This is a genomic window from Caulobacter sp. Root343, from assembly GCF_001425745.1.
GTDB lineage: Bacteria > Pseudomonadota > Alphaproteobacteria > Caulobacterales > Caulobacteraceae > Caulobacter.
Map to the genome: position 1 here is coordinate 55443 of NZ_LMDF01000007.1, position 57671 is coordinate 113113.

Annotated in this window: 46 protein-coding genes and 5 tRNA genes (2 of these 51 cut by a window edge); 37 read left to right on the plus strand and 14 right to left on the minus strand. The window is 65.3% G+C overall.

Annotated elements, in window-relative coordinates:
* The 5 genes from ASC70_RS13000 to ASC70_RS13020 all read left to right on the plus strand — a co-directional run.
* Nucleotides 1–659, plus strand: partial view of a beta-ketoacyl-ACP synthase III gene (locus ASC70_RS13000; RefSeq protein ID WP_056050723.1) — the 3' portion only. 319 nt of this gene lie to the left of the window's left edge; only the last 659 of its 978 coding nucleotides appear in the window; its start codon lies off the left edge, out of view; the stop codon is at nucleotides 657–659.
* Between the two features lie 199 nt (nucleotides 660–858).
* Entirely contained in the window at nucleotides 859–1161 is a 303-nt protein-coding gene (locus ASC70_RS13005; protein WP_004623639.1) for an integration host factor subunit alpha, read from the plus strand.
* Between the two features lie 11 nt (nucleotides 1162–1172).
* Nucleotides 1173–1601 carry a MerR family transcriptional regulator gene (locus ASC70_RS13010; RefSeq protein ID WP_056050726.1) on the plus strand — a complete coding sequence of 143 codons (429 nt, stop codon included), beginning with the start codon at nucleotides 1173–1175 and terminating at the stop codon, nucleotides 1599–1601.
* 63 nt (nucleotides 1602–1664) lie between these two features.
* Nucleotides 1665–1741: transfer RNA gene (locus ASC70_RS13015), tRNA-Pro, on the plus strand.
* A 154-nt stretch (nucleotides 1742–1895) separates the two neighbouring features.
* Nucleotides 1896–2882, plus strand: a complete 987-nt coding sequence (locus ASC70_RS13020) for a hypothetical protein (protein WP_056050728.1) — start codon at nucleotides 1896–1898, stop codon at nucleotides 2880–2882.
* 4 nt (nucleotides 2883–2886) lie between these two features.
* Here the strand turns inward: ASC70_RS13020 and ASC70_RS13025 are convergent, their stop codons facing one another.
* The gene (locus ASC70_RS13025) at nucleotides 2887–3108 is read right to left on the minus strand and encodes a DUF2842 domain-containing protein (RefSeq protein ID WP_056050730.1); all 222 of its coding nucleotides are present in this window, start codon (nucleotides 3106–3108) and stop codon (nucleotides 2887–2889) included.
* The gene (locus tag ASC70_RS13030; RefSeq protein ID WP_047406156.1) at nucleotides 3105–3356 is read right to left on the minus strand and encodes a GlsB/YeaQ/YmgE family stress response membrane protein; all 252 of its coding nucleotides are present in this window, start codon (nucleotides 3354–3356) and stop codon (nucleotides 3105–3107) included. Before ASC70_RS13030 ends, ASC70_RS13025 begins: the two co-directional genes overlap by 4 nt.
* 145 nt (nucleotides 3357–3501) lie before the next feature.
* Between ASC70_RS13030 and ASC70_RS13035 the strand changes: the two genes are divergently transcribed.
* Nucleotides 3502–4533, plus strand: a complete 1032-nt coding sequence (locus tag ASC70_RS13035) for a COX15/CtaA family protein (protein ID WP_056050732.1) — start codon at nucleotides 3502–3504, stop codon at nucleotides 4531–4533.
* Between the two features lie 82 nt (nucleotides 4534–4615).
* Nucleotides 4616–6151, plus strand: coding sequence for an alkaline phosphatase (locus ASC70_RS13040; protein WP_056050733.1), 1536 nt, complete (start codon nucleotides 4616–4618; stop codon nucleotides 6149–6151).
* Nucleotides 6152–6167: 16 nt separating this feature from the next.
* Here ASC70_RS13040 and ASC70_RS13045 read toward each other — a convergent pair whose 3' ends face one another.
* Nucleotides 6168–7568: an alkaline phosphatase PhoX gene (locus tag ASC70_RS13045; protein ID WP_056050735.1), complete on the minus strand. Its 1401-nt coding sequence runs from the start codon at nucleotides 7566–7568 to the stop codon at nucleotides 6168–6170.
* A 237-nt stretch (nucleotides 7569–7805) separates the two neighbouring features.
* Between ASC70_RS13045 and rplM the strand changes: the two genes are divergently transcribed.
* From rplM to argC, 3 genes are all read left to right on the plus strand, one after another.
* Nucleotides 7806–8279 carry a 50S ribosomal protein L13 gene (rplM, locus tag ASC70_RS13050; RefSeq protein ID WP_047406152.1) on the plus strand — a complete coding sequence of 158 codons (474 nt, stop codon included), beginning with the start codon at nucleotides 7806–7808 and terminating at the stop codon, nucleotides 8277–8279.
* Nucleotides 8280–8282: 3 nt separating this feature from the next.
* Nucleotides 8283–8753 (plus strand): 30S ribosomal protein S9, encoded by a 471-nt coding sequence (gene rpsI, locus ASC70_RS13055; RefSeq protein ID WP_052196706.1) that lies wholly within the window; start codon nucleotides 8283–8285, stop codon nucleotides 8751–8753.
* 94 nt (nucleotides 8754–8847) lie between these two features.
* Nucleotides 8848–9801 carry an N-acetyl-gamma-glutamyl-phosphate reductase gene (argC, locus tag ASC70_RS13060; protein WP_056050737.1) on the plus strand — a complete coding sequence of 318 codons (954 nt, stop codon included), beginning with the start codon at nucleotides 8848–8850 and terminating at the stop codon, nucleotides 9799–9801.
* A 10-nt stretch (nucleotides 9802–9811) separates the two neighbouring features.
* Here the strand turns inward: argC and ASC70_RS13065 are convergent, their stop codons facing one another.
* Together ASC70_RS13065 and soxR are read right to left on the minus strand one after the other, a co-directional pair.
* Entirely contained in the window at nucleotides 9812–10447 is a 636-nt protein-coding gene (locus tag ASC70_RS13065) for a DUF1287 domain-containing protein (protein WP_056050739.1), read from the minus strand.
* Nucleotides 10448–10508: 61 nt separating this feature from the next.
* Entirely contained in the window at nucleotides 10509–10967 is a 459-nt protein-coding gene (soxR, locus tag ASC70_RS13070; RefSeq protein ID WP_056050741.1) for a redox-sensitive transcriptional activator SoxR, read from the minus strand.
* A 73-nt stretch (nucleotides 10968–11040) separates the two neighbouring features.
* Between soxR and ASC70_RS13075 the strand changes: the two genes are divergently transcribed.
* Nucleotides 11041–11391: a putative quinol monooxygenase gene (locus ASC70_RS13075; RefSeq protein WP_056050743.1), complete on the plus strand. Its 351-nt coding sequence runs from the start codon at nucleotides 11041–11043 to the stop codon at nucleotides 11389–11391.
* 19 nt (nucleotides 11392–11410) lie between these two features.
* Here the strand turns inward: ASC70_RS13075 and phaC are convergent, their stop codons facing one another.
* Nucleotides 11411–13417 (minus strand): class I poly(R)-hydroxyalkanoic acid synthase, encoded by a 2007-nt coding sequence (gene phaC / locus ASC70_RS13080; protein ID WP_162247216.1) that lies wholly within the window; start codon nucleotides 13415–13417, stop codon nucleotides 11411–11413.
* 90 nt (nucleotides 13418–13507) lie between these two features.
* Here phaC and ASC70_RS13085 point away from each other — a divergent pair, with 90 nt between their 5' ends.
* From ASC70_RS13085 to ASC70_RS13150, 14 genes are all read left to right on the plus strand, one after another.
* Nucleotides 13508–13948: a hypothetical protein gene (locus ASC70_RS13085; RefSeq protein ID WP_047406137.1), complete on the plus strand. Its 441-nt coding sequence runs from the start codon at nucleotides 13508–13510 to the stop codon at nucleotides 13946–13948.
* 112 nt (nucleotides 13949–14060) lie between these two features.
* The gene (locus tag ASC70_RS13090; protein ID WP_047406135.1) at nucleotides 14061–15281 is read left to right on the plus strand and encodes an LL-diaminopimelate aminotransferase; all 1221 of its coding nucleotides are present in this window, start codon (nucleotides 14061–14063) and stop codon (nucleotides 15279–15281) included.
* A 37-nt stretch (nucleotides 15282–15318) separates the two neighbouring features.
* Nucleotides 15319–16608, plus strand: a complete 1290-nt coding sequence (locus ASC70_RS13095; protein ID WP_056050745.1) for a homoserine dehydrogenase — start codon at nucleotides 15319–15321, stop codon at nucleotides 16606–16608.
* Between the two features lie 78 nt (nucleotides 16609–16686).
* Complete coding sequence (glpX, locus tag ASC70_RS13100) at nucleotides 16687–17640, plus strand: class II fructose-bisphosphatase (RefSeq protein ID WP_047406129.1); 954 nt, start codon at nucleotides 16687–16689, stop codon at nucleotides 17638–17640.
* 62 nt (nucleotides 17641–17702) lie between these two features.
* Complete coding sequence (locus tag ASC70_RS13105; protein WP_056050747.1) at nucleotides 17703–18677, plus strand: class 1 fructose-bisphosphatase; 975 nt, start codon at nucleotides 17703–17705, stop codon at nucleotides 18675–18677.
* A 71-nt stretch (nucleotides 18678–18748) separates the two neighbouring features.
* Complete coding sequence (gene recJ, locus ASC70_RS13110) at nucleotides 18749–20566, plus strand: single-stranded-DNA-specific exonuclease RecJ (RefSeq protein WP_056050749.1); 1818 nt, start codon at nucleotides 18749–18751, stop codon at nucleotides 20564–20566.
* Nucleotides 20567–20657: 91 nt separating this feature from the next.
* Nucleotides 20658–20732 (plus strand) — tRNA-Glu (locus ASC70_RS13115).
* A 44-nt stretch (nucleotides 20733–20776) separates the two neighbouring features.
* Nucleotides 20777–20851: transfer RNA gene (locus ASC70_RS13120), tRNA-Glu, on the plus strand.
* A gap of 172 nt (nucleotides 20852–21023) precedes the next feature.
* Nucleotides 21024–21614: a stationary phase survival cold shock domain protein CspD gene (gene cspD, locus ASC70_RS13125; protein WP_056050750.1), complete on the plus strand. Its 591-nt coding sequence runs from the start codon at nucleotides 21024–21026 to the stop codon at nucleotides 21612–21614.
* 73 nt (nucleotides 21615–21687) lie between these two features.
* Nucleotides 21688–22143: a DUF192 domain-containing protein gene (locus ASC70_RS13130; RefSeq protein ID WP_235519381.1), complete on the plus strand. Its 456-nt coding sequence runs from the start codon at nucleotides 21688–21690 to the stop codon at nucleotides 22141–22143.
* A 76-nt stretch (nucleotides 22144–22219) separates the two neighbouring features.
* Nucleotides 22220–22296, plus strand: a tRNA-Pro gene (locus ASC70_RS13135).
* Between the two features lie 25 nt (nucleotides 22297–22321).
* Complete coding sequence (locus ASC70_RS13140) at nucleotides 22322–22627, plus strand: ETC complex I subunit (protein WP_047406117.1); 306 nt, start codon at nucleotides 22322–22324, stop codon at nucleotides 22625–22627.
* Between the two features lie 25 nt (nucleotides 22628–22652).
* Nucleotides 22653–22729 (plus strand) — tRNA-Arg (locus tag ASC70_RS13145).
* A 533-nt stretch (nucleotides 22730–23262) separates the two neighbouring features.
* The gene (locus ASC70_RS13150; RefSeq protein ID WP_056050752.1) at nucleotides 23263–23631 is read left to right on the plus strand and encodes a hypothetical protein; all 369 of its coding nucleotides are present in this window, start codon (nucleotides 23263–23265) and stop codon (nucleotides 23629–23631) included.
* A 67-nt stretch (nucleotides 23632–23698) separates the two neighbouring features.
* Here the strand turns inward: ASC70_RS13150 and ASC70_RS13155 are convergent, their stop codons facing one another.
* Together ASC70_RS13155 and ASC70_RS13160 are read right to left on the minus strand one after the other, a co-directional pair.
* Complete coding sequence (locus ASC70_RS13155) at nucleotides 23699–24478, minus strand: hypothetical protein (RefSeq protein ID WP_056050754.1); 780 nt, start codon at nucleotides 24476–24478, stop codon at nucleotides 23699–23701.
* Nucleotides 24479–24554: 76 nt separating this feature from the next.
* Nucleotides 24555–24995, minus strand: a complete 441-nt coding sequence (locus ASC70_RS13160) for a hypothetical protein (protein ID WP_056050756.1) — start codon at nucleotides 24993–24995, stop codon at nucleotides 24555–24557.
* Nucleotides 24996–25214: 219 nt separating this feature from the next.
* Between ASC70_RS13160 and ASC70_RS13165 the strand changes: the two genes are divergently transcribed.
* On the plus strand, nucleotides 25215–27359 hold the full coding sequence (locus ASC70_RS13165) for a hypothetical protein (RefSeq protein ID WP_056050758.1): 2145 nt from the start codon (nucleotides 25215–25217) through the stop codon (nucleotides 27357–27359).
* A 256-nt stretch (nucleotides 27360–27615) separates the two neighbouring features.
* Here ASC70_RS13165 and ASC70_RS13170 read toward each other — a convergent pair whose 3' ends face one another.
* Nucleotides 27616–28179, minus strand: a complete 564-nt coding sequence (locus ASC70_RS13170; protein WP_200939216.1) for a cysteine hydrolase family protein — start codon at nucleotides 28177–28179, stop codon at nucleotides 27616–27618.
* 424 nt (nucleotides 28180–28603) lie between these two features.
* Between ASC70_RS13170 and ASC70_RS13175 the strand changes: the two genes are divergently transcribed.
* Nucleotides 28604–31207, plus strand: a complete 2604-nt coding sequence (locus ASC70_RS13175) for a trehalase family glycosidase (protein WP_162247217.1) — start codon at nucleotides 28604–28606, stop codon at nucleotides 31205–31207.
* A gap of 158 nt (nucleotides 31208–31365) precedes the next feature.
* On the plus strand, nucleotides 31366–32160 hold the full coding sequence (locus ASC70_RS13180; protein WP_082539707.1) for an IclR family transcriptional regulator: 795 nt from the start codon (nucleotides 31366–31368) through the stop codon (nucleotides 32158–32160).
* Here ASC70_RS13180 and ASC70_RS13185 read toward each other — a convergent pair.
* Both ASC70_RS13185 and ASC70_RS13190 read right to left on the minus strand, forming a co-directional pair.
* A complete protein-coding gene (locus ASC70_RS13185) occupies nucleotides 32145–33305 on the minus strand; it encodes an MFS transporter (RefSeq protein ID WP_200939217.1) in 1161 nt (386 codons plus the stop codon). The genes ASC70_RS13180 and ASC70_RS13185 overlap by 16 nt on opposite strands.
* 69 nt (nucleotides 33306–33374) lie before the next feature.
* Nucleotides 33375–35651 carry an FAD-dependent oxidoreductase gene (locus tag ASC70_RS13190; protein WP_056050766.1) on the minus strand — a complete coding sequence of 759 codons (2277 nt, stop codon included), beginning with the start codon at nucleotides 35649–35651 and terminating at the stop codon, nucleotides 33375–33377.
* A 468-nt stretch (nucleotides 35652–36119) separates the two neighbouring features.
* Here ASC70_RS13190 and ASC70_RS13195 point away from each other — a divergent pair, with 468 nt between their 5' ends.
* The 4 genes from ASC70_RS13195 (at nucleotide 36120) to ASC70_RS13210 (ending at nucleotide 45357) form a co-directional block, all read left to right on the plus strand.
* A complete protein-coding gene (locus ASC70_RS13195) occupies nucleotides 36120–38762 on the plus strand; it encodes a TonB-dependent receptor (RefSeq protein ID WP_056050768.1) in 2643 nt (880 codons plus the stop codon).
* Nucleotides 38763–38898: 136 nt separating this feature from the next.
* Nucleotides 38899–41877, plus strand: a complete 2979-nt coding sequence (locus ASC70_RS13200) for a glycoside hydrolase family 2 TIM barrel-domain containing protein (protein ID WP_082539709.1) — start codon at nucleotides 38899–38901, stop codon at nucleotides 41875–41877.
* Nucleotides 41878–41978: 101 nt separating this feature from the next.
* Nucleotides 41979–43586: an FAD-dependent oxidoreductase gene (locus ASC70_RS13205; RefSeq protein WP_200940385.1), complete on the plus strand. Its 1608-nt coding sequence runs from the start codon at nucleotides 41979–41981 to the stop codon at nucleotides 43584–43586.
* Nucleotides 43587–43821: 235 nt separating this feature from the next.
* Nucleotides 43822–45357: a tannase/feruloyl esterase family alpha/beta hydrolase gene (locus ASC70_RS13210; protein ID WP_200939218.1), complete on the plus strand. Its 1536-nt coding sequence runs from the start codon at nucleotides 43822–43824 to the stop codon at nucleotides 45355–45357.
* A gap of 153 nt (nucleotides 45358–45510) precedes the next feature.
* Here the strand turns inward: ASC70_RS13210 and ASC70_RS13215 are convergent, their stop codons facing one another.
* The 3 genes from ASC70_RS13215 to ASC70_RS13225 all read right to left on the minus strand — a co-directional run bounded on the left by ASC70_RS13215 (nucleotide 45511) and on the right by ASC70_RS13225 (nucleotide 48320).
* Nucleotides 45511–45855 (minus strand): EthD family reductase, encoded by a 345-nt coding sequence (locus ASC70_RS13215; protein WP_162247218.1) that lies wholly within the window; start codon nucleotides 45853–45855, stop codon nucleotides 45511–45513.
* A 332-nt stretch (nucleotides 45856–46187) separates the two neighbouring features.
* Nucleotides 46188–47411 carry an ROK family protein gene (locus ASC70_RS13220; protein WP_056050776.1) on the minus strand — a complete coding sequence of 408 codons (1224 nt, stop codon included), beginning with the start codon at nucleotides 47409–47411 and terminating at the stop codon, nucleotides 46188–46190.
* A 168-nt stretch (nucleotides 47412–47579) separates the two neighbouring features.
* On the minus strand, nucleotides 47580–48320 hold the full coding sequence (locus ASC70_RS13225) for a GntR family transcriptional regulator (protein WP_056050778.1): 741 nt from the start codon (nucleotides 48318–48320) through the stop codon (nucleotides 47580–47582).
* A 519-nt stretch (nucleotides 48321–48839) separates the two neighbouring features.
* Here ASC70_RS13225 and ASC70_RS13230 point away from each other — a divergent pair.
* From ASC70_RS13230 to ASC70_RS13250, 5 genes are all read left to right on the plus strand, one after another.
* On the plus strand, nucleotides 48840–51509 hold the full coding sequence (locus tag ASC70_RS13230) for a TonB-dependent receptor (protein ID WP_056050779.1): 2670 nt from the start codon (nucleotides 48840–48842) through the stop codon (nucleotides 51507–51509).
* A gap of 188 nt (nucleotides 51510–51697) precedes the next feature.
* Nucleotides 51698–53851 (plus strand): glycoside hydrolase family 2 protein, encoded by a 2154-nt coding sequence (locus ASC70_RS13235; protein ID WP_082539711.1) that lies wholly within the window; start codon nucleotides 51698–51700, stop codon nucleotides 53849–53851.
* Complete coding sequence (locus tag ASC70_RS13240; RefSeq protein ID WP_056050783.1) at nucleotides 53851–55515, plus strand: alpha-L-fucosidase; 1665 nt, start codon at nucleotides 53851–53853, stop codon at nucleotides 55513–55515. The genes ASC70_RS13235 and ASC70_RS13240 overlap by 1 nt, the downstream gene beginning before the upstream one ends.
* 14 nt (nucleotides 55516–55529) lie before the next feature.
* Nucleotides 55530–56615, plus strand: a complete 1086-nt coding sequence (locus tag ASC70_RS13245) for a glycosyl hydrolase family 18 protein (RefSeq protein ID WP_056050786.1) — start codon at nucleotides 55530–55532, stop codon at nucleotides 56613–56615.
* A 9-nt stretch (nucleotides 56616–56624) separates the two neighbouring features.
* Nucleotides 56625–57671, plus strand: the start of a protein-coding gene (locus tag ASC70_RS13250; RefSeq protein WP_056050787.1) for a beta-N-acetylhexosaminidase. It continues 1269 nt past the right edge of the window; the window shows 1047 of its 2316 coding nt (coding positions 1–1047); the start codon lies at nucleotides 56625–56627; the stop codon falls past the right edge of the window.

Consider the following 57671-nt stretch of genomic DNA (forward strand, 5'->3'; position numbering starts at 1 on the left):
TCGCCTTCGACGTCCAGGCCGTCTGCTCGGGCTTCGTCTACGCCCTGAGCGTCGCCGACGGCTTCGTGGCGCGTGGTCATGCCAAGTGCGCCCTGGTCATCGGCGCCGAGACCATGACCCGCCTGATGGACTGGAGCGACCGCGGCACCTGTGTGCTGTTCGGCGACGGCGCTGGCGCGATCGTGCTGGAGCCCCAGGAAGGCGAGGGGACCACGGCCGATCGCGGCATGTTGGGCTTCGCGCTGCGCGCTGACGGGACCAAGCAGGATCTGCTCTATGTGGACGGCGGCGTCTCGACCACCGGCACGGTCGGCAAGTTGCGGATGCTGGGAAACCAGGTCTTCAAGCACGCCGTGATCAACATATCCGAGGCTATTCACGCCGCCTCCGCCAATGCCGGCGTCGAGGTCGCGGACGTCGACTGGTTCATCCCGCACCAGGCCAATCAGCGCATTCTGGCGGGCGTGGCCCATCGCTGCGGCATCGACGAGGAGAAGGTGATCTCGACGGTCGCTATCCACGCCAACACCTCGGCGGCCTCGATCCCGCTGGCTTTCGCCCATGGGGTCAAGGACGGGCGCATCAAGCCGGGCGATCTGCTGCTGCTGGAAGCCATGGGCGGCGGCCTGACCTGGGGGGCCTGCGTCCTGCGCCTTTAGGGTGCAGCTTGCGCGCCCTTGTCGGCGGGCATGAACTCATGACGTTGAGCCTTTGACTTCATGTGATAATCACGGCATGAGGTCGTCGGTGAATCTGGGTGCGGCCGGTCGAGGGCGGCCGCGAAAAGCCCGAGTTCGCCGCGAGTGCTCCATCAGAGGCTGCCTGTCGGGCCGCCAAGATACGCGTGAAGGGGGTTGCATGAAGGGCGCTACTTTGACCCGAGCCGACCTGTGCGAGGCGGTTCATGAAGAAGTTGGATTGACCCGTCAGGACTGCGCCGGCCTTGTCGAGCGCACCCTGGATCTCGTGGCCGAGGCGCTCGAAGAGGGCGAGACGGTCAAGCTTTCGGGCTTCGGGGTTTTCCAAGTCCGTTCAAAACGGGCCCGCATGGGCCGCAATCCCAAGACCGGCGAGCCGGCGGAAATCGAGCCCCGTCGGGTGATCGGCTTCCGCGCCTCGCAGGTCATGAAGGCGCGAATCGACCGCGCCTTGGGCGACTAGGGATTCATGCGGTGGCGAAGGGGCCGAACGCCTTCCGCACGATCTCAGAGGCCGCGGAGGAGCTTGGCGTGCCTCAGCACGTCCTGCGCTTCTGGGAAACCAAGTTCTCTTTCATTCGCCCGATGAAGCGGGCCGGCGGGCGGCGGTTCTATCGCCCGCAAGACGTGGCCGTGCTGAACGGCGTCCGCACCCTGCTGCACAGCGAGGGCCTGACCATCAAGGGCGTGCAGAAACTGCACCGCGACCATGGCCTGGCCCAGGTGATCGCCGCGGGCATCGGCTCGAACGGTTCGGCTCGTCTGGATCCCGACATCGACTACGACGCGTCCGAGGCGCGGAGCCGGCGCTTGGCCGGCGAAGCGCGCGATCGTTTGGCCTTCGCGCTGGATGATCTGACCGCCATCAAATCGCGTTTGGACGGTCTTCTGACCCGCGGTTGATTTGGTCTGAAATCGGTGTTGCCCAAGGCCGGGGCGGCCCCTATAAGGGCGCTCCTTCCGCGTCGGAGCGTGGCGCAGCCTGGTAGCGCACTTGACTGGGGGTCAAGGGGTCGCAGGTTCGAATCCTGTCGCTCCGACCATTTCCTTCGGGAGATAGCGGAAGCTGGAAAGGGTCGCCGAAAGGCGGCCCTTTTTCGTTTGCAGAAACGACCATTTCACATTTGACTGTCGTGTCAAAATAAAATTAACCAATTAGGGCAGAGGGTTAGCTCGAGCTTACGGCGGAGACCGGGCATGAGCAGGATGTTCCTGAGTGGCGTTCTAGCTTCGACCTTGTTGATCGCCGGCTGCGGCACGACGCCTTACAGTATCGGCACGGCTCCCAGCAGCGCGAGCCTGGCGCACTACCAGAGCGGCCGGCCAACCCTGATTTCACGCTCCGGAGCAGGGGTGATCGAACTCACGCCCGTGGCCTCGGAATTCCAGGATCGCATCGTCCTGGCGGTGACGGCGATCAATACGGGCGCTACGCCCATCAACTTCGGGTACGAGAATATCGGGGCGATCTACGAGGACGGCGGGGCCGCGAACCTAGTTCCGATTCCGGCCTTGCAGCGCGAGGCCAGGGAGCATTTCCGGATCGGAGCCGCGGCGTCGAACAGGGCGATTTCCGCGACCTTCTACGGGATCGACGCGGAGGCGATCATCGATTCGTATGGCCGCACCGCCGCGCCCGAATCCTTGGGCCTCCTGCGGACCACGACAATCGATCCCCGACACATGGCGACCGGCTTGATCGTGCTGGAAAAGCCCTGGCTGAATGATCGAATCCGCACCTTGACGATCAATGTCGAGTTCGGCGGGGCGGGGCATGCCTTTCGGCTGGCGATCGCGCGACGCGGGGTGTTGCTGCCCCTGGGCGGCGTGGCCGCCGCGGCCCGGTTCGACACGGCCGAGGGTCTTCAAACGTTGCCTTCGATCGCGCCCTTCCCGGCACGTCAGGCTTCCCACCCGCTCACTACGGCGCCGCGAAAAGCGCCGGTTCAGGTGGCGCGGCTAAGCGCCTCCGTACCCCAGACCCGCCGGCAAGCCCCCGTTCAAGCCTTTCGGCAGGCGTCGCCGCGTCCCGCCGCGCGAACCGCCACGGTTTATATGCCTCAGACGGCGAAGCCAGCGCTGGTCGTGAAGCAAGCGCTCCAGACCTCGCGACCGGTTCAGCGCCAGGCGGTGCGGTTCGATCCCTATGCTCGGCCGGAAGCCCAGTCTGGGGTCATCGATTGAGGCGCTAGAGCCGCTTGTCGGCCTTGCCCATCCACGACAGCAGCGGAATCAACGGCAGGCCCCAACCCAGGCCGAACACCACGAAATAGGCGAGATGGATGAAGCGGTTTTGCGGCAGGCGGTCGTAGAGGCTGGTGAAGGCCCAGACGTAGGCGGCCAGGAACACCAGGATCCCGATCGAGCCGATCAATTTACGCAGGCGGGCCGGGATGAGAGGAGCGCTCACGCGGTTCTCCGAAAGAGGCCGAGCACGGCCAGGAACAGGATCGCGCCCACACTGGAGACGACCAGTTCGCCGGCGAAGCCGGGCAGATGAAGGTCGATGCGCGAGGCGATGAACGCTCCGATGAACGAGCCGATCACGCCGATCAAGAGCTTGATGAACAGCGAATGGCGGCGGCCCAGCACCAGATCGGCGATCCAGCCGGCCAGGATGCCTATCACCGCCGCCGCGAAAACGCCCATGCCGCTCATTGTCCTTCTCCGCCCCGAGAGCCTGGTTTCTCGCACGAAGCAGAGGCGCCGTCATGCGGGTCGACAGAGACATTGATGCGCGCAAGCGTCGGGCGTAGGGAAGTCACGCCGCATTTCGGCCCAGAAGTGACGCTTTTCCGACCCTATGACGTCTTTCCTGCGTTCCGACCGTTCGCGCGCCGTCGCGATTTGGCTTTTCATCGTCGCCGCCATGGTGTTCGCCATGGTCGTGGTCGGTGGGGCGACCCGTCTGACGGACTCGGGTCTCTCGATCACCCAGTGGAAACCGATCATGGGCGCGCTGCCGCCGATGTCGGAACAGGCCTGGCGTGAGAGTTTCGAGCTCTACAAGAAGATCCCCCAGTATCAGCTGGTGAACCCCGACATGACCCTGGAGGGGTACAAGGGCATCTTCTGGTGGGAATGGGCCCATCGCCTGCTCGGGCGCACGGTGGGCGTGGTGTTCGCCATTCCGTTCGTGGTCTTCCTGATCCGCCGCGACATCCCGCGCCGCCTGATCTGGCGCTGCGCGGTGATGTTGGGCCTGGGCGGCCTGCAAGGTCTCGTCGGCTGGTGGATGGTGTCGAGCGGGCTGTCCGAGCGGGTCTCGGTCGCGCCCGAGCGGCTGATGTTGCATCTGGGCCTGGCCCTGGCCCTGTTCGTCGTCCTGATCTGGACGGCGCTGGACGCCTGGAGCGGGTCGCCCCGCGTCGAGGAGCGCTCGGCCTGGCGTGGCTGGGCGCTGGCGTTCCTGGGCGCGGTGTTCTTCCAGAGCCTCCTGGGCGCGCTGGTGGCCGGCAATGACGCCGGTCTCGTCTACAACGATTGGCCGCTGATGAATGGCCATCTGTTCCCGGCGGACTATGTCGGCCACGGCTTCTGGGGCACGCTGGCTCACAGCCAGGGCGCGGTCCAGCTGCATCACCGCTTGATGGCCTACGCCCTGTTCGTCGGTGGGGTCGTCATCGGCGCCGTCGCCCAGCGCGACCGACCGCTTGCCGCCGGCAGCAAGGCCGTCGCGCTCGGGGTGGCGGTCGTCGTCGCCCTTCAGGCGGGTCTCGGGATCTGGACTCTGATGACCAGCGTACCGATCGCCCTGGGGGTGCTGCACCAGGCGGGGGCAGCTGTGCTGCTGGCCACGGCCACCGTCTTCGCCTGGCGCGTGCGCCGCCCCTGATTTTCCGAGGACTGCAACACAAGGCCGGAACAACTGTCACACGCCGGGCGCAAATCGAGCCGATTCCTCATGGAGCTTGGCCTTGATCCGCCCTCTCGTTCTCGCCCTCGTCGCGTCCGTCGCCGTTCCCGTGCTCGCCCTGGCCCAAACCCCGCCCTCGGTCAGCGCCGCCGATCCCTACTACAAAGCCGGCGAGGCGGCCCTGGCGCGGCAGCTGGCGGTCGTCCCCAATACCGGCAAAGCCAAGAACGTCATCCTGTTCCTGGGCGACGGCATGGGCATTTCGACGGTCACGGCCGGCCGCATCTATGACGGCCAGCTGAAGGGCGTCGATGGCGAGTCGAATTCGCTGGCCTTCGAGACGCTGTCCTACGCGGCGCTCTCCAAGACCTACAGCCACGACACCCAGGTCACCGACAGCGCCGCCGGCATCACGGCGATCATGACCGGCGTGAAGACGCGCAACAAGATCATCGGCCTGACCGGCGCGGCGATCGGCGAGAAGTGCGAAACCGAGACCGGTAATCGCGTCGAGACCCTGGCCGAACTGGCCAAGGCCAAGGGGCTGGCGGCCGGGGTCGTCACCACCACCCGCGTCACCCACGCCACGCCAGCCGGGGCCTATGCCCACACCGCCTATCGCGACTGGGAAGGCGACGGCGACATGCCGGTCGAGGCCCTGCAAGCCGGCTGCAAGGACATCGCCCGCCAGTTGGTCGAGACGCCGGACGCCCTGCGCCTGGACGTCGTCATGGGCGGCGGCCGTTCGCGCTTCCTACCCGAGGACAAGGACGGCAAGCGCGCCGACGGTCGCGACCTGACCGCCGAGTGGCTGAAGGCCGAGGGCGCGGGCTCGTCCTACGTGACTACGGTCGACCAACTTAAGGCCCTGGCGCCCGACACGCGCCACCTGCTGGGCCTGTTCGCGCCCGAGCACCTGCCATACGAGGTCGAGCGCGCGGTGCTGGGGCAGGGCGTGCCGACCCTGGCCGAGATGGCGACGAGCGCCGTCGACGTGCTGTCCAAGAACCCGAACGGCTACTTCCTGCTGGTCGAGGGCGGCAAGATCGACATGGGTAGCCACCTGGGTAACGCCAAGCGCACGCTGAGCGAGACGGTCGAGTTCTCCAAGGCGATCGCCGCCGTGCTGGCCAAGGTCGATCTGAAGGGTACTCTCGTCGTCGTCACCGCCGACCACAGCCATGGCCTGGTGATCTCGGGCTACGCGCCGCGCAACGCCCCGATCCTGGGCGTGGCGGGCAACGAGGGCGAGCCCGCCGTCGCGGGTGACGGCAAGGCCTATACGACGCTGATGTTCGCCACTGGCCCCGGCGGCCCGCTGGGCAACGACACCCGCGCGGATCCGGCCAAGGAGGATATGGACGATATCGATTACCACCAGCAAGCGGCCGTGAACCTGCCCAGCGCCGCCCACGCGGGCGAGGATGTCGGCATCTTCGCCGACGGTCCCCAGGCCTATCTGCTGCGAGGCGTGGTCGAGGAGAGCTACATCTTCCAGGTCATGCGCCACGCCTTCGGCTTCGATGGCTCGATGCCGGCTTCGGCCGCCGCCGCGCCGACCGAAGCGCCCAAGGCCAAGAAGAAGCGCTTCTGGTGATCGCTTAGATCTGCCGTCAGGCCCTGACGGTAGACCATGGCCCCGTGATCGCCAGGGTGATCCCGGGGTTCTGGATATTGACGAACATCGTGCCGCCGTCGGGCGAGAAGCAGGCGCCGGCGAACTCGGAATTGCCGGCGAAGACGTTGCGCCCCAGGGCATAGACCTTGCCCTGGGGCGTCACGCCACGCAGGTGGTTGCGCAGCGTGTCCGAATAGCGGTCCTCGCAGACGATCACGTGGCCCCACGGGGCGACCACCAAGTTGTCGGCATAGTCCAGCACGCGATCGTTCTGGCTTTCCACGAACAGCTGCAGCTTGCCCGGCAGGTCCTTCTCGCCGGCCTGACCCTCGGCGTCCGAAGGAACGTAGCGGAAGATCTGTCCCGAGCCGGCCGCGCCGCCGGCCGTGCAGGCGAAGTAGAGCTCGCCCTGGCCGAAGAACACGCCTTCGCCCCGGCAGAAGACCGCCGCGCCCTTGGCGAAGCCGCGCCGACGCAGATCGTCGTAAGGATTGTCGACGCCATCCAGATCGATCCAGCGCACGGTCTTCCAGGCGCCACGCGGGAAGGTCTTTTCCTCCTGGTTGCGGGTGTCGCCACCTTCGGGCGCATCGACCAGGCCCAAGGCTTGCAGGCGACCGCCAGCGGTCAGGTTGCGACGGTCGTTGGGCAGGAACCGGTAGAAGAGGCCGTCGGCCACGTCCTCGGTCATATAGACCACGCCCGTACGCGGATCGATGCAGGCGGCCTCGTGCTTGAAGCGGCCCAGCGCCGTCAAGGCGATCGGCTGGACCAGGCCGACATGGGCGCTGGGCACCTCGAAGACATAGCCGTGGCTCTTACCGACCTCCAGCCCCGATTCCAGCGTCGTTTCCTCGCAGGTCAGCCAGGATCCCCAGGGCGTGACGCCGCCGGCGCAGTTGACGATGGTGCCGGCCAGGCTGAGGTGCTGACGCTCGGTCTGACGGGTCTTCAGGTTGAAGAGCTGGGTCGTCGTGCCACCGGGCAGGGGCCGCTCGCCGTTGTGGAAGTCCCAGACCTTGGCGCGATCGATGCGATCGACCAGGTGGCCAGAGAGACCGAAGGCGCCGTTGTGCAGATCGCTGACCGACAGTTCGTGGTTGCGCACCAGCAGCACGCGGTCGGCGTCGACAGGAAAGCAGCCCATGCCGTCGGCCTTGCCAGGCACCAGGAAGCCGTCGCTCATCGTCTCGCCAGCCTGGGCGATGACCTGGTAGCGAAAGCCGGCCGGCAGATCGAGCATGCCCTTGGGGTCTTCGACCAGCGGGCCATAGCCCTCGACCTCGTTCAGATAGGTCTCGGCCTCGACCACCTCGTCCTGGGCGCGAGCCGAGAAGGCGTTGAAGGCCAGGCTGGTGGCGGCGGCGCCAAGGAAGCTTCTGCGGGAAAAGGACATGGATCGCGCCCGTGCATGAGGTGACTGCTCGGGCTATGCCCGCCATTGATGACGGTTCGAACAAGGTGTTGCGGTATTATAATACCGTATGCCATATCACATTGTATTATATAGCTTTTGTAAGTTTCTCGGCTCGCTGTTGTTGACAGTCCGCGAACCCTCCTGTACCTGCCGCGCCTCACACGGACGAAGCCGGCTTTCTCGGGTTCGGACGCCTAGAAATTACGGATCAATCCCATGCAAAAGACCACGGCTTCCCTGAAGCCCGCCGAGGTCGAGAAGAAGTGGATCGTGGTCGACGCCCAGGACGCCGTTGTCGGTCGTCTGGCGACGTTCATCGCCATGCGTCTTCGCGGCAAGCACCGTCCTGACTACACCCCGCACGTCGACTGCGGCGACTTCGTCGTCGTGATCAACGCCGACAAGGTGAAGTTCACCGGCAAGAAGCTGGACGACAAGGTCTACTATCGCCACACCGGTCACCCGGGCGGCGTCAAGTCGACCACTCCGCGCAAGGTTCTGGGCGGCAAGTTCCCGGAACGCGTCCTGGAAAAGGCCGTCGAGCGCATGCTGCCGAAGGAAAGCCCGCTTGCTCGCAAGCAGCTGACCCACCTGCTCATCTACAACAACGGCGAGCACCCGCACCAAGCGCAAAGCCCGGAAGTCGTCGACTTCGCGGCGCGCAACGCCAAGAACACCCGGAGCATCTAAGCCATGACCGACGCACAAGGCTTTGACGCGCTGGCCAGCCTGTCCAGCAACCCGGTGGCCGCTTCGGTGGAACCCCAGATCGACGCCCAAGGCCGCGCCTACGCGACCGGCAAGCGTAAGAACGCGATCGCTCGCGTCTGGATCAAGCCGGGCAAGGGTTCGATCACCATCAACGGCCGGGACCAGGAAGTTTACTTCGCCCGTCCGGTGCTGCGCATGATGATCGCCCAGCCCCTGGAAGTGACCGAGCGCCTCGGTCAGTTCGACGTCGTCGTGACCGTGGAAGGCTCGGGCCTCTCGGGCCAAGCCGGCGCCATCCGTCACGGCCTGTCCAAGGCCCTGACCCTTTACGAGCCCGGCCTGCGCCCGGTCCTGAAGCCGCACGGCTTCCTGACCCGCGACAGCCGCGTGGTCGAGCGTAAGAAGTACGGCAAGGCCAAGGCCCGTCGTAGCTTCCAGTTCTCGAAGCGCTAAACGCGGCTCGCACGCGTTTGGAAGAGGGCGCTTCGGTTATCCGAAGCGCCCTTTTTCTTGTCCATTCCATCTCTTGTCTGGATCGGAGTCCGCCATGGCGAACGCCCCCAAGGTCTTCATCGACGGCGAAGCTGGCACGACCGGCCTGCAGATCCGCGAGCGGCTGACTGACCGCACCGACCTGCAGCTGGTCTCGATCGATCCCGACAAGCGCAAGGACGCCGCCGCCCGCGCCGAGATGCTGAATGGCGCCGACGCCGTGATCCTGTGCCTGCCCGATGAGGCGGCCAAGGAAGCCGTGTCGCTGGTGACCAACCCCGACACCGTGATCATCGACGCCTCGACCGCCTATCGCACCGCCGAGGGCTGGGCCTATGGCTTCGCCGAACTCGATAGCGAGCAACGGGGCAAGATCGCCGCGTCCAAGCGCATCTCCAATCCGGGCTGCTATCCGACCGGCGCCATCGCCCTGACGCGGCCGCTGGTCTCGGCCGGCATCCTGCCGCCGGAGCTGCCGGTCTCGTACAACGCCGTCTCGGGCTATAGCGGCGGCGGCAAGGCGATGATCGCCGAGTTCGAGGACGAGGGCGCCGCCAACCACACCAAGGTCCCGTATCGCATCTACGGGCTGTCGATGAGCCACAAGCACGTGCCGGAGATGCAGAAGCACGGCGGCCTGCTGAACCGGCCGATCTTCATGCCGGCCGTGGGCCGTTATCTCCAGGGCATGATCGTCGAGATGCCGCTGTACTTCTCGACCCTGAACGGCGCGCCGTCGCTGGGCGACATCCACGCCGCGCTCTGCAAGCACTACAAGGGCGAGAAGTTCGTCGAGGTCGCCTCGCTGGAGGAGGCCAAGGGTCTGTCGACCCTGGATCCCGAGGGCCTGAACGGCACCAATCGTCTGAAGCTGTTCGTGTTCGGCTCGGACACCAGCGGCCAGGCGCGCCTGGTGGCCTTGCTCGACAACCTGGGCAAGGGCGCGTCGGGCGCGGCGGTTCAGAATCTGAACATCGCCCTAGGCCTGAAGGAAGACGCGGGCCTGTAGTCCTCGGCGTCTACACCCGCCAGCGGTAGTGGCCGGCGGGTTTGTGCAGCTTGAACATCCACAGTGGCTCCTCGCGGACGCCGTCGCCGATGTTGTGCGCCACGCGCGCATGCTGCGGGCCGTCGACCACCACGCCCAAGTGTGGACGGCCGCCGGCGGCCAGCCGCCAGGTCAATACGTCGCCGGGCTGGGGCGCCTCGAAGCCGTCGCCGCCGAACGGCCCCGAGCCGGCGATGGTCAGCCTGGCGTCCTGGCGCGCGAGGAACGTCTCCAGATTCAACACCCGCCGATGGTCGATATTGGCGTCCGGCGCGGTCAGACCCCACGCCCGGCGCGAGGGATAGGCCTCGAAGGCGCGGACCATGTCTTCATGCACACGCTTTTGCAGGTCGATGTTCCAGGCGTCACGGGCGGCGCGGATCAACACGTCCGAGCAGACGCCACGGGTGCGCAGCACGTCGCCGTTCGGATAGCCGATCGACCGGTAGCTGGGATCGTAATCGACCGTGACCCCGATCTGCGCGCGGGCGGCGGCGGCCAGCTTGGCGCCCGCGTTCGGGATCAAGGCATGGCTGAGCCCGCCGCGCACCAGGAACGGCGTGGCGGCGAACATTCCCAAAGCTGTCCGACGGTCGAGCGTAAGCATGGCGCGGAAGCTTAACCGCGATCCTGGCGACTTTTGGGCGAACGCGGGTCTTTGCGCGATCTTAGTTGTCTTCAACCTCCAGAAGACGTGGGCCGGAGCCGCCAGCGCCTAGGGCGTCTCCCGGATTGCGGAGTGGGCAGGCGGTCAGCGACAGGCATCCGCAGCCGATGCAATCGCCCAACTGATCGCGCAACTGGGAGAGGCGGCGAATGCGGACATCCAGCTCGTCGCGCCAGCTGGTGGAAAGTGTCTTCCAGTCGTCGGCGCTGGGTGCGCGGTCGTCGGGCAGGGCGGCCAACGCTTCGCGAATTTCAGAGAGAGGCATGCCGGTGCGTTGAGCCACCTTGATCACCGCCACACGCCGCAGCACGCCGCGTGGATAGCGCCGCTGGTTGCCATCGGTGCGCAGGCTGCGGATCAGTCCCTTGGCCTCGTAAAAATGTAAGGCGGAAACGGCGACGCCACTACGCTTGGCGACTTCGCCGATGCTCAGTGTCGGAGGCGAAGAGGATTTCGACATGGGCGCTTGACCTCAACTATGGTTGAGGTTTTACAGGAGAGGCTCCTCAACAGGCAACCGCCCAGGAGCTTTCATGACCCTCGCCGCTCAAGACCAAGTCGCTGACGCCGTCCAGTCGGCCAAGCCGGCGCTCAGCATCAGCGTCATCCGGATCAAGCCAGGCCACTTCGAAGAGTTCATGGCCCTTCAGATCGCGCATCTGGAGCGTATCCGCGGCACGGTTCCGGGCGTGCGCGGCGGTCGGTTGTTCAAGTCGTCCGAGAAAAATACGATCGTCTTCGTGTCGGCCTTCGAGACGGCGGAGGACAGCGAGCGATTCCGGCAAGACCCGCGGTTCCGCGAGCACCTGATCCGCGCCGGCGCGCTGATCGAGAGCAACGAAGCCTTGTCGGTCGAGCTGGCTTACGAGATCGGTGTGATCTGACGCGGGAGACGTCGCGGCCTCAGGGCTGCGACTTCACCATCACGAAGCTGCCCGGCGCGTCCTCGAGCGGCTTTAAGGGTCCCTTGATTGGATCGCGAGCCGGAATTTGGCTGCCCGAACGCGCCCTCAGCCACGCGGCCCAATGCGGCCACCAGGAGCCGGGATGCTCCTCCGCGCTCGCAATCCAGTCGCCGACGTCGCCGGGCAAGCCGTCGTTGGTCCAGTGCTGGTACTTCTTGGCGTCCGGGTGATTGATCACCCCGGCGATGTGGCCGGAGCCAGCCATGGTGAAGGTCACCGGTCCGCCGAAGGCCTTGGCCCCGCGATAGACGCTGCGGAACGGCGCGATGTGGTCGTCCTTGGACGACTGGACATAGATCGGGGTTTTCACCTTCGACAGGTCCAGTTGCTCGCCGCCCAGGCTGAGCTTACCCGTGGTCAGAGCGTTATCCTTGTAGAAGTTGCGCAGATAGAACAGGTGCAACGACTTGGGCATCCGCGTCTGATCGGCGTTCCAGAACAGCAGGTCGAAGGGGCGGGGCTCCTTGCCCATCAAATAGTTGCTGACGAAGAACGACCAGATCAGGTCATTGCCGCGCAGCGCATTGAACGTGTCGGCCATCGACTGGCTGGGCAGGAAGCCGCCAGCGGCGTCCATCTGCTGTTCGATCGACTGCAGCCATTCCTCGTTGGTGAACAGCAAGAGGTCGCCGGCCTCGGCGAAGTCCTGCTGCGCGGCGAAGAAGGTGGCCGAGTTGATCCGCTTGTCGCCGCGCGCCGCCATGTGGGCCAGGGCGACGGACAACAGCGTGCCGCCAATGCAGTAGCCGACCGTGTTGACCCTATCGACGCCGCACTGGGTCATGACCTGCTGCGTCGCGTCGTAGATGCCCTCGAACATGTAGTCCTCGAAGGTCTTGGCCGCGAGATTCTGGTCCGGATTGACCCAGGAGGCGACGAACACCGTGAAGCCCTGGCCGGTCAGCCAGCGGATCATCGAGTTCTCGGGGCGCAGGTCCAGGATGTAGAACTTGTTGATCCACGGCGGGAAGATCAGCAGCGGGATCTCGTTGACCGTCTCGGTGGTCGGATTGAACTGCAGCAGCTGCAGGATGTCGTTCTGGTAGACGACCTTGCCCGGAGCTGTGGCGACATTCTCCCCGACCTTGAACTTGGCCAGGTCTGTTTGGCTGATCGCCAATTGGCCGCCGCCACGATCGAGGTCGGCCGCGAAGTTCTCCATGCCGCGCACCAGGCTCTGGCCTTGTGTCTGCACCACTTCGCGCAGGGCGGCGGGGTTGGAGATCAGGAAGTTCGACGGCGAAAACGCGTCGGTCAGCATCTTGGTGAAGAACTCGACCCGCCGCTTGCTGGCCGGATCGACGCCGTCGACCTCGGCGATCAGGCCGTTCAGCCAGTTCGACGACAGCAGATAGGACTGCTTCATCAGGTCGAACATCGGGTTGGACGCCCAGTCGGGATCGTTGAAACGCTTGTCGCCGGCGGCCGGCGCGACGACGGGGGAGACCTCTTCGCCGGCGGCGCGACGGGCGGTCGTTTGCCAAAGGTCCATGTACTGGCTGAAGAGATCGGCCTGGGCCCGCATCAGTCGGTCGGGCTGGGCCGCCAAGCGGGACATCACCTCGTTCAGGGCCGGGGCGACGTGGAAAGGATCAGGGCTAAGGGCCGCCGGGCGGTCGGCCTGGCGCAGGGCGGCCTCGGCGATCGCGCCCTGGGCGGTCACCGCGGCGCGCGCCAGGTTGGCCGACAGGGTCTCGACCATCTTCAGCTGGTCGGGCGAGAGCACGGTCTCGAACGGCGGGAAGGGCGGCGCGCCAGGGTTGGCGCCTCCGGACGCTTGCGGCCCTGGAGGCGGAGCGGCCGATTCGGCTTTGGGCGGTGGCGCGCCCTCCGACTTGGTCTTGGACTTCGCGGCCTTGGACCCGGCCTTGGCCTTGGGTTCGGTTGTCTCGACCTTGGGAGCGGCTTTCTTCTTAGGCTTTGAAGCCGCCTTCGCCGTGGCCATGAGGTTTCCTCCGCTTGTCCAGGGGCAGTTCGCGAAAAGCGGCGCCGAACGCCTTTCACTCGCCGCGATCATCGCATAAGACCAGAACCAATGAACGGCGAAACCCGCAAAATCGTACGTATCGCTCTAACCGTCGGCCTCGCCGCCGGCGCGGCCGCATGCGTCGCCAGCCCGTTCACGACGGCCAAGGTCGATCCCAGCTCGCCCGTCGCCGCCTCGGCGACCGCCGCGGCCAAGACCAAGGCCTCCTACCGCAAGTTTTCGGACATTCCGGCGATTCCGACCGACGTCCCGACCGCCGACCAGATCCGCGCGGCCGTCGTCAAGCAACAGGTCGCCGGTGAGGCTCTGACCAAGGCCGTCGCTCCGGGCACTTGGGAGCTGAAGGACACCGAGGCCTACGCCTCGAAGGCGCGTCGCGAGGTCAAGCCGCCGGCCTTCGAAGCGCCGACCGACGCCGATCGCGCCGCCACTGAAGCCTTCGCGCGCGCAGCCCGCGGCCGAGCTAGCGCGCCTCCGTCCCAGCCCTGACAGGGCGACGGAGGCATAATCTTCCTTGAACCGGCTTGGCTCGCCCCCGCTTGGGGTCTATCCATGCCCGACTTTCCGCTCCCAAAGCGCCGAAGCGGCGCATAGAGCCCTCATGAGCACCGATTTCCACCGCATCCGCCGTCTGCCGCCGTACGTCTTCGAAGAGGTCAACAAGATCAAGGCGCGCCTCCGCGCCGAGGGGACCGACATCATCGACTTCGGCATGGGCAATCCGGACATGCCCACGCCACAGCACATCGTCGACAAGCTGATCGAGACGGCGCGCGATCCCAAGGCGGGGCGTTACTCCGCCTCGAAGGGCATCCCTGGCCTGCGCAAGGCGATGGCCAACTATTACGGCCGCCGCTTCGGCGTGAAGCTGAACCCCGACACCGAGGTGATCGCCACCCTCGGATCCAAGGAAGGCTTCGCCAACCTGGCCCAGGCCCTGACCGGTCCGGGCGACGTGATCATCTGCCCGAACCCGGCCTATCCGATCCACGCCTTCGGCTTCATCATGGCCGGCGGCATCATCCGCCACGTGCCGGCTCTCTCGCCGGAAGAGTACCTGTCCAATATCAGCCGCGCGGTGAAACACTCGGTGCCGCCGCCCAGCGTGCTGATCCTGTCCTATCCGTCGAATCCGACCGCCCAGTGGGTCGACCTGGACTTTTACAAGGACGCGGTCGCTCTGGCGAAGAAGCACGACCTGCTGGTCATCAGCGACGTGGCCTACGGCGAGATCTATTTCGACAACAACCCGCCGCCGTCGATCCTGCAGGTCGAGGGCGCAAAGGACATCGCCGTCGAGGTCAACTCGCTGTCGAAGACCTACGCCATGGCCGGCTGGCGCGTCGGCATGGTGGTCGGCAACGCCCGCATCTGCGCGGCCCTGGCGCGCGTGAAGTCGTACCTGGACTACGGGGCCTATACGCCGGTGCAGGTCGCGGCCGCCGCGGCGCTGAACGGTCCGCAGGACTGCGTCGACGAGATCCGCGGCATCTACAAGAGCCGGCGCGACACCCTGATCAAATCGATGAAGGGCGCGGGTTGGGACATCCCCAATCCGCCGGCCTCGATGTTCGCTTGGGCCAAGATCCCCGAACAGTACCGCGAGGCCGGCTCGATGCTGTTCTCGCGTCTGCTGATCGAGGAAGCCGGCGTCGCCGTCGCTCCGGGCATCGGCTTCGGCGAATATGGCGAGGGCTATGTCCGGATCGGCCTAGTCGAGAACGAGCACCGCATCCGCCAGGCGGCGCGCAACGTGAAGAAATTCATCGCCAACGCCGACACCATCCTGGCCAAGGCCCACAACACGATGGAACAGGCCTGAACAGGGCTCGTCCGGACGGCGTAACGAGGATTCGAAGATGACGAACAAGACCTGGCGCGTCGGCGTCGCGGGCCTGGGCACCGTGGGCGGCGGCCTCCTGCAGTTCCTGGCCGAGCGCCCGGGCTTCGCGCCTGCTGGCGATCGCGCCGTGGTCACCGCCGTCTCGGCCCGCTCCAAGTCGCGGCCGCGCACGGTCGACATTTCCAATCTCGCCTGGTTCGACGATCCGGTGGCGCTGGCCGCCTCGCCGGACGTCGACATCTTCGTCGAACTGGTCGGCGGCTCGGACGGTCCGGCCAAGGCCGCCGTCGAGACAGCTTTGAAGGCCGGCAAACCGGTGGTCACGGCCAACAAGGCGCTGATCGCCGAGCACGGCGCCGAGCTGGCCGCCCTGGCGGAAGCTAATGGCGCGCCGCTGCTGTTCGAGGCCGCGGTGATGGGCGGCGTGCCCGCCGTGAAGATGATGCGCGAAGCCCTGGTCGGCGACGACATCGTCTCTGTGGCCGGCATCCTCAACGGCACCTGCAACTTCATCCTCTCGGAGATGGAGAAGACCGGTCGCTCGTTCGCCGACGTGCTGCGCGAGGCCCAGGGGCTGGGCTATGCCGAGGCCGATCCGACCATGGACGTCGGCGGTTTCGACGCCGGCCACAAGATCAGCATCCTGGCCGCCTTGGCCTTCGGCTGCGCCCCCAACTTCGCGGCCGCCGAGATCGAGGGCATCAGCGACGTCGAACTGCTCGACATCAAGCTGGCCAAGGACCTGGGCTATCGCATCAAGCTGGTGGCCAGCGCCGCCAAGACCGATGACGGCGTCGCGGTGAAGGTGCATCCGTCGCTGATTCCGCTCGAGCATCCCCTGGCCCAGGCGGGCGGGGCGCTGAACGCGCTGTTCATCGAGGGCAAGCGGATCGGCCGGATCTTCGTCCAGGGACCTGGCGCCGGCGCGGGCCCCACCGCCGCCGCCGTGGCCGCCGACATCGCCGACGTGATGACCCAGGCCGTGCGCCCGGTGTTCCAGGCCCCGGCCGGTGATCTGGCCTCGTTCACGCCGATCGATCCGGCTCGCGCGGTGGGCAAGGCCTATCTGCGCGTCATGGTCCAGGACCAACCGGGCGTGATCGCCGCCATCTCCGAAACCCTGGCCGAATGCGGTGTTTCGATCGACAGCTTTCTGCAAAAGCCCGTCGAAGGCGCGGGGGGCGTGCCGATCGTGCTCGTTACCCATGCGACGCCAGAATCGAACCTCCTGGACGCGATTAGCCGCATCGAAAAGCTGCAGACCGTGCTAGAGCGTCCCCGCCTTCTGCGCGTCGCGCGCATCTAAACGACCCGCCGAAAAGGCGGGCGCCGAAGGCGACATTGGGAACAAGGCCTCCTTTTCCGGGGAGGCCGGGAGAGACGGATGAGTTCGAACACCCTGGACCGCTCGCTGGTCCTGGACGCGGTTCGCGTGACCGAAGCCGCCGCGATCGCGTCGTGGACGATGCTGGGACGCGGCGACGAAATGGCCGCCGACCAGGCCGCCGTCGATGCGATGCGCAACGCCTTGAACGAGCTGAACATCGACGGCGAAATCGTCATCGGTGAAGGCGAGCGCGACGAGGCGCCGATGCTCTATATCGGCGAGAAGGTCGGCACCGGGAAGGGCCCCAAGGTCGATATCGCCCTCGATCCGCTGGAAGGCACCACTCTGGCGGCCAAGTCGCAGCCCAACGCCCTGACCGTGATGGCCTGGGCCCCAAAGGGCACGCTGTTGAACGCGCCCGACACCTACATGGACAAGATCGCCTGCGGCCCCGGCCTGCCGGCGGGCGTCATCGATCTCGACAAATCGCCGGCCGAGAACATCAGGGCCCTGGCCGAGGCCAAGGGCGTCGCGCCGACCGAGATCACGGTCTGCGTGCTGGATCGGCCGCGCCACGCCGAGATCATCGCCAATGTCCGCGCCGCCGGCGCGCGCATCCATCTGATCACCGACGGCGATGTGGCCGGCGTGATCAACACCACTGATCCGTCGACCGGCATCGACCTCTATCTGGGCTCGGGCGGCGCGCCGGAGGGCGTGCTGGCCTGCGCGGCCCTGAAATGCGTCGGCGGCCAGTTCCAAGGGCGCCTGCTGTTCCGCAACGGCGACGAGCGCGCCCGCGCCGCCAAGTGGGGCATCACCGAGCTCGACAAGAAGTACGACCTGCACGAGATCGTCCGCGATGAGGCGATCTTCGCCGCTACGGGCGTGACTCGTGGCGGCTTGGTGGACGGCGTCGTCTACCGTGATGGCTGCGTCCACACCCACACCCTAGTGATGAACTCCTCGACGGGCACTGTCCGCGAGGTCCGCATGAAGCGGAAGGTCTGAGACCTTCCTGTCACGGCCGTCCTGTAAGGGCGGCCGTTCCGCTTTCTGGTTTTGAGGTTCCCATGACTTCCTTTGTCGACTTGGCCGCATGGCTCGCGGCGGAGCCGGCGGACGCCGCCCTCAAGGAGGTCGTCCAGACGATCGCGGCGACCTGCGCCCAGATCAGCCGCGTCGTCGCCTCCGGCGCCTTGTCGGGCAGCCTGGGCGCGGCCGGCAGCACCAACGTCCAGGACGAGGAGCAAAAGAAGCTCGACGTCATCACCAACGACATGCTGAGCGAGGCCCTGAAGGGCTGCGCGCCTGTCGCCGGACTGGCCTCGGAAGAGCTGGAAGAGATCGAGCCTACCGGCCGCGTCGGCGGCTATCTGGTGACCTTCGACCCGCTGGACGGCTCCAGCAACATCGACGTCAATGTCTCGGTCGGCACCATCTTCTCGGTGCTTCCGGCGCCGGCCGACCATGCGCCGGCGGAGGCCGACTTCCTGCAGCCGGGCGGCAACCAGGTCGCCGCCGGCTACGCGGTCTATGGCCCGCAGACCATGCTGGTCCTGACGCTGTCGAACGGCGTCAACGCCTTCACGCTCGACGCCGAGGGCCAATGGCTGCTGACTCATCCATCGCTCAGCGTGAAGGCCGACACGGCCGAGTTCGCGATCAACATGTCGAACCAGCGCCACTGGGCTGAGCCGGTGCGCCGCTATATCGACGGCTGCCTGAGCGGCAAGGATGGTCCGCGGGCCAAGAACTTCAACATGCGCTGGATCGCCTCGATGGTGGCCGACGTCCATCGGATCATGATGCGCGGCGGGATCTTCCTGTATCCGTGGGACGCTCGCGAGCCCGAAAAGCCCGGCAAGCTGCGCCTGATGTACGAGGCCAACCCGATGGCTCTCGTTGTCGAACGGGCCGGCGGCAAGGCCACCGACGGTGTCACGCGCATCCTCGACATCAAGCCGACCAAGCTGCATCAGCGCGTGCCGGTGGTGCTGGGCTCGGCCAACGAGGTCGAGGCCGTGCGGACGGAAATGAACGCCTAGCGCCTCCTCACGTCCGGGACTGTCGCCGCCGCGTCGTAGAGCGAATCCGTACGAACGAGTAGTCTGCCGCCATGGCCGCTGACGGTGTCTCCAATATCGCCCCCGACGCCTTCCTGGGTGTCGAACGTTCGCTGAGCGGCCGCGCCTGGCGCGAACGCCCGGCGGACCTCGCCGTCGTGCGCGACCTGCAGCAGCGCCACGGGCTGATCGAGCCCCTGGCCCGGGCCCTAGTGTCGCGCGGCGTTTCGCTGGACGGCGCCGAGCATTATCTGCGCCCGACCTTGAAGGCGTTGTTCCCCGACCCCTCCAGTTTCACCGACATGGATCGGGCGGCCGAGATCCTGATCGACGCGCTGGAGCAGGGGCGGCCGACCATGGTCTTCGCCGACTATGACGTCGACGGGGCCACCAGCGCCGCCCAGCTGGTGCGCTGGTTCCGGTACATGGGCGTTGAGTTGCCCATCTACATTCCCGATCGCCTGACCGAGGGTTACGGCCCCAGTCCGGCGGCGTTCCGCACCATTCGCGAGGGCGGGGCCGAACTGGTCGTCACCCTCGACTGCGGCGCGGCCGCCTATGACGCCATCGCCAGCGCCGCCGAGATCGGCCTCGAGGTCGTAGTCATCGACCACCACCTGATGCGCGAGGATCCGCCGGCCGCCGCCGCCGTGGTCAATCCCAACCGGCCGGGTTGCCAGAGCGGGCAGGGGGTCTTGGCCGCCGCCGGCGTGACGTTCGTGCTGCTGGCCGCTCTGAACCGCGAAGCGCGTAAACGCGGCCTGTTCACCGACGAGCGTCCGCAGCCGGACCCGCGCCAATGGCTGGACCTCGTCGCTCTCGGCGAGGTCTGCGACGTCACCCAGCTGGTCGGGTTCAACCGCGCCCTGACGGCGCTAGGGCTGCGAACCATGGGGGCGTGGGCCAATCCGGGGCTGAAGGCCCTGTTCGCGGTGGGCAAGGGCTCGGGGGATCCGTCCGTGTTCCACGCCGGCTTCATTCTGGGGCCTCGGATCAACGCCGGCGGCCGCATCGGGCGCTCGGATCTCGGCGCGCGCCTGCTGTCGACCGATGATCCTCTGGAAGCCGCCGCCCTGGCCGAGGAGCTGGATGGCCTCAATACCGAGCGCAAGGCGGTCGAGGCCGCCGTGGTCGAGGAGGCCGCGGCCGTGCTCGAGCGTGGCAACTTCAATACCGACGCGCCAGTGATCGTCGTGGCGGGCGAGGGCTGGCACCCCGGCGTGATCGGCATCGTCGCCGGCCGTCTGCGCGAGCGCTATCGCAAGCCCGTCGTGGTGATCGGCGTCGATCGCGCCGCCAATGTCGGCAAGGGTTCGGGGCGATCGCAGCCGGGCGTGAACCTCGGCAGGGCGATCCAGGCCGCCTTCGAGGCGGGCCTGTTGATGGCCGGCGGTGGTCACGCCATGGCGGCGGGCCTGTCGATCCGTCCTGAGATGATTCCCGAATTCCGCGCCTTCCTGGAGGAGCGGCTGGCCGGCGAGATGGAAGCGGTCGGCGTCGAAGCGGTAGAGATCGACGCCCTGGTCCAGCCGCGCGCGGCGAATCGAGCGCTGTTGGATGACTTCCAGCGCTTGGCCCCGTTCGGCCCGGGCAATCCCGAGCCGATGTTCGCCTTGACCCAGGTGCGCCCCGATCGCGTCTCGGCCCTGAAGGGCGGGCACGTGCGCCTCGACCTCGTCGGGCCCACGGGCGACCGGATCAAGGCCATCAGTTGGCGCAGCGCCGAGACGCCGCTGGGCCAGCGCCTGTTGGCCGGTGGGGGGACTCTGGACGTGGCGGGCAAGCTGAAGCCGGACGACTACATGGGCCGCAACGGCGTCCAGCTGGAGATCGAGGACGCCCACGATCCCAGGGCGCGTTACGCACTCTAGCTGGGCGGCGTAGACGGACTGAAAAAACGGCTTCGAGCGGGTTGCGCACCCCAAACGACGCGGCTATACACCCGCTTCCTCGCGGGGCCGTGGTCCCTTCGTCTATCGGTTAGGACGCCAGATTTTCAATCTGGAGAGAGGGGTTCGACTCCCCTAGGGACTGCCACCCGCGAGGCCATATCTCGACGATGTTCCGCTTCGGCGTGACGTGGTCCCTTCGTCTATCGGTTAGGACGCCAGATTTTCAATCTGGAGAGAGGGGTTCGACTCCCCTAGGGACTGCCATCTTCGGCTGTATTTCAGAATTATTGCCAGAGTGTAGCTGCGGCGAAATGTCGCGGATCGCACCCGCACGTCATTTTGACGTGATTTCGTCATTGACGGCTCTCGTCACGCGAGAACACTGTTCTCGTAGTGCTCGCTCCGATGGGCTGATTGGGCGAGCCAGAGGGGTGGGATGTCTGGTTATGATTTCGAGGACGCTGCGGCGCACGAAGAGTTCGTGCGCATCAGCGGGAGGGTGAAGTGGTTCGACGCCGGCAAGGGTTACGGGTTCATCGTACCGGATGATCCGGGCCAGACCGGGCTGAAGGACGTGCTTCTGCATGTGACATCGCTGCGCAACTGCGGCCGCGAAACCGCCATGGAGGGGGCGGTGATCGTGTGCGACGTGGTGCGGAGACCGAAAGGCTGGCAGGTCAGCGAAGTCGTCGATCTCGACGAAAGTTGCGCGCCCGTGCCGCTCGAGCGGCAAAAGCGAACTTTCGCTGACGGGCCGCCACGCCGCGACCCCCTCAGGGAAGGTCATGGGCGTCACGCCCTGACCCCCGAGGGACCGGCCGAGCATGCCAAGGTCAAGTGGTTCAACCGCACCAAGGGCTACGGCTTCGTGATTCGCGACGCCGAGCCGGGCGACATCTTCGTGCATATCGAGACGCTCCGTCGGGGCGGACTTGAGGACCTGCAGCCGGGCGATGACGTCTTGGTGCGGTTCGCGCGGGGGCCCAAGGGCCTGGTGGTCGCGGAAATCACCGCCGGAGACGTCTGACTTTCGCCGCCTTGACCCGGACGCTAGTCTCCCTGGAGGCGGGCATTCGGCGAGGTGACATGTGGCGCGACGGATGATCGACAGGCGAGGGCTGCTCGCCGGGTTGGCGCTTGGCGCCTGCGCGGGCGGAGAGGTCTGGGCCGCGCCGCGGCTGGAGGCGATGGAGATCGTCACCAGCCGCGGGCGCGCGCGCTTTCAGGTCGAGATCGCCGCCACCCGGGCCGAACAGCAGCGGGGGCTGATGTTCCGCAAGGCCCTCGCGCCCGACCGGGGGATGCTGTTCATTTACAAACGGCCGCAGCCGGCGGCCTATTGGATGAAGAACACGCTGATCCCGCTGGATATCATCTACATCCAGCCCGACGGCAGGATCCTGTCGATCGTCCGCAACGCTCGTCCTCATGACGAGACGCCCCTGTCGTCAGGAGGCTTGGTGCTGGGCGTGCTTGAGATCGCCGGCGGTCGCGCGGCGCAGCTCGGCGTTCTGCCAGGCGACCGCGTGCTGCACCGGATCTTTCCGAAGGCGTGAACAAGACGCGAAGTTGAGCGCGGCCTTTGTTGATCCGCGCGCCGAACCCCTGTAGAGCACGCGCCTGCCGATGTTTCGGAGCGTAGCGCAGTCTGGTAGCGCGCCTGGTTTGGGACCAGGATGTCGCAGGTTCGAATCCTGCCGCTCCGACCATCGGCAAGTACTTTGGGAGAGGTCCATGCTGGCCCGCATCTATCGCCCCGCCAAGAACGCCATGCAGTCCGGCAAGGCCAAGACCAAGGACTGGGTGCTGGAGTTCGAACCGGCCTCGGCCCGCAAGTCCGATCCTCTGATGGGCTGGACCCAGTCCAGCGACATGAACGGCCAGGTCCGCTTGACTTTCGAGACCCGCGACGAAGCCGTGGCCTACGCCCAGCGCCACGAGATCGCGTTCCAGCTGTTCGAGGCCAAGACCCCCAAGCGGATCATCAAGGCCTACGCCGACAACTTCGCGGCCAACCGCAAGCAGCCTTGGACCCACTAAGGCCTTCGTCGAAGGTCCGGCGCGCGCGCCCTTAGCTCAGCTGGATAGAGCACTCGCCTTCTAAGCGAGCGGTCGCAGGTTCGAATCCTGCAGGGCGCGCCAACTCCACCGATTGTACGATGTGGCCACGCAGGAGGCGTCGTCGCGCGGATTTCAATAGGGCCGAGTAGGTCGTACCTTTCCTTCACTCGAGAGATCATTGTGGCCAGGCGGCCTGGACGACGCCCAGCGCCTAACGACACTCTTCCTTTGTCGCCCCTTACTGGCGCGCTCAGCCTCAGCGCTACCGGCGGGATGTTCGTCATGAAACGTGTAGTTCCAGTCCTAGTCGCCCTGGTACTGCGGTGCTTGCACCGCTGAGCGCTGCGAGCGCCGCGTCGTTGACGCCCACCTCTTCGAACTTCGTCTGACAGGCGCACTTACCGTGAACGTCTTCAGTGGCAGTGTTAAATATACATGCCACCTGAACAACCTTACGGGAACAGTCACCGGCCGACTGGGCGCTCCATCCTAAATCTCGATCGCGCCGCACGATGATCGCCGAGGGCGGCCTCGATCACGCGGATATCCTTCGGGGCGCGCTCTATGCGCCTCCGCGACTGGCGCGCAAGCGTTCGTGCTCATAGCCTGGCGTGATGCTGCGCGATCACGGGCCTCAATGGATAGACGACGCGTTCAGCGTGGCCCGGTCGTTCAAGGCGACGACGCGCCGCGCCTCCGGCGCCAAACATTCGGTGTACGTCGTTCTGCTCTATGACCCGCGGCGCGCAGAGCCCTGGGGCCTCTATGTCGGGCAGACCGCACGCGATCCGGATCTGCGCTTCGACCAACACAAGACAGGGTACAAATCCAGCAGCGCCGCGCGCCGTTTTGGCGTTCGGCTCCTGCCCGACATGGTCGCGCACCTCAATCCCATGCGGCAATGGGAGTCCTTGGATCTCGAAGAGGCGCTGGCCGAGGCGTTGCGCGCCGCTGGCGTCGCCTGGGTCGAAGGCGGCCACTAGCGCATCCCGCGGCCGAGGGCGTCGGCAATAACCCGATGTCCTGCTTGGGACGGGTTTGACGATCGATCTAGATCAGGGCGTCGATAGCCTGACCGGCTTCATAGACGTCGGTCGTCTGGCCTAACGCCGTCTTGGCTTTCTCTTTTGCGTCGGCGCGCTCTTCGGCCTCGAGGCGCCGATCCGCAGCGCTTTGAAGCATTTTCAAAGCCGCTTCGGCCACGCCGCCTTCGTCGTTTCGTCCTAAGGTCAACGTGACCGTCGCGCCGGGATCTCCGGAAGCCGACGGCTCCGCGCCGTCCTTCGATCGCGCCATCACCGCCTTGGCTTCATCGGTAAGCGTGACCTTCACAGCCGACCGTTTGGGCGCTTCGGCTGCAAGCTGCTGGTCGCGCGCCTCGACGTTCTGCTGGAGAAACGCCTTCCAGCCGTCCAGCGATGCTGTTTGATCCAGGCTGGCGGTCCCCGCGAAAATCATCTTCTGCTGGGTGGCTGGCAGACCGTTCAAATAGCCCAGCTGATCGGCCATGACGTTGCCGTTGCGCCCGCCACGCATGCCGCGCGCATTGAAATCATCGGCGGCCTGCCGGATTTGCTTGGCCACGTCAGAACCGTCCAAGACGGCGTTTACCGCGTCGCGGTCGGCCTGGGTGCTCTGCTGGAACCAGCCCGAACCCGCGCTGGCCGACTGGGCCATGGCCTTGGAGATGGCGATATAGGCCTCGACCTTCTGGTCGTTCGTGGCGCCGGAATCGTCGGCGAGGATCGCGGCTTGGCGCTTAACCTGGTCAACCAGCGGCGACCCCGTCTGGGCTGTCGCGTTCGGCGTGATCGCGGACGAAACTTGCATGACAACTCCACCCGAAAAGCTAGCGGGATCGCGATAGCGATCCCACTAGCACTACCAATGGTACATAAATGGCCGCTTAATAGCCGGCGCTCATGTTGAAATCGTAGCTGCCGTCCAGGTTGGATGTGCTGGGCACCGCGCCCACGCAGATCACCGAAGCGGCGCGCGGCCCGGCGGTCGTGACCGACGAAGAGAAGGCCATGTTCCCGAAGCTGTTCTGATAGGCGTACGAGCTGAAGGTGCAGCTGGTGCCGTCGCTGCTGTCGGTCCATCTCACCGAATAGCTGGTCGGAGCCTTGTTCGGCGCGGTGTAGTAGCCGGACTTCGTGCCGCCCGCCGGGTTGGACGACGGCGGAATGGTCGCCCAGGTCCCACCGGACATCGTTTCGTTGCTCTTCGTCCAGGTCGATGGGCTGTTGTTCTTGAAGATCACGAAATCGTAGGCGGTGGCGGAAGCCGAACCCGCCATGGCGACGCCGACCAGCAGAGCGGCGGCGGACAGGAGGAGTTTACGCATGGGTGTTCTCCAGAAGCACGACCTTACGTCGCGGAGCTCAGCTTATGCGCGAGCTTACTCGCTTCAAGGATTAAATTTTTATAAAACGACCTTTACGATAGTTCTCGAAGCTTGATTTATTGTCCATGCCGCCACGTCAGCGGTTGGGAGCGTCCGGTTGAGCGGGTTTTCGGTGGATCGCGTGCAGTCCTGGCCTTCTGGCGCAAGGCGCCCCTAAGTATGGCGTGGACACCGCAGGTCCCCGCCAGCGCCGCGATCGAGATCCCCGCCCAGCCCGGGCAAGCGATGGCGTCTCGCCGCACGGACACACAGGCCGGCGCGCCCAACTGGGTTGAGGGCGTCGAGGTTGTCGCACGACGCGGCGCGACGCGTTTCGCGCCCGAGCGTGAATACGGCGCCGAAGAGATCGACACTCTGGGCGCTAGCGATATCGGCGAGGTGATCGGGCGGTTCAACGATGCGGCCGGCGGCCGCGGCTCGCCCGTCGTCATCGTCAACGGCCAGCGTTTGGCCGATCCCGACGCCTTCCTGCCTTTTCCGCCTGACGCGCTCGCCCGTGTTGAAATGCTTCCGCCGGCCGCCGCGGCCGCCTACGGGAGCGCCGATCCGTCGCGCCGGGTCATCAACATCGTGCTGCAGCGGCGCTTCGACGGGCGCGACGCCAGCGCCAGCCTGGCGCGTCCAACCTTCGGCGACCAGGCGAGCAGCGGCGGCGACCTGCGCCGAGCGCAAATCGTGGATCTGAACACCAGCCGCCTTGGATTACGGCTCTCTCGCGACACCTCGTTGCGCGCCGACGAACGGCCCGACTACAGGCGCGATCATCCCGAGAGCGGCGGGACGTCGCTCCGCCCGCAATCGAACCGAACCACACTCGACTTGAGCCTTACCCGCATGATCGGCGCCTGGAACGGGTCGCTTGTGGCCAATGCGCAAAAGCAGACCTCGACCTTCGTTTCCAACACGGGCGGGCGGGACATTAGGAGCCGGACGGATCAGCGGGCCTTGGCGCTCAACAGCGGCCTTGGCGGGCAAGCCTTGGGCTGGTCCGTTCGCGGCGCCTTGACCGGTCAGGTGTCGCGCGTCCAATCCGCGGGCCTGAGCCCGGCGCGGACCGACAGCCACGCCGTCTACACGACCCTCTCGATGGATCGCAGCCTGTTGAGGCTTCCGGCCGGCCCGATCACGCTGGACGTATCGGGTCAGGCCTCGCGCTCGCGCGCGTCGACCCGCCTGCCGGGCACCAGGCGCGGCTACGCCAGCCAGACCGCGAGCGCGGGTTTCCAGCTCTCCGTCCCGATTTCTCGATCGGCGCCGACGCCGACCACGGATCGCCGCGGCGTTGGCGATCTGTCCATCAACCTCGGCGCCGCGGAGCGGTCGACGGGTGCGGCGCGTGGAACAGACATCAATACGAGCTTCTATTGGACGCCGATCCAGGCTCTGGGCGTCAATGGCGCCTGGTCAAGATCCATCAACGCCCCGAGCGACGACCAGCGCTTTGCTCCGTCTGTCTATGCCGAGCCGATTACTGTCTTTGATTTTCGCACGGGCCGGTCGGTCACCGTACTGCCGCTGACCGGCGGCAACCCTGATCTGCGGTCGCCAAAACGGGAAAGCCAAATGATCGGCGTTTCCATGGGGCCGTTCGGCGCTGGCCGTATGTTCGGAAGCCTTAGCTATCGTCGGAGCGCGGCCACGGATGAAATCGGCGTGCTCTCGGAACCGACCCTCGACATCGAAGCGGCCTTTCCGGATCGGTTCGGACGCAACACCGAAGGTGTTCTGGTGAGTGTCGACCGGCGCCCGATCAATTTCGCGTCCGACATCTCGAAGAGCTTGACCACGACCTTGACCGCGACGCTGCCGCTTCCCAAGCCCGGGTCTGCGGGCCCGAGCGCCCTGCAGCTCTCGTTGAACCATGTCTGGCGCCTGAAAGAGGTCATGCGCGTCCATCCGGGTCTGCCGCCCATGGATCGCCTCGCGGGAGACGGCGGCGCAGCGCCCCGCCAAGAGCTCAGTCTTCGCGCCACCGCCCGCCGCGGGCGCATAGGCGGGGACCTGAGCGTCCATTGGAAGGACGCTTATCGGATACGGGCTCAAAGCGGACACGACGGGGCGCGAGACCTCAAGGTGGGCGCCGTTAGCAGGGTGAACCTAAAGCTCACCTACATCTTCAGTACAGCCGCAGGCGCGTCCTCCAGGCGTGGGCAGGGCGCAACCCTAACGATCGACGTCGACAACCTATTTGATGCCCGTCCACGCGCGCGCCTCGACGACGGCGCGCCCGCGCCAGGTTATGGACGAGACGATCGCGACCCGGTCGGTCGCCTTGTTCGGGTGGCGGTCGCATCACGCTTCTAGGGCTCGCCGCAACCGATCCGCCGGGACGCGCGCTCGTCCGCGAGCAAGGATTTCAGACCCCGCTGAATTGCTAGCGGCCACCCATAGTTCTCCGCAGCGCGCTCGGGGATGTCTCGACCGAATGCTTCCAGAGTCATGCGGCGGCTGCGGGAGTCGACGATCGTTGAACGGCGAAACGCATCTGGGAAAAACTTCCTGTCGCGGCCGGCCTGGCCGGCGGACAGGTAGGAATGGGGAAGCCGTGCTTAAAAGCGGCTCAGGGGTTTGCGCGAGAAGCCAACACGACTTCTGCGGTGCGGACGACAGTCGCATATTCGCCATTCAGGTTCGACAGGGCGGTCACGTGCCAATCCTCCGCGGAGCGCGGAACGCCCAGGATGTCGACTTTATCGTAGGTGTAGCAGGCGTCGCCGGGCAGGGTGACTTCGAACCCAAGGCAGAACGCCGCGCGCACGGTGGCCTCCACAGAGTTGTTGGTGCTAACGCCTGCGACGACCAAGCGTGCGATGCCGCGAACCCGCAGCCAGCGCTCCAGGCCACTGTTGGCGAAGGCGTCGTTGACGTTCTTCTCCAGCCTATGCTCGTGCGCTAGAGGCTCGAAGCGGGGCTGAAATTCACACTTCTCAGACCCCGGCCAGAACGGGCTCCCAGGCTGACGGGACATGTGGCGCACATGGACGATAGGCAAGTCCCACTCGCGCCAGACCGCCAGCAGTCGAGCGATGTTGTCCTCGGCTCCTGGGTTGTTTCGAGCCCCAGTGTTTTCCGGCAGCATGCCCCGTTGCATGTCGACGATGATTAGGGCGACAGGGCTGGACATCGATCGCTCGTGCATGGACTGGAGGGGCCAAGCTTAGGGGCAGAGCTCTCGGCCCGCCATGGACTTGATCCCGCCATCAGTGTTGGCGCGCGAGATTGACCAGCGCCCTGAGGCGAACCGGCCAACCCACAGCTGATGAACTCTTTACGGCTCGACGGTCAGGCTATCGACGCTCCGCATAATTTTGTAAGCCGTCGATTGTCGTGAAAGGATCCGCATGCCCACTCGGCGGAACACTCTAGTGCTTCTGGGCGCGGCCGCGAGCGCGACTGGCGTGAATGTCGACGCTGAGGGCCGGTCAGTGGATTCCGCCGTGATTTGGCCGCGGCCCGCGCACCGTGACATCCCGACGCCAGACTGGGGCCCGTATAGCGACCATTGGAACGGGGTTTCCCACATCACGGACCGTGAGCGTGGACTGCGGATGGATTTCGCGCTCACGCCAGCCATCCTGCGGCGGGAGAGTTTAGTCCCGTTCGCGCATAGCGGCCTGGGCATGCAGCCGGTGCGCGCGGACCCGGACCTGAGCTACTACGCATGGCTCTATCGGCTCGAAGCGGGCGTTGAAGTTCGCCTCGAATGGCTGCGCCTGTCCGAGGCGGGAGGCGTGCTCAGGGCCCGTGTTCGCAACCTCTCCGATGTCGCCTGTCCTGTTGTTCTGAACTGGACCGCGCGGCTTTGCCCGCCCCCGTGCCCGGCCCGCCTCGAGCGCCCGCGATCGTCGGGCATTGCTCACCTGGCGGTCCCACGCACGCCCCTGCGACCGGCGCGTGTGTCGCTGCCCATCGATGCGGTCTGGGTCAACGCGCTCTTCTACGACCATTTCCAATGGGCCAAGCCGGGTCCGGATGAGAGCCTTCCGTACGACGGCCGCCGCCACGGCGAGGTGGTGGAGCACGGCTTCGTCGATGGGTGTGGAATTGGCCAGGGTTTTGGGCGCGAGAAAGGCGACCAGATCCGCTGGCGGGTGAAGCTGACCAAGCCCCTCGCCAACGCGGTCGTGCGCCTTCGATATCGCTGCGCGTTCCCTTCCGCCAGTTTCGTGGCGAGCGGGCTTTTCTCAGGTGTCGTCACGCTGGCCGGCGGAGATGATCCGCAAGCCTTCATGGAACGCGATCTCGCCGTGGGAAAGCTCGCGGCGGGCGAGCACGACTGGTCGCTGACGGCCCTGGGCGACGCCGCCGTCGAGTTAAATGGATTTGTTCTCTTCGAGCAGAATGCCGCCGAGGCCGTCCGCTTCGCCCCCCACGCCTGGGCTCTGCGTCCGCAACGCCGCGACGCCTTACGATCCACGGTCCTGGCCTTCGCCGAGGAGACCGACAGCACCTACGCCCTGAGCTGGACAGACGACATCCTGCCCATCCGCACGGTGGCCAACGATGATCTGCGCCTCCTGGAGACGGCCCTGAAGTCTCCAGCGACGTTCACTATGCGTCGCGTGCCCGATGCGGAGACCTCGGAATACGTCACTGTGCTCACCCACCGGGTGTTCGACCTCGAGCCGGGGCAAACCGCTTGGCGAGACCTACGCGTGGCGGTGGGAAAAGGCGGCGCGGCGGGCGAGCTTCTCGTAGCCGACGCCGACGCGCTTGATATGCAATTCGCGGCGGCTCGGCAAAAATTCGGCGATATCGATCGAGCCGCCGGCGACCGGTACGCCGAAAGCGCCGAACGCCTGTTGGCCACGGCGGCCACCAATATGCTGTTTCCGATCTGGACCGGTGGCGCCTGGGTGCGAAATTATAGTCCAGGTCGCGAATGGCCGTCGGTCTATACCTGGGACTCCGGTTTCACGGGACTGGGCTTGGCTAAAAGAACGCCGCGCCTGTCGACCGCGCTTTTGGACACCTATCTGAGCCCGGTTCAGGACAAGCAGGCCGCCTTTCTCCACCATGGTTCGCCGCTCCCGACCCAATTCTATCAGTTCGAGGCGCTGTGGAATCTGAACGGCGACAAGGCTTTCGCGCGGGAGCGCTATCCAAAACTCAAGCGATACCTTGAGTTCTTGCTGGGGCGCGCGGCAGGCTCGACGTGTCGGACCTTGGGTAGCGGTCTCGTCAGGACCTACGACTATTTCTACAACGCCGCCGGCATGGATGATTATCCGGCGCAAATGGCCATGCATGCTGGCGGTCTGGCCGCGCGCGTCGCGCCAGCCATCAGCACCGCCCATGCCATCCGATGCACCAAGCTTCTGCGCCGCATCGCCACGACGCTTGATCTCCATCGCGACGCGGAAGCCTGGAGCCGGGACATAGAGGCGCTTAGCCAGGCGCTGCAAACCCATGCCTGGGACGCCCAAAGCGGCTACTACGCCTATGTCGTGCACGATCCGACAGGCGCGCCGACCGGTTGGCTGAGGAGCGCGGCTGGCGAAAATTTCAACATGGGGCTCGATGGCGTCGCACCGCTCGTGGCCGATATCGCCGACGCCTCGCAGCGACGGGCGATGATCGATAACCTGATGTCCTCGGAGCGACTGTGGACACCCAGCGGCGTCACCGCGGTCGATCAGCGGGCAAGCTATTTCGATCGCGCCGGCTACTGGTCGGGTTCCGTATGGATGCCCCACCAGTGGCTGATGTGGAAGGCCATGCTCGACTATGGGCAGGGCGCACTGGCCTGGCGCATCGCTCAGACGGCGCTTGACGTCTACAGCCGCGAGATCGCTCGAAGCGGTTTGGCCTACGAACAGTTCGATGCTTTCACCGGACGGGGAGGCGGTTGGTCGCCCTTTGGGGCGCTCTCCTCGCCCGTGCGCAACTGGTACGAGGCCTACTACCAGTCAAGAACCTTGAGCGGCGGTTTCAATACCCACATCCGCCAGCAGCATTGGTCCGCGCAAGGTCTCCTGGCGCGGCTGAACGTCGAAGGCGAACACGCCGCGTCCGTGCTCGTCGTGACCGACCGCGCGCCGCGCAAAGCCTCCTGGCGCGGAAAGGCGGTCGACATCACTCTTCGCGGCGAGCGCGCCGCCGAGATCGTTTTGACGCCTGGAGACGGTGTCCTGGAGTTGATCGCCGACTAGCTGGGTGGTGAGCGCGCGATGCCAACCGGAGTTCACCTCCGCGCGCACGTTCCTGCCCGTTGCGCTAGTGTCTTAGCTGCTGGGGCGTCCATCGGTGCGATTCCGTGCTGTGGCACGGCATGGTTGGGACAAAACAAGCGAGAGCTACGGACTTACAGATGAAAAAGAGCCTCAACGCCCAACCAAACCAGAGCCTTATCGACGGCATAACGACGTTGCAGGCTTTGGCGAACGCCGACGGGCCCGTGGGCAACCGCGAGTTGGCGCGGCAATTGGGACTTGAGCCGACGCGTGTGAACCGGTTGCTCCGTACGCTTGCATACCTCGGGATCGCCCAGCAGAACGCCAATCGAAAATACATGCCCGGTCCGGGCATGCACGTGATCGCCGCCCAAAGTCTCTACGCCTCGGGCTTACTACGCCGAGCGCTTCACCCGCTGGAACAACTCATGGAGACGGGCTACCTCGTCGCGCTCGGAGTGTTGTGGCGCGACAGCGTGGCCTACTTGTTCCACGCTGACCCGACATCTAGCGATCGGCGTGGCTTCATCGGCTCGCAAGCCCTCTATCCCGCCACGCTGTCGGGCATCGGTATGGCGCTTCTGGCGTCGATGGAAACCGAGGACGTGCTCGCCACCTACGGGGCGATGGAGAACATTCCAGGCTTCCCCGGCGGGGTCGATGCGTTGCTCGAGGCGCTGGAGGGGATCCGAACGCTGGGCTATGCCCATATCTATTCGGCGCCCGAAAAGGGGCACCACACCGTGGCGGTGACCGTGGGAGACCCTATCGAAAGCGCCATTGGTTTTTCGGGCGCGATTTCGCCTGAACGCGCCGCGGAGTTGGCTGGCATTCTCCACGAAACCGCTCGCCGCATCGCGCTTGGCGAGGTGGAGACCGCCAGTATTAGCGATCTCGAGAAGAGGCGTAGCTTACCTCAGCCCGCGATCTGAGGCTGAGGCTCGACCCTGCGGCATTGGGCCACGAAAAATAGCGCCACCGGGTGCAGGATGGCCATGCAGAGGAACACGGCTCCATAGGAGTGCCACGTCACCAGAGCGCCTACGATGTAGGTCGAGGCCATGCCGCCCAGCCCGGAACCCGCACCGATGAGACCGAAGGCCGTACCGACCGCCTGGGTTGGAAAGAGATCGGTGATGAGCGCGGAAAGATTCACCAGCCAGGCCTGATGGCAGAAGCTCACGAGTGCGGCGATCGCGAAGATCAGTGGGAGATGCGGACCCGCGGCGATGATCGCCCCGAGCGGGGCGAACATGGCGGCGGCGGCCATGATCGACAGACGCCCCTTGACCGGTGAGTTAAACCGCCGGCCCGCCGCGCCGGACGCCATCCCCCCCAGAATACTGCCAAAGTCCGCCGCCAGATAGATGACCCAGGCCAGACGCGCCACGTCGAGCAGCGTGAGATGGCGATCTTCCATCAGGTACTTCGGAAACCAGAACAGGTAAAAATACCAAACCGGGTCCGTTAAAAGGCGCGCGATCAAAAGCCACCAAAGGTGCGGCGCGGTCAAAAGGCGCTTCCAATCGGTTTTCTTGCGATCGTCTCGTTCGCCGGCCGGCCGCGGCGGAACGACGAAAAGCCAAACGATCAGCCAGACCAGGCCTAGCGCGCCAGTGATGACAAAAGTGGCGCGCCAGCCATGGCTAAGCGCGAGCCAAGCGATGAGCGGCGGCGCGATCGTGGCCCCGACCATGGCGCCGGCGGTATAGATGCCGATGGCCAAGCCGCGTTTTTCCGGTTCGAAGCGCTCGGCGACGATCCGGGGCGCGGCCGTATAGTTTCCGGCTTCACCCAGGCCCAGCAGGAAGCGGGCCGCGCCCAACTGCGCGATGTTGTGGGTCAGCCCCGTGAGCATGTTGGAGACGGACCACCATCCCACGAATAAGGCCAAGCTGATGCGCGTCCCAAGAATGTCGGTCAGTCGGCCGGCGACCACATAGGAAATCGTGTACGAAATCAGGAACATCTGAACAATGAAGGCATAGCCGATATTGTCGATCCCAAGATCTTTCTGGATCGTCGTGGCCAGGATCGACAGGGCCTGACGGTCGAGATAGTTCAGGACTGTCGACAAGAACAACATCGCCAGAACAGCCCAGCGCGATCGTACGCGCAGTCTTTCCCCCCACATCTCTTCAGATCCTCATTGAGCGTATACGCGAACTGCGAAGACAGCCGGCGGCGCGCCATTGTCCTGTTTGATCTCCAGCGTCAGTGTCCGTGTCTGGATGGGCTGATCGAGGCGGATCACGTTCCGTGTCCGGTAGTTTTGGTGGACGAAGGCCAGCTCGACACCATCGTCGGCGATCAGTCGGTAGGACGAGGCGCAGAAGGGGATGACGCGTTCAGGGTGGCGGATGAGCAGCGACTCCATGCCATGGTCGAAGTCGGTGTCGAAGCTGAGCTCAATCCGCCCGACGGTCCGGGCTTCCGTCCATCGCAAGGTCAGCGCGGGCATGGGGTCGTCCTTCGCGGGCAGCCAGGCGTTGGCCGCCTGAGCTGGGCGGTCGGGGCCTTTCAGGACCGCCGCCGCGCCGAACGGCCGAACAGGCGGATCAAACATCGCCGCGAAGAGCTTGCCGCCGGGACGGCGCTCGGGAATCCAGAACGGGAAGCTGTCTATGCCGATGTTGGCGGGCGGTGTCTGGATCGAGCTTTTGGCCACACGGTCGCCGAACGTCTGACTGACGGTCAAGACTCCGGTGATGCGGGTGTCGGACAGGCGAATGCGCACGCCTTCGGTTTGGTGCAGAACGACAAAGGCGTATCCGTCCGGCACGAGAGTGTCGAACACGAAGCGAGCGGAGGTGTCGTCCCTGCCCAGGCTCACCTTGCTCCGTGCGAGCACCTTGTCGGGGATGAAATTGCCTTCCCGCGCCGAAATGCACAGTTCGGCGACCAGCTCGGCGTCTTGCTCGACTTCGACCAGGAACGTCACGGCGGGCGCGGGCCCGGCGGTCAACGGCAGCAGCAGGGCGCGCGGGCAGCTAAGGTCAGCGGTATCCTTGCCGGCGGGCAGCGCATCGAGCGCGTACTCGCTTGACGCCGTGACCTCCGCCATCGCGGCGAGATCGTCGCGTTCGACGGCGCATCCGGGAATATAGTGACCCGACGCGGCCAGGCGGCTTTGCAGGCGCCGCATCTGGTCAGGCGCGAGGAGATCGCGCGGTGTTTGCTTGGTCTCGAGGCTCTGCGCGGCGGCCATACCCACCGCCTGACCGTTCAGCGCGCAAGTCAACATGACGCGCGTCGAGCCGAAGGCGACGTGGCTGGCGCTGATCAATCGGCCCGTCAGGAACAGGTTGTCGATATTCCGGCTGTACATCGTGCGGAACGGAATTTGATAGACGCCCTGGCTATGCCACTGGGTGCAGGCGGTTTCGGATGAATAGACGCCGTCGGCGGGGTGCAGATCGAGCGCCCAACCACCGTAGGCGACGGCGTCCTGGTGCTGGCGCTGTTCGACGACATCGGACTGGGTGAGCATGTAATCGCCTTCGAAGCGACGGCTCTCGCGTTTGCCGGGGACCGTCCCGACCCATTCCAGGTTTAACGTCTCAGCTTCGGGGAAATTGCCCGAATTCTTGATGTAGTCCCAGACGCCGTAGATGATCTTCCAAAGTTCCCACTTGATCTCTTCGGACTGCCTGACGGTATGGAGGCGGCCACCATATTCGATCCACCATAGGGCGCAGCCCTGATCGGACGCCTTGAACTGGCGATACCGCGGGATCTCGGTGATGTCTTTCAAGGCGAAGTCCGGCGCTACGAATGGAACCGGACGCCCCGTGTCTTTCGAATAGAAATAGAGCGTGTGGCCCAGAAGCTCGCCGTACGCCTGATCCGGCGCGAACCCTTCGCCAAATTCATCCTTCGACTCCGCGCCCATGCGGTAGGCCGCGCCCGAGAGGAAGCCGAGGATCCCGTCTCCGGAAGCGTCGCAGAAAAGCGGGGCCTGTATATCGTAAAGCGTTCCATTCTGACTGCAGAAGCCCTGCACGCCGGCGATCGAGCGCTCGCTGGACATCACGGCGCGAAAAACGGCCGTGTTGAGAAGGACCCGAATACGCGTTTCCGCTCGAACCTTTTCCAGGACGATCATATCGAAGATGAGGCTGTTGCCGTCTGGATTGCGATAGAGATTATCGACAAGTATCTCGTCGATAACTCCGCCCTCGCGAGCCCAGCGATTGTTGTTGCTCATGTGCGAGGTGGCTCCCACGGTCCACATCCGCACTTCCGACGAGGCGTTACCGCCCAAGACTGGCCGATCCTGAATCAGGACGACGTCTAGTCCTTCGCGCGCCGCCGTGACCGCGGCGCAAACACCCGAAAGGCCGCCGCCGACCACAACGAAGTCGGCAGTGATGATTTCATTGTAAAGGTGTCGCTCTTCGCCACCGCCGCAAGACTCTATCATGTATAAATACCCAAGATATACTCGATTAAATCTTTAATGGCCGCGCATGTAGCGATGCTTTGGCAGAGGGCCCGCGCATTCATTGCGACGTCATGCCAGCGCCTGCCGGCGATCCTGAGACGTCATGGAGGGGCGGGGTGGGCACTTGTCTCTCGAAACGTGAGTCGCGTATTGTTGCTAGAATAGCATCACACCGTAACCTCAACAAGAGGTCTGGCCTATGATGAAGCGCAAGGTGAGCGCGCGCCTTGTCGTCGACGTGGGCGCCCGAAGCGCCCGATAGGTCATGCTCCCCGCCTAGTCGCCGCCTAGCTCCGACGGGTCCGAGCGCGAGGCGCGGTTCTCTCCAGGCCGCCGCCAGGGGCGCCGCCGAGACGCTGGAAGGCATTTGAAGCCCTCTTGGCAATGATGTTATTGATGCTATAACAGCGACAATACCAACGCATAAAAAGGGGGAAGGAAATGAAAATGCTCAAGTCGATGCTCTTGGCCGGGACGTGTCTGGCGGCGACGGCGACCGCGACGATCGCCCAGGCTCAGGCCGCGTCCGTTGCGCCCAATGCCGAGCAAACCACGGTGGAGACCATCGTCGTCGGCGCGCGCAAGAGTCTCGACCGGGCGAGATCCATCAAGCGGGACACGGTGCAGTTCGTCGACGCCGTGGTGGCTTCGGACATCGGCAGCCTGCCTGACTCCAACGTAGCGGAGTCGCTGGCGCGGGTTTCGGGCGTACAGCTTGGGCGAGGCGTGGGGGAGGGAACCAGCATCGCCATCCGCGGTCTTGGCGAGAACGTGACCCTGTACAATGGCCGCGAAATCTTTGATTCAGCCGGCCGCGGCGGGTCCATCATCGATGAGTTGGGCGGCTCGACCTATGGCCTTTTCGCCCTTGTGCCGTCGCCGCTGGTCTCTCGGCTCGAGGTCACCAAGCTGGCGGGCGCCAACCAGATTTCCGGCGCGCTGGGCGGCATCATCGACATTCATACGCGCAAGCCGTTCGACAAGAAGGGGCTCAACGGAGCTTTGACGGCGAGCGGCGTGCGAGACGATCTGCCTGGCCGCAACGGGAGTGAACTGTTCGCGATGGTGTCGGACACCTTCGCCAACGACACGCTCGGCGTCTTGGTCAGTATGTCGAAGTCCAAGCGCAATATTTCCGAGCAGGGGCTGACCACGTTCTCCGGCTATACATCGTTCAAATACGGCGGCATCGCGCGGACAGGGCACAGCGATGTGCGGACCCAGGAGATCATGGACGACCGCCGGAAGGTCGGTGGGACCGCCGTGGTCCAGTGGCGACCCAATTCCAGGCTCGATCTCATGGCCGATGTTCTCTACAGCCGAGAAGAGGCCGACCGTGATCGCTACTGGCTCGGGTTCAACCCGAATGTCGGCCTGACCAATGCGGTCTTTTCCGAAAACAACGTGCTTTTGGCGGGTACGGCGACGACGACGCCGAATTCCAATGTTTCGTTCTTCGACGTCAAGAACGAGATCTGGTCGCAAGCCCTGACGGGCAGTTACTGGCTCACCGATCGGCTCAAGATTTCGTCCCAGGTCGCCTTCGGCAATTCCGTGGCCCATACGTCGCGCAACTATTCGCGCCTGACGCTGGCGTCTTCGGCCGCGGCCCCGCTGAAGTTCGATTTCAGGAGCGGAAGCTTCGGCGCCTTCGACTTTTCGAACTTCAACCTGACAGATCCCGCGGGCCTGACTCTCGCGCTCTACTATGACGACGGCCGCAAGGTGGAGACCGACAGCCTGCAGTCGCGCATTGACGTCGATTGGAAGGTTTCCAAGGGCTTCCTCGAGTCCGTTGAGGCGGGCGCGCGCTTTGAGCGCATGGAGACCTCGGTCCGGCCGCACAATGCATTGCTGAGGCCGAATGTCCCGGCGTCGCAGCTGTCTCCAACCTATCTGAGCGTCTTCTCCGACCCCGAGTTTCTGCCCGGCGAACTGGTCGGTTTGCCGCGCGCCTACCTCGCGGCGAAGGAGACGGCGGTCGGGTCCTGCCATGCGTTCACGGGCTTTCCGACGGTCTCGCAAGATCCCGCCTGCCTCAACCCCGCCCAGTCGCTCAGCAGCCTTGGGCAGACCTACGACATCAACGAAGACTTCCGGAACGCCTATCTCAAGCTGAACTTCGCCACGGAGTTGGGCTTCGCCGATTTCAAGGGCAACGCCGGTGTTCGCCTGGTGGCTCGTCGCCTCGAGTCGATCGGCAATGTGCTGAGCGGGACGACCGCGACGCCAAAGGCCTTCAAGCGCGACGACAGCGAGGTCCTGCCATCGGTCGTCGGGCAGCTGGTCTTTCCCAGTGGCCTGATCGTGCGGGCGGGCTTCGCGAAGGTGCTGAGCTTCCCGAGCACTTCCTCGCTCAACAACGGGGTCTCGCTCAACAACGATCCGGTGTTCGTGGGCGGTGTGCAGACGCAACTGGGGACCGGCTCTGGCGGCTCGCCCGACCTGGACCCCTTCAAGGCCAAGCAATACGATCTGTCGTTCGAATACTACTTCGGCGGCGAGGGGTTGATCTCCCTGGGCGCCTTCTACAAGGACGTGAACAGTTTCGTCGTTTCGATCAAGGCGCCCGAGACTTACAATAACACGGTCTATACGATCAGCCGGCAGACCAATGGCCGCAATGGTACGGTCAAAGGCCTCGAGATCCTCTACCAGCAGCCTTTCACCTTCCTGCCGGCCCCGCTCGACGGCCTCGGCGCGATGGTCACCTATTCGTACATCGCCTCGGAGACGCCCATCAAAGACGCCCAGGGGCGTACGATGACGTTTCCGGGTTTGTCGAAGAACAATATCAATCTCGTCGGCTACTACGAGAAGGGGCCGATCGGCCTGCGCGTTGCCTATAACTGGCGAGACAAGTATTTCAATAGCTTGAACGGAACGACCGGGAACGGCGTATTCACGAATAGCTACAAAGACCTATCATCCACGATGAAGTACAGGTTGTACAAAGGCGTTGAGGTGAAGCTTGAGGGTATCAATCTCCTCAATAGCAAGCAGAGGTCCTACGATGGGTACTCTGAGGGCTTGGTCACGAACGTCATATACGGGCGGATTTATAAGCTCGGAATTTCAATGACCTTTTAGCCGATCGGCCGCGCCGTTCGGTGCTCGCGTGGCGCGGCGATCTCGCAGTCATCCGGCTTTGCGACGGGTACATCTCTCCTCCACTGGGCAAGCGGCGCCTCGCCGCTTGCCTGTCTTTTGATCGTGCGGGCGCACCATGACCGATGAGGCCGACATGACGCAGGATCGATGGCAGCCTTCGTCTTCGCCTTCAGCGCCGTCCAGCACGGCGCCGAGCGCGGGAAGGGCGCGTGAGCGTCACGACAGAGGTCTGTCCCGCCGCGACCTCCTGATGGTTTCGGCCGCTTCCGCGTTCGCTTCGCTCGGCCATCCCGTCGCGGCTCAGGCCCAGGCAGCCAACGCGTCGGAGGGGGAGATGCGGCATGCTCTCGACGGCGATTGGAAGTTCTGCACCGACCCGTACAATCTCGGCGAGAGCGAAGAATGGTTCGCCCCGGGACGCCGTCTCGGTGACTGGGACGAGATCGCCGTTCCCGGCGTCTGGGACGTCATCAACGACTATTCCGACTACGCGGGACTTGCTTGGTATCGAACCGAGTTCACGACCCGACCCGAGTGGGCTGGAAAGCGTGTGCGGCTGGTTTTCGAAGGGGTCTATAACGACGCCAAGGTCTGGCTGAACGGGCGCGTGCTCGGCGGCAACGACATGGGCTATTTCCCCTTTCATTTTGATCTTCAAGCCCTCGCGCCGTCCGGCGGGCCCAATCAGCTGACGGTGATGGTCGATAACCGGTTCCGCTTGGGAGCGGTCTGGAATTGGGGGGGGATCCGCCGCCCCGTCTGGCTCGAGATCACCGACCCGGCTCGCCTGGAGCGGTTGAAGATAGTGACGGATCCGGACCTCGAGGCGGGGACGGCGGCGGTGTCGGTCAACGCGAGCGCCAGCAGCGCCGCGGAGGTCGGCGGGGGGCTCGGCGCGGATCTGACGATCACGCACGAGGGCGTCGTCCTGCATCGCTCACCTGTCCTGCGACCGGTCAAGTCACAGGACGGGCGGCACGATTTCGAATTCAGCGTTCATCTCGATCGGGGGGACGTCCATCTTTGGCGTCCTTCCAGCCCCAGCCTCTACGAGGCGCGCGTTCGCCTCTTCCGCCAAGATGCGCCGTGCCATGGGCTTATCGACAGCTTCGGCATCCGCAAGGTGGAGGTCTCCGGCGAAAAGCTGTTGCTGAACGGCGAGCCGGTCCGCGGCGTCGGGTTCAATCTCATTCCCGAGGACAGGCGCACCGGCTCGATGCTGCCGCCCTCGCGCTTTCGCGCCGACGTGGATCGGATGAAGATGCTGGGCGCGACGATAGCTCGCCTCTCGCACTTTCCGTTGCCGCGCGACTTCCTCGAGTATCTGGACCGCAAGGGCATCCTCTGCATCAGCGAGGTTCCGATCTGGGGCAAGAGCGAGCTCGTGAACCCCGCTTCGGAACGGGCGGCCGATTGGCTCGAACGGCTGATCACCGAGCAATACAATCACCCCGCGATCATCGGATGGAGCGTCGGCAACGAAATCGGCCGGTTCGATCGCAATCCAGCCGCGGGCGAATATGTTCGATCGGCGGTCAGTCGAGCCCGCAAGCTCGATCCGCGTCGGCTTGCGGTCTACGCATCCAATTCCGCGCCCAATCAGCCCGACGATCCGGTCAAGTTCACCGATCTCATTCTCCTCAACGCCTACAACGCCGACAACGTCCCCGGCGGCGTCGCCGAGGCGATCAGGAAAACGCGGGCGCTCCATCCCGGTAAGCCGATCTTCCTGTCCGAGTACGGCGGCGGCCTGGACGCCGAAGATCCCAATCTGGCGACGCATTCCGTGGACGCGTACTTGGGCGAGATGCGTCACAAGCCGTACGTCATCGGCGCCTCGCTCTGGACGCTCGCCGACTACAGGAGTTCATGGCCGGGCTGGCCCTTTAGTCCGCCCACCGCCCCGAGCCAAAACCGAAGCTGGGGCGTGCTGACCGTCGATCGTCGGCCCAAGCGAAGCTATTTCGCCTGCCGAGCCGCCCATGCGCCAGTCGCCAGCATGACCCTGGGGAGAACGGATCGCTCTTTCGTCGTCACGCTGACGCCACGCGATGAGAACGACCTGCCCGCCTATGTCATGCGAGGATATCGTCTTCTCTGGCGAGCGCTCGATGGTTCCGGCGGGGTGATCCAGGGAGGACTGATCGACGTCCCCATCCTGGCGCCGGGCGGCGGCGCGGTTCAGCTCGGGATCAAGCCGGCTCCCGGCCTTGCCTCGCTGCTCGTCGACCTGATTGACCCTCTCGGTTACTCGCTGCTGACCGCCAAGAGCGATCTGGCGCCGCCGAGTGCGCCCTCTATCCGCAAGATTCACGTGTCGAGCCAGAAACTGCGCGTCACCTTCGACGCCGTCGTGCGCGCCGACGAATATGTCGCGCTGGTGCGCGGCGAGGAGGGGGAGCGGCGAACCGAACCGACGATCGACACCTTCATCGAGCTTGCCGATCTGAAGCTCGGGAAGACCTACGACATTCGGTTGGTCGCGACCAATGGCGCCGGAGAGAGCCAGCCCAGTTCCGCTCGCCAGGCCACGACCAGCCAGGAGGACCTGCCGCCCGTGCTGTGGTCCATTCAGGCGGCCGACCGCGCGCTTTTCCTGAACTACTCCACCGAGGCCATCGACTATCTCTACGATGTCGAAGTCACGCCCGAGGCAACGGGTGTGGCCAGAACGATCAGCATCGACCAACCGGGCGTGACGCGCATCCCGCACTTGGAAAATGGCGCGCGCTATCGGGTCCGGATGCGCCGTCGCAACGGTCTTGGCAACATAAGCGGTTGGACGGAGCCACAGCTGGGCGTTCCTCGCGGCCCCGGCGGGTTGCCGGCGCCATCGGCGGCGCACCTGGTTTCCGGGACGGACGGCGCGATGCTGCTGCTCTTCGAACCGGTCGAAAACGCCGCGGGCTACGAAGTCCGATCCGGTTCGAGGACGGTCATCGTCGACGCGGCGGTGTCTGGCTCCGCCTTCCTGCGCGGCTTCCGCCCGCGGGGACCCGTCACGCTTCGCGCGGTTGACGATTTCGGCCTCGGCGGGGCGGCGGCCGAGGTGTTGACGCTGCGCGGTGGGCGCGAGCTGTCCGCCGGTGGCTGAGCGTCGAGGAAGTGCTCGGCTCCGGCCCAGAGCGTCGTCGTTTTCACTCTTGAATCGGGATCAACATGTTTCGTCAGCTGACATTCCTGACCGGGGTTCTGGTGGCCACGGTCGCGTCACAGGCCGTGGCCCAGCCCGCGTCGACCGTGCAGGCGGACGTGGTCATCTACGGCTGCACGTCCGCGGGCATCGCCGCCGCCGTCGAGGTCAAGCGCCATGGCCATAGCGTGAGCCTGCTGTGTCCCGGGGGGCATGTCGGCGGCATGAGCACCAATGGTCTTGGCTTCGCGGACGCGGGTGATCACGACGCGATCGGTGGACTGGCCCTGAAGTTCTATCGGGATCTGAAGGCCCACTACACGGCTACGGGCTATACGGGGCCAACCCGCGGCCAGACCGCCGAATCCCGGTCGGCAAACGACCGTGACACCATGTGGATCTTCGAGCCGCACGTGGCGGAAGCCGTCTACGGGCGCTGGCTTGAGGAGGCCGGCATTCGCCCCATCTTCAATCAGAAGCTGGTTTTGAGCCCAAAACAGGGGGTGTCTAAGGACGGCCCCCATATCCGCCAGATCCAGACCGTCGATGGTCATGTCCACAAAGGACGGATATTTATCGATGCGACCTATGAGGGCGACTTGCTGGCGATGGCGGGGGTGTCGTTCACGACCGGCCGGGAGGCGAACGCCAAGTATCGGGAAACCCTCAACGGGATCCAGGTCGCCAACTCGACCAATCATCAGTTCGTCAAGGACGTGGATCCCTACGTCGTTCCGGGGGACCCGAGCAGCGGCCTGCTGCCTGGGATCGACCCCAAGCCCGCGGGGATCGACGGGGAGGGCGACAGCCGCCTACAGGCCTACAACTACCGGCTCTGCATGACCAAGAGCCCGGCCAACCGGAAAGCGTTCCAGAAGCCCGATGGCTACGACCCCATGCGCTACGAGGTCCTGGCGCGGTATCTGGACGCCGGCTTCCGCGGTCCTTTCGGCATCTTCTCCAGCATCCCCGGCGGCAAGACCGACACCAACAACTTTGGTGCGTTCTCGACGGACGATATCGGCATGAACTACGCCTATCCGACCGCGGACTACGCCGAGCGCGCCAAGATCGCCGACGAGCATCGGCGGTATCAGGAAGGCTACTTCTGGTTCCTGCAGAATGATCCCCGCGCTCCGGCGGATGTCCGCCAATCCATGGCGCCGTGGGGGCTTTGCGCCGACGAGTTCACCGACAACGGCGCCTGGCCACGCGAGCTCTATATCCGTGAGGCCCGCCGCATGGTCTCGGACTTCGTGATGACCGAAAACCACCTGCGCGGCCTAGTCCCGACACCCGAGCCCATCGGGCTGGGCTCCTACAATCTCGATTCCCACAACGTGCGCCGTTATGTCGACGCCCGTGGCCATGTCCGAAACGAGGGCAATATCGAGATTTCCCCGGGGCGGGTTTATGGGATCAGCTATCGCGCGATCGTCCCGAAGCGGGCGGAGGCCGCCAACCTGCTGGCGCCGGTCGCAGTGTCGGCCAGCCATATCGCTTATGGGTCGATCCGCATGGAGCCGGTGTTCACGATCCTTGGACAGTCGGCGGGCGCGGCCGCGTCCCAGGCCCTCGAAGACGGCGTGGCGGTCCAGTCCATCGACTACGGCAAGCTGAAAAAGACCCTCCTGCAAGAGGGCCAGGTGCTCGACCCGTCAGCGAAGTGAGCGCCGACCGCAGTCGATGAGCGCATTCACATTAACATGGCCAAGCCAGCAGTCGGGCTTGGCCCTGAAAGGCGTCCAGACGATGCAGTTACCGTGTGCTCGTTCAGGACTGGCGATGTGGATCCTAGCCGCACTCCTCATGCTCTTCGCGCAAAGCGCCTCCGCGGCGCCAGCGCCAGGCTCTCTCAACAGACAGTCTGCGCCAGGCGCGTCAGCGTGCGAGAGGATGCGCTCCGTGGAGCTTGACGGCGCAACCGTGAATTCGGTCATGTTCACGCCCGCCGGCCAAGCGACCCTGCCTGGGCCGGATGGGAAGGACGCCCCCGCGACGCAGCTTCCGGCGTTTTGCCGCGTCAATTTGACGATGAGCCCGGAAAGCGGATCGGCGATCGCCGTCGAGCTTTGGTTGCCCGTCGCCGGTTGGAACGGACGGTTCCTGGCGACGGGAAATGGCGGCGGCGCGGGCAAGCTCTCCCTCAGAAATCCGATGACGCAAAATCTCCAGAGGGGGTTCGCGGTGGCGAACACCGATCTGGGCACCGCGCCAAATGCGCTCGCCGCCATAGGACAACCGGCGCGGTGGCGCGACTTCGGCTATCGGGCCAACCACGAGATGGCGCGGGCGGCGCGAACCTTCATCAAAGCCTTCTATGGCCGGCCGGCGCGCCATTCCTATTTCACGGGATGCTCGACGGGCGGGCAGCAGGCGCTGGTCAATGTCCAGCGCTATCCTGATGACTACGACGGCGTTCTGGTCGGCGCCCCGGCGCAAGATCGAACGCACATCCACATGTCCTTCGTCTGGAACTGGGACGCCCTGGTGGAGACGCCCGGCGCCACACTCTCCAATGAGAAACTGGCGCTGGTCCATGCGGCGGTCGTGAAGGCCTGCGGAAACGGCAAGGATGGCGGCGCTCCGGGCGACGACTATCTCACCGACCCTCGAGGATGCAGATTTGAAGACGTAGCCGTTCCCCGCTGCGACACTGGAGACAAGGCCGATTGCCTAACCGACGTCCAACGCCTCGCATTGCGTCGAGTCTACGGCGGCGCGGTCAATCCCCGAACCGGCGAGCGGATTTATCCCCCCCTGGCGATCGGGGCCGAGACGACGCCCCCCGGCTTGGAGGCGCAACAACGCCCGACCTGGCCGCAACAAATGTTCTATCCGTTTTACTGGGCTCTGGGGCGCGACGGGTTTCAGCCGGCCTCGTTCGACTTCGATCGCGACGTCGATCAGATCGATGGCGTTTTGGCAGGTCTGCTCAACGCGAACAGCACCGACCTAACCGCCTTTCAGCGGCGGGGAGGCAAGATCCTCTGGTATCATGGCCTGAGCGATCCGATCATCCCGTTTGACACCTCGATCGACTACTACGAGCGACATGTGAGCGCGAACGGAGGTGATCTGGCCGCTGTCCAAACCTATATGCGCCTGTTCCTGGCGCCGGGCATGGGTCATTGCACGGCGGGACCGGGAGCTTGGAATATCGGTCAGGATGTGGCCCCCGGTACAGAGAGGTCGCCCGAGCGTGACGCGCTCTGGGCCCTGGTGCAGTGGGTTGAGAATAATCGCGCTCCGACCCGACTGCTCGGCGTCCGCTTCCAGGATAACGATGTCCGCAAGCCCATCGTGGCGCAGCGTCCCCTGTGTCCCTATCCGGAGTTTCCCCGATATATGGGCGGGGACCCGGCGCTTGCGTCCAGTTTCCGCTGTCAGGTCCGGACACGGGGAAATATCCACGCGGTGGCGGCGCGATATCTTAATTGAGCGCCGCAGCGGCTATGAGCGCTAAGCCAAGCCTACTTCCGGGCGTGGTCGGAGAGGTCCGGTTACGGCGCAGCCCTAGCCGGCTGTGCAGGTTTTCGATCGCAGAGCAGGGCGGGGTAGATTGCAACCTGTCTAGCCGTCGCGTCGCCAGGCTTAGAGCGACTTGCCGAACATGGTCGTTGGCTTGATGTCGGTGAACTTGGCCACGTCGGCTCGAAGCCCAGCCATCTCGGGTTTGGCGAGGGCGGTCTCCAGGGCTTCGGACGACGCGAACTCGAAGTGGGCGATCATCACGAACGGCGGTGGCGTCGCGCCTCTTGGCGCGCCCTCGATCAGCGTGACCTTGTCGGCCTTCATCACGCGCATCACCATGGGGATGTGGGTGGCCAGGTAGTAGCTGGTGTCGAACCGCGCGCCGTCGTGGTTCGGGTAGATCACGTTAAAGCTGACGCTGGACTTTGGCTCCGCCGCCAGGGTCGATCCGGATGAGGCGGCCATTGTCACGCCGACGCCCGCCGCCGCGGTCAATCCCAAATCGCGCCTGCTCAACATCGTGGCGACCTTCCTCTCGAGCGCCAAGCAAAACGCGTGGCGACCGGAATTGCGCGAGCCGGTCTCGCATGCCGGGGCCATACACTCAGGCCGCGCCCGCCCTCAGTCAACGCGTCCAGAGATATCGACTATTCAGCAGGGCGCGGCCTTTGATTGCAGGGCTCGACCGAATGGTCGAAAGCGATGTTGCGGGTGACCAGGATGGTCAGCGGCGGACCGGCTCGCGAGGTCAGGGGGCGACTGCGGCCGCCGTTCGCGGATGACAGCGGCGGGCTATGCTAGTCCTCGCCCATTTTTCGCAGATTGGCTCGGGACGGCAGCAACTGGCTGATGAACGGCAGGATCGCCGCACCGACCGCCGGCGCATCGGCCGCCGTCGCCGCACGCAGGACGGGGGCGATGGTCGGCACCCCCTCGACCTTGGACAGTCTGCGATTGAGGGCGTGGATCAGGTGGTCGACGATGTCGGCCGGAAGGCGGCCACCGACATAGATGGCCTCGGGATTGACCACGCAGCTGATGTTCAGAACAGGCTCGGTCAGGAGTTCGGCGGCCAGATCCACCCATTCGGCGAGGAGTGCTTGGCCGTCGGGCGGCAAGGCCGAAAGCTCCTCCGGGTGGGATAGGCTGAACCCGCCGCGCTCCAGATGATCGTAGAGGGCTGAAAGCGACACGACGCCCTGTAGCGACCGCGCCGGGGAGCGGCGCGAGCGAACCGGCAGAAAGCCGATCTCGCCGCTGCGTCCGTTGGCCCCGCGGAAATGCTCGCCGTCGATGACCAGTCCCCCACCCAAGCCCGAGGTGATCAGGATGTAGAAGAAACTGGGCTTGCGCAGCCCATGGCCAAATTGCGACTCGCCCAGCGCCGCGGCGGCCGCGTCGTTCTCGACGATGATTGGCAGGTCGAAGGCCGGCGACAACAGGGCGCGCACGTCCACGCTGCTCCAGGCCTCGTAGTCGGCGGGGCGGCGGGGCAGATCCACCTGGCCCATGTCGTCGGGCATGGCCACGCCAAGGCCTAGAACCGGCATGGCGGAAAAGTCCCACCCCGAGAACATGCGTCCGGTCTCGTCCTGGAAAAACCTCGCCACGGCCTCGGGAGAGGCGAAGTCGATTTCGCGGGTCGCGCGTGATCGCACCCGGCCGGCGAAGTCGAGCAAGACGATCGTGATGTGATCGCGGTCGATGTTCATGCCAAGCGAGAAGCAACCATCGGGATTGATGGCCAATTGCATGCCCGGCTGCCCTCGACCTCCGCGCACGCGTCCCACCTCGATGACCAGCTTCTGATCCAGCAGCCGCTTGGTGATGTTCGCGATGGCCGGCGGCGTCAGACCGGTGATCGTGGCCAGGTCCGGGCGGATCACGGGGCCAACGACCCGGATGGCCTGTAGGGTTACCCGCTGATTGTAGTCGCCAGCCCGCTCGAGGTTGGTGCCCGACAGGCGCGGCCCAGTAGCCTTGCTTCTTTCCGGACGGGTTGTTCCGGCGGGTCTTCGCATGGGTCGTCCTCTTCGTCTTCGACTCAAGCGCCGTAGGGCCGTCAGCCCTGGAGTATTGAGCACGCCTAGGCCTGAAAAAAGATCGCGTTCCGGAGGGTCGGCGAGCCTCTTGGCGTCCTGGCCGGGTCTTTGTTCAGGGGCGCAAGAGCCCTGTGGCGGATGGAGCCGCTATTGACCGCTGCTGAGTTCGGCGACGACGTCATAGGCGTCGCCTCGATAGTAGGATTGGGAAAACTCCGCCGCACGACCGTCCGGAAGGAAACCGCGTCGCTCGATCAGCAGGCCGGCGTCGCGGGCCGCGACCCCGAGGCTGTCGGCCTGGGCCTTGGTAAGCGCGATCGCGCGCAAGCGCTGAAGGGCGCGCACCGGACGATAACCGGACTGTGCGAGCGCCTCGTAGAGCGAGTCTCCAACCGCCTCGATCGAGGGCAGGCAATAGGCCGGGATGGTCGCATATTCCAGCGCCATGGGCGCATCGTCGGCGTAGCGGATGCGGTGGAAGCGATACACCGCCGCGCCCGGTGAGAGTCCGAGCGACAAGGCCTCCTCGGGCGTCACCGCGCCGAGCGAGCGATTGATCCATACGCTATGGGGGCGGCGGCCTCGCGACACCATGTCCTCGGAGAACGACGACAGTCTGGAGAAGCTCTTCTCGACGCGGCTGGTCACGAAGGTGCCCGCGCCCCGGTGGCGACTCAACAGGCCCTCGTCCACCAGGCCGCTCAACGCCTTGCGCACCGTGATGCGGGAGACCGCGTACTCCTCCGCCAGATCCCGTTCGGCGGGAATGGCCGCGTCGTGCTGCAGGACGCGGCCCTGGATGGCGCTTCTGAGCACACGTTGTAGCTGCAGGTAGAGGGGGAGGGCGTCATCGGCCTCGAGCCGGCCCACGAGATCGGAGAAGGACATGGAACTCCCTGTGGATTTCATGGGTAGGCGCCATTGGGCGCCAGTGCGCGCGCGGGGCGAGGCGCTCGGATGGGGTCCGGCTCGCTTGCGAGACCGCTGCAGGGTTCAGGATAAGACCACTTGGAGCCCAGACGAAAACCTCATCAATTTGCTTTAAATTTGATCGGATGCGCCACAGGTGCCAACGGTGAAGTTTGTCTCCGCCTAGCCGAGCCGCGGGGCGCATCACCATCACATGGTTGAAAAGTAAGGTATTACTCCACTTTTTAAGCAGCTCGAACGACCGCCCTGAGGGTGCGGCGGCGTCCGTAGAGTGGCGACTTTATGCGGCTGTGGGAAATTATATATGAAATTTGATTTTACTATTTGACGATGTTGCCAGCGCGGTCCTAGGGTCCAATTCGTATCAGGTATCTCAATGGTCCTGAATTGGTATGCATGACTTTTGAGAACCTTGAGCGGCCGTCGCCTCGACGGTCTGGCGAGGGGGCGACGGCGCCCAAGGGGAGGAACTCGGACATGAGCCTCAGATCACACGTGCTCCTGACGACCGCGTTGGCGGGGATGTTGGCGGCCGGCGCGGCGTCGGCGCAGGCGACCGACGGCGCGGCCACGGTTGACGAAGTTGTCGTCACCGGCCTGCGCGAGAGCTTGAAGAAGTCGATCCAGGTCAAGCGTGAAGCCAACGCGGTGATCGACGTCATCACCGCCGACGGCGTTGGCAAGTTTCCTGACCGCAACGTCGCCGAGGCGCTGGCCCACGTGCCGGGCGTCAGTGTCGATCACCAGTTCGGCGAAGGGGAGCGGGTCGCCATCCACGGCACCGATCCGGCCCTGAACCGCATCCTGGTCGACGGCCACAGCATCGCCTCGGCCGATTGGGGCGGCAACCCGTCCGACCGCTCGAGCCGAAGCTTCAACTATTCGCTGCTCGCGCCCGAGATCGTGGCGCGCGCGGAGGTGTTCAAGTCGCCGGAAGCCCGGATCGACGAAGGCAGCTTGGGCGGCACCGTCATCGTCCACACCCGCAAGCCGCTGGACCTGGAGGCCAACACCTTCTCAGGCTCGCTCGGCTACGCCTACAACGACCGTTCCGAGAAGGGAAACGCGCGCGCCTCGGGTCTCTATAGCTGGAAAAACAGCTCCGGCAGCCTGGGCGTCCTGCTGGGCGCCACCTATGACAAGCAGCACCTGACCCGAGCCGGCGTCGAGTATTTCGGCTACAGCGGCGGCGACAGCTTCAACAGCGCTTTCACCTATGACGCGGCCGGCAATGTAACCGGCGGCCCGACCATCAACGGCGCGGCGCCGACCAACGCCAGCCTGGCGACCCTTCGCGCTTCGCGCCTGCCGTGCTGCATCAACTTCGCCTATTTCGACCAGACGCGCGAGCGGGTCGGCGTGTCGGGCGCCCTGCAATACAAGCCCACCGATGACCTCGAACTCCTGGCGACAGGGATGCACATCGAGGGCAAGTACAACAACTACAGCCAATCGGAATATTCCGTCGCGGTCTGGACCCCCACCACGCTGCAGGCCGCCACGGTCAACAATGGCCTGATGACCAAGGGCGTCTTCGGTCCCAAGTCGAACGGCGACACCGCCCAGCTCGACACCAACTATCGCAAGACCACGATCAAGAACGACAGCCTCAACTTCGCCGCCAACTGGAAGCCGGGCGACTGGGATATCCACGCGGACGTCGGCTACACCAAGGCGACGGGTGGCAAGGACCCCGAGTATCTGTTCTCGGCGATGACCAGCGCCGGCTTCACCTACGCCTTTGATGGCAAGAACACGGTGGTCAACTATACCGCCGATCCGAGTCTCCCGGGCACTTTCGCCAGCCGCAAGAACGGTACGGTCACCCGCAACGGCCAGACGTTCACCGGCTACCAGCTCGGCGGCGTCTACACAGGCGTAACCTCGGACGAAGAGGCCTATGGCCAGATCGACTTCAAGCGCGACGTCGAATGGGGTCCGTTCAACAAGATCCGCTTTGGCCTCAAGTATTCCGACCACAGCAACCAGGAATCCTCGGCGGGCACGTCCGACTACTCGGATACGCCGTTCAGCCTGGCGGACATCAAGACGATCAAGACGCCCGCGGACCTGTTCAGCGGCTTGGGCGCCAGCGGCAACGCCACGCAGTTCACGACCATTCCGAAGGAAGAGGTCATCCGCCTGCTCAAGGCGCGGAAGTACTCGTTCTACAGCATCGACTACGGCGCCAGCTTCAAGGTCGACGAAAGCATCGCCGCCGCCTACGTCCAGGCCGACTTCGAACAGAACGGCTGGCGCGGCAACATCGGCGGCCGCTTCGTCAACACGAAAGACGACTCGACCTATTGGCTGAGCGGCGACAACGGCAATACCTACAGCCAGACGAAGGTCTCCAAGAGCTACGACAAGTTCTTGCCCTCTTTCAACGTCGCCTATTCCGTCAACGATAACGTGGTGGTGCGCGGCGCGGCGGCCCAGGTCATCGCCCGGCCTCGCTACGGCCAGCTGGCCGGCGCGTTCAGCCGGGATGACAACCAGCATACCGCCGGCGGCGGGAATCCCAATCTGAAGCCCTATGAAGCGCTGAACCTCGAGCTGTCGGCCGAATGGTACTTCGCTCCGGGCGCGCTGGTCTCGGCGGAAGTCTTCCACCGCGATATCAGCTCCTATGTCGTGTCCAAGGCCACCGACATGCAGCTGTTCAATCCGAACACTCAGCGCAACGAGACCTACAGCGTCACCTCGCCGATCAACGCCCAGGACGCCAAGGTCAATGGCTTGCTGGTGTCGTTCCAGAGCGAACTGCCCTGGGGCTTCGGCATCCAGACCAACGTCTCCTACTCGGAGGCCGAAGTCCAAGACTACAACATGCCGTTCCTCTCCAAGTACACGGTCAATGTCATTCCATACTATGAGCGAGGCGCGTTCCAAGCCCGCCTTAGCTACAACTACCGTTCTTCTTACTTCACCGGCATCGGCCGCTTGAACTCGAAGGACAGCACCGACGGCTACAACCAGCTCGATTTCTCGGCGTCCTACAAGTTCACCGATCGTATGTCGCTGAACCTGAACGCTCAGAACCTGCTGGACGAAACCTACTACTCTTACAGCGGCGACAAGGCCGCGCCGACCGCCTTCTACAAGAACGGCCGCGTGCTGGCGCTGAGCTTCGCTTACAAGATGTAGGCTCTATCTTTCTCCCTAACTTGGTCGCCGTCGCGCTGCAAGGTGACGGCGACCAATTTTTTCTTTGGGGAAATTGTTTTCTGTTGAACAGTATTGGCGCCCGAAGCCGAAGTTCGGATGCTGGATTGAGTGTTGAGGACCCGGCGCCGCTGGGGCCGCCGCGTGCGAGGCGAGGGGACGGAACCAGCATGACCAGAGCCGGCGCTTGGTTGAGCCTGCTGATCTTCGTCCTGGCCCTGGGCGGTCAGGCTGCCGCGGCCACGCGGATCGAGCTCGACGGAGCCTGGCGGTTCCATACCGATCCAAACACCGAAGGCGTGGGCGCCGGATGGTCCGCCCGGACGCCGCAAGGCGCGCGCATCGTCGCGGTTCCACACACGTGGAACCTCGGTCCCGACCAGGACTTCGATGGCGTCGGCTGGTACTTCAAGACCTTCGTCCTACCGGCCGAGCTGGCTGGCCGGCACGCCGAGCTGAACTTCGGCGCGACCTTCTACAAGAGCCGGGTCTTCGTGAATGGCGTCGAAGCTGGCGGACACGAGGGCGGCTTCACGGCCTATCATCTGGACGTGGGCAAGCTGCTCCGCCCCGGCGAGAACCGGATCGCGGTGGCCATCGACAATCGGCCGGGCTTCGCCACCATACCCGGGTACGCCATGCGGCTGCAGGCCTCGGGCAACGTCTGGTACGATTGGTGGCGCAACGGCGGGATCCTGCGCGAGGTCTGGCTGAGCGTCGCCGACAAGGGCCAGATCCGCGGGCAAGTGATCCGACAGAGCCTGTCCGCCGACCAGGCCACGGCACGCACAAGGGTTGCGATCGAGAATGTCGACGCCGGCGCCCACACCTATGGGGTGACGGCCAGTCTCGAGGATCCAGCTGGTCGGATCGTCGCCAGCGCCCAGCAGACGGTGCGCGTGGCGGGAAGCGCGACGGCAGAACCTTCGTTCGATCTCGACGCTCCGAAGCCCCAACTCTGGAATGTTGGCGCGGCCAAGCTTTATCGGCTGTCGGTCGAGCTGCGCGACGAAGACGGCCGTCTGCTCGACACGCGCGCCGACACGGTCGGTTTCCGCGGTATCGAGATCAAGGACCGCCGCCTCTATGTGAACGGCCGGCCGGTGCGCCTGACCGGCATGACGCGCCACCAGGATTCGCCGTGGGAAGGCCAGGCCGAGAGCCAAGGGACGATCCGCCAGGACTGGAACGATCTCGCCGCGCTGCACGTCACCCTGACGCGCCCCGTGCACTATCCACAGCCCCAGGCGGTGCTGGACGCGGCCGATCGCGACGGGATCCTGCTGATCCCCGAGATCCCGATCTGGCAGATGACCGAGGCCCAACTGGCCGATCCGCGGCTGCTGGATCTGGCCAAGCGCCAGATGGGCGAGATGATCACCGAGGCCGGCAATCATCCCAGCGTGCTGGCCTGGAGCGTGATGAACGAGAGCGACGCCTCCAAGCCCGGCGGCCTGGCGTTCTTCCGGGCCATGAAGGCGCATATCAACGCGCTGGACCCCGGCCGCTTCGTGACCTTCGCCGACTCCGACGTCTCGATCGCGCCGTGGAAGCCGGCCCAGGCCTTGCGCGAGGCCGACTTCATCATGGCCAACGCCTATTTCGGCACGTGGAGCGGCGGCGCCGATTCCGTCGAACCCTGGCTCGACTTCTTCGACAAGACCTATCCCGACAAGATGCTGGTGATCTCGGAGTTCGGTTGGCCCGGGCCGTTTTCCACCGATCCGAAGGCCGCCGACGCGGCGCGGATCGAGAACCTGCTGGGCCAGTTGGCCGCCTTCCAGAAGCGCGCCTTCGTAGGCGGGGCGATCTTCTGGACCTACCAGGACTATCACTCCAACCGGAACCTCTATGCCGGCTCGGTCGACGGCTATGTCGACCACGGCGTCGTCGACGAGAACCGCCAGCGCAAGCCGTCCTACGCGGCCTGGGAGCAGCGCAACCGCGCGCTGGACGTCTCGGTGGCCTGGTCGGTGGGCGAGGGCGGCCTGAAGGGCTTCATCGCCAAGGTCGCGCCGCGCCCCGCCGGCGCCTTGCCCTCCTACCCGGTGATCGGCGCCAGGGTCCGCTGGAAGGCCCTCGACCAGAACGGCGCGGTGATCGCGGAGAGCGCGCTCCACGATCTGGACCTGACGGCGGCGGCGATGGTCGCCGGGACCTGGGACAAACCGATCGACGGCATCGTCCGCGTCAATGTCGATGTCCTGACCGCGAGCGGCGCGCGCGCCGGCGGCCAGGCGGTCGAGTATCGACCCTTCAAGCTCGGTTCGGCGCCGTTTCCGCCCGATCCGACGCAGCTTCCTTCCAGCCCGGCGGTGCGTTGATGTCCAGCTCCAAGACAGGTTCCCAGGGTCTCGACCGGCGCGCCTTCCTCGCCGGGGCCGCAGGGGGCGCCGCCGCGGCGACCGCTTCGCCGGGCTTCGCCGCTTCGCCGGGATCTCCGGCGGCCTCTTCGACCGCGCCGACGGCCGGTGTCCTGAGCCCCGAACAGATCGACCAAGCCTGGCGTCGCGCGGCCGGCAAGTTCGACGCGTCCCGCGCCGCGGTGCTCAAGCGGGCGCGGGCGGTGACCGCCAGCGGCCCTTTCCGCCCGGACTGGCCCTCGCTCAAGACCTATGAGGCTCCGCTTTGGTACCAGGACGCCAAGTTCGGGATCTTCATCCACTGGGGCGTCTATTCGGTGCCGGCCTTCGGCGGCGAATGGTACTCGCGGCTGATGTATCAAAAGGGGTCGAAGGAGTACGACCACCACATCGCGACCTACGGCCCGCAGGACCGCTTCGGCTACAAGGACTTCATCCCGCGGTTCACCGCCAAGGCCTACGACCCGGTGGGCTGGGCGCGCCTCTTCAAACAGGCCGGCGCGCGCTATGTCGTGCCCGTGGCCGAGCACCACGACGGCTACGCCATGTACGACACGCGCCTGTCGGACTGGACCGCCGTCAAGACCGGTCCCAAGCGCGACCTGATCGGCGCCTTCGCCCAAGCCGCCCGAGCCGAAGGCCTGCATTTCGGCCTCTCCAGCCACCGCGCCGAGCACGACTGGTTCTTCGACGAGGGCCGCAAGATCCCGTCCGACGTCAATGATCCGCGCTACCTCCAACTTTACGGGCCGGCCCAGTTGCGGATGTCGGGCAAGGACGACGCCGACCTCTATGGCGACTTCACCGCCGTCTCCCAAGCTTGGGTCGACGACTGGCTCGCGCGCACGGCCGAGCTGGTCGAGCTCTATGATCCCGAACTGATCTATTTCGACTGGTGGATCGGCAAGGCCGAGTTCCGCGCCGCCCTGCCGGCGATGCTGGCCCAGTACTACAACGCCAAGGCCGCCAAGGGCTTGCAGGCGGTGGTCAACTACAAGCTGGGTTCGATGCCGGTCGGGGCTGGGGTGCTGGATATCGAGCGCGGCCAGGCGCCGGGCATCCAGCCGACCGCATGGCAGACCTGCACCTCGATCAGCGACAAGGCCTGGGGCTTCATCGAGAACGACACCTACAAAAGTCCCGCCCAGCTGATCCACCTGCTGATCGACGTCGTCTCCAAGAACGGCAACCTGCTGCTCAATGTCGGCCCGCACGCCGACGGCAGCATCCCCCCGGCCGCCCGCGACACCCTGCTGGCCATGGGCCAGTGGCTGACATTGAACGGCGAGGCGATCTACGGCTCGCGGCCCTGGCGGGTGTTCGGCGAAGGGCCGACCGAGATCGCCGACGGCTCGTTCCAGGAGACCAAGACCAAGCCGTACACGGCCAAGGACTTCCGGTTCACCACCCGCGACGGCCGCCTCTACGCCTTGCAGCTGAACGCGCCGGAGGGCGACGAGGCCCTGATCGCCTCGATCAAGCCGACGGACCAGGTCCGCGCCGTCACCGCGCTCAGCACCGGCCGGCCCGTCGCCTTCAGACAGACGGCCGAGGGCCTGCGGCTGGCGGTCGGTGGACAGCCCGCCGGCCACGCCGCCTACGTCTACCGTATCGAACTGATCTGATGGGAAGGGCCGTCATGCGTCGCATTCTGACCCGCGCGTTTTTCGCCGCCGCCATGCTGGGGCTCGCCTTCGGAGGCAGCGCCCAGGCCCAAGCCAAGTCGGTAAAGGCCACCCAGCCGGTGGCGCTGTTCTACCTCATGGAGACGCCCAAATCGACGCGCTCCTTCGAGCAGCACATCGACAAGATCGGCCTGCTGGTCCCGACCTGGTACGGCGTGTCCAAGGACGGCCTGGTCACCGGCGCGCCCAATCCGGGCGTCCTGAGCAAGGCGAAGGCCGCGCGCCTGCCGGTGATGCCGATCATCTCGCTGACCGAGCGGGCGGGCCTGCATCAGCTGATGCAAAGCGAGGCGGCCAAGAAGAGCATGATCGAGGCGCTGGTCCGCGAGGCCAAGGCCAACGGCTATGTCGGCTTCCATTTCGACTTCGAAAACATCAGCTATCTCGACCGCGACGCCTTCACGCTGATGGCCAGGCAGACCGCCGACGCCCTGCACGCCGCAGGCTTCATCATGGGCGTCGCCGTCGTGCCCAACGCGCCCGGTCATCCGGGCAAGGGCGCCTATTCCAAGTGGATGTGGGAATACTGGCGCGGCGCCTACGACATCGAGGCGCTGGGCAAGATCGCCGACGAGGTCAGCCTGATGACCTACGACCAACACACGCGCTGGACCCCGCCCGGCCCGGTCGGCGGCATGCCCTGGGTGATGGAGAATCTCGACTACGCCTTGAAGGCCGTTCCGCGCGAGAAGCTCTCGCTGGGCATCCCGCTCTACGGCTACCGCTGGTTCGCCGACAATCCCGTGCGCCCCGACGGCACGGAAGCCGTCAACATCAGCGGCGTCTATTTCGACGCCGACGAGTCCATGCCGATGGCCCGCGAATACGGCGTCAAGGTGCAGTGGGACGATGTCCAGCAGGAGAGCTGGTACGTGCTCTACCGTGACCAGATGAATGAGTGGGTGTCGATGCCCGACGCCCGCAGCTTCAAGGCCCGCTACGATCTGGTGAAGCAGCAAGGCCTGAGCGGTTTCAGCGCCTGGGTGCTGGGCTCGGAAGACCCGGCGATCTGGGACGTGCTGCCCGTCGTCAAGCGCTGAGGATCATCGATGCGACCCGCTCACCGTCTCGCGACCGCCAGCCTGGCTGTCCTTTCCCTGGCCCTGGCCGCCAGTTCGGCCGTGGCCGCCACTCAGGCCCTGCCGATCATTCCCGTTCCCGCCGAGCTTAGCCGGGGCAGCGGCGTCCTCGTCGTTCGCTCGGGCGCGGTGGTCTCGGTTCCGGCCGGCGACGCCGGGGCCCTTTGGGCCGCGCGTCTACTGGCCGCGCAAGTCAAGCAAACGCGCGGCCTGGACCTGGTGGTCCGCGAGGGCGGGGCCGGCCAGATCGTGCTGGCGCGTGATCCGTCCGTCACCGCCGCCGAGGGCTATGGGCTGACCGTGACGCCGAAGGGCGCGCGCATCGCCGCCAAGGACGACGCCGGCCTGCTGTACGGCGCCATGACGCTCGCCCAGCTGCTCAGTCCCGACGCGGCTTTCGGCCAACCGGTCAAGGTTCCCGCCCTGACCGTGCGCGACCAGCCGCGCTTCGCTTGGCGCGGGATCATGGTCGACGTGGCGCGTCACTTCCAGCCGGCGGAGTCGCTGAAGCCGCTGATCGACGCCATGGCCGCGCACAAGATGAACGTGCTGCATCTGCACCTGAGCGACGACCAAGGCTGGCGGGTCGAGATCAAGCGCTATCCCAAACTCACCGAGATCGGCGCCTGGCGCACTCCGCCGACGGCGGGCGAAGCGCCGTCGGTCCAGCCCTATGGCGGCTTCTACACCCAGGACCAGATCCGCGACCTGGTCGCCTACGCGCGTGAGCGTTCGGTGACCATCGTGCCCGAGATCGATCTGCCGGGTCACGCCCAGGCGGCGGTCGCCGCCTATCCCGAGATCGGCGTCTTCGGCGACCGCCCGTCCGTCGCGGTGGACTGGGGCGTCAACCCCTACCTGTTCGACGTGGACCAACCCAGCCTCACCTTCATCGAAGGCGTGCTGGACGAGCTGATGAGCCTGTTCCCGTCGACCTATATCCACGTCGGTGGCGACGAGGCGATCAAGGACCAGTGGCAGCGCTCGCCCGCCGTCCAGGCCCGCATGCGCGAGCTG

Coding starts and splice junctions, on each gene's coding strand:
- ASC70_RS13105 (WP_056050747.1), top strand. CDS start 17,703: ATGACTTCCTTTGTCGACTTGGCCGCATGGCTCGCGGCGGAGCCGGCG.
- ASC70_RS13190 (WP_056050766.1), bottom strand. CDS start 35,651: ATGATAGAGTCTTGCGGCGGTGGCGAAGAGCGACACCTTTACAATGAA.
- ASC70_RS13200 (WP_082539709.1), top strand. CDS start 38,899: ATGACCGATGAGGCCGACATGACGCAGGATCGATGGCAGCCTTCGTCT.
- ASC70_RS13175 (WP_162247217.1), top strand. CDS start 28,604: ATGGATTTCGCGCTCACGCCAGCCATCCTGCGGCGGGAGAGTTTAGTC.
- ASC70_RS13005 (WP_004623639.1), top strand. CDS start 859: ATGAAGGGCGCTACTTTGACCCGAGCCGACCTGTGCGAGGCGGTTCAT.
- ASC70_RS13035 (WP_056050732.1), top strand. CDS start 3,502: ATGACGTCTTTCCTGCGTTCCGACCGTTCGCGCGCCGTCGCGATTTGG.
- recJ (WP_056050749.1), top strand. CDS start 18,749: ATGGCCGCTGACGGTGTCTCCAATATCGCCCCCGACGCCTTCCTGGGT.
- phaC (WP_162247216.1), bottom strand. CDS start 13,417: ATGGCCACGGCGAAGGCGGCTTCAAAGCCTAAGAAGAAAGCCGCTCCC.
- ASC70_RS13155 (WP_056050754.1), bottom strand. CDS start 24,478: ATGCAAGTTTCGTCCGCGATCACGCCGAACGCGACAGCCCAGACGGGG.
- ASC70_RS13220 (WP_056050776.1), bottom strand. CDS start 47,411: ATGCGAAGACCCGCCGGAACAACCCGTCCGGAAAGAAGCAAGGCTACT.
- ASC70_RS13235 (WP_082539711.1), top strand. CDS start 51,698: ATGACCAGAGCCGGCGCTTGGTTGAGCCTGCTGATCTTCGTCCTGGCC.
- ASC70_RS13095 (WP_056050745.1), top strand. CDS start 15,319: ATGACGAACAAGACCTGGCGCGTCGGCGTCGCGGGCCTGGGCACCGTG.
- ASC70_RS13075 (WP_056050743.1), top strand. CDS start 11,041: ATGACCCTCGCCGCTCAAGACCAAGTCGCTGACGCCGTCCAGTCGGCC.
- ASC70_RS13030 (WP_047406156.1), bottom strand. CDS start 3,356: ATGAGCGGCATGGGCGTTTTCGCGGCGGCGGTGATAGGCATCCTGGCC.
- ASC70_RS13020 (WP_056050728.1), top strand. CDS start 1,896: ATGAGCAGGATGTTCCTGAGTGGCGTTCTAGCTTCGACCTTGTTGATC.
- rplM (WP_047406152.1), top strand. CDS start 7,806: ATGCAAAAGACCACGGCTTCCCTGAAGCCCGCCGAGGTCGAGAAGAAG.
- argC (WP_056050737.1), top strand. CDS start 8,848: ATGGCGAACGCCCCCAAGGTCTTCATCGACGGCGAAGCTGGCACGACC.
- ASC70_RS13170 (WP_200939216.1), bottom strand. CDS start 28,179: ATGTCCAGCCCTGTCGCCCTAATCATCGTCGACATGCAACGGGGCATG.
- ASC70_RS13165 (WP_056050758.1), top strand. CDS start 25,215: ATGGCGTGGACACCGCAGGTCCCCGCCAGCGCCGCGATCGAGATCCCC.
- ASC70_RS13180 (WP_082539707.1), top strand. CDS start 31,366: ATGAAAAAGAGCCTCAACGCCCAACCAAACCAGAGCCTTATCGACGGC.
- ASC70_RS13150 (WP_056050752.1), top strand. CDS start 23,263: ATGCTGCGCGATCACGGGCCTCAATGGATAGACGACGCGTTCAGCGTG.
- ASC70_RS13245 (WP_056050786.1), top strand. CDS start 55,530: ATGCGTCGCATTCTGACCCGCGCGTTTTTCGCCGCCGCCATGCTGGGG.
- ASC70_RS13230 (WP_056050779.1), top strand. CDS start 48,840: ATGAGCCTCAGATCACACGTGCTCCTGACGACCGCGTTGGCGGGGATG.
- ASC70_RS13130 (WP_235519381.1), top strand. CDS start 21,688: ATGATCGACAGGCGAGGGCTGCTCGCCGGGTTGGCGCTTGGCGCCTGC.
- ASC70_RS13045 (WP_056050735.1), bottom strand. CDS start 7,568: ATGTCCTTTTCCCGCAGAAGCTTCCTTGGCGCCGCCGCCACCAGCCTG.
- ASC70_RS13090 (WP_047406135.1), top strand. CDS start 14,061: ATGAGCACCGATTTCCACCGCATCCGCCGTCTGCCGCCGTACGTCTTC.
- ASC70_RS13065 (WP_056050739.1), bottom strand. CDS start 10,447: ATGCTTACGCTCGACCGTCGGACAGCTTTGGGAATGTTCGCCGCCACG.
- ASC70_RS13195 (WP_056050768.1), top strand. CDS start 36,120: ATGCTCAAGTCGATGCTCTTGGCCGGGACGTGTCTGGCGGCGACGGCG.
- glpX (WP_047406129.1), top strand. CDS start 16,687: ATGAGTTCGAACACCCTGGACCGCTCGCTGGTCCTGGACGCGGTTCGC.
- ASC70_RS13225 (WP_056050778.1), bottom strand. CDS start 48,320: ATGTCCTTCTCCGATCTCGTGGGCCGGCTCGAGGCCGATGACGCCCTC.
- ASC70_RS13140 (WP_047406117.1), top strand. CDS start 22,322: ATGCTGGCCCGCATCTATCGCCCCGCCAAGAACGCCATGCAGTCCGGC.
- ASC70_RS13085 (WP_047406137.1), top strand. CDS start 13,508: ATGAACGGCGAAACCCGCAAAATCGTACGTATCGCTCTAACCGTCGGC.
- ASC70_RS13160 (WP_056050756.1), bottom strand. CDS start 24,995: ATGCGTAAACTCCTCCTGTCCGCCGCCGCTCTGCTGGTCGGCGTCGCC.
- ASC70_RS13215 (WP_162247218.1), bottom strand. CDS start 45,855: ATGGCCGCCTCATCCGGATCGACCCTGGCGGCGGAGCCAAAGTCCAGC.
- ASC70_RS13240 (WP_056050783.1), top strand. CDS start 53,851: ATGTCCAGCTCCAAGACAGGTTCCCAGGGTCTCGACCGGCGCGCCTTC.
- rpsI (WP_052196706.1), top strand. CDS start 8,283: ATGACCGACGCACAAGGCTTTGACGCGCTGGCCAGCCTGTCCAGCAAC.
- soxR (WP_056050741.1), bottom strand. CDS start 10,967: ATGTCGAAATCCTCTTCGCCTCCGACACTGAGCATCGGCGAAGTCGCC.
- cspD (WP_056050750.1), top strand. CDS start 21,024: ATGTCTGGTTATGATTTCGAGGACGCTGCGGCGCACGAAGAGTTCGTG.